We start from the raw sequence: 54,940 nt of genomic DNA on the forward strand, positions 1-54,940 counted from the left end.
CCTCACGGGCGATGACCTCGAACCGAAGGCGGCCGGCCGCCGGACCGCGTTCCGGCGATTGGAGCGGCGCTCCGGCGGGGACCACTGGATCGAAGCGGATGCGGCGGTCGGCGAGGTGGTCGAGGATCCGTTTGCTGTGGCCCAGGCCCGCAGTCCTGCCACAGGCGAGCCGGACCAGGACGAACAGTCCGACGACCCGTCCGACGTGACCGTAACCGCAGAGGACAGGGGCGGGACGGGTGTGCACTCGCGGCTGGTGGTGTCGCTGCGCGCCCGCGATCTGACCCTCGGAGTGGTCACCTTCCTGAGGGCCGCCATTCCCGACCCCTTCGATACCGAAGAGGTCGCGCTTGCCCGCGAGCTGGCCGCTCGTGCCGCGCTCGGCTTCGACAACGCCCACCGTTACGCCCGTGAGCATGCCGCCGCGCTGACCCTGCAGCGCAGCCTTTTGCCGAGGCACGTGCCCGAGCAGCTCACCGCCCTTGAGGTTGCCCATCGCTACCTCCCCGCCAGTACCGGCCTTGGCGTGGGCGGCGACTGGTTCGACGTGATCCCGCTGCCCGGGACCCGGGTCGGCCTCGTTGTCGGCGACGTGGTGGGGCACGGCCTGCGCGCCGCCGCCACCATGGGGCGCCTGCGCACGACCGTCCGTGCTCTCGCCCAGCTGGACCAGGCGCCCGACGAGCTGCTCACGCAGCTCGACGCCCTGATAGGAGATCCCTCCTACGACGAGGAACCCACTGGGGAAGCGAGTGTGGAAGAAGCCGTTGGGGCGACGTGCCTGTACGTCGTCTACGACCCTGTCACCCGGCGCTGCGCCATGGCCAGCGCAGGCCACCTGCCGCCCACGATCGTCCGAGCCGACAGCAGCGTCACCTTCCCGGATCTGGCCCCCGGACCGCCTCTGGGGCTGGGGGGCCTGCCGTTCGCCACCGTGGAGTTCGAACTGCCCGAGGGCAGCCTGATCGCACTCTTCACCGACGGTCTGGTCGAGTCCCGGAACCGCGACGTCGACATCGGACTCGAACAGCTGGCCACGGTCCTCGCCGAACCCCGGCGCCCCCTGGAAGATCTCTGCGAGCGGGCGGTCGCCACCCTCCTGCCCGAGCCGATCAGTGACGACGCGGCATTGCTCCTGGTCCGCACCAGGGCCCTCGACGAGCAGCAAGTAGCCACTTGGGAGTTCGATGCCGACCCTGCCCTCGTCGCTGACGCCCGCACCCGTGTGACGGACCAGCTCACGGCTTGGCGGCTCGAAGACCTGACCTTCACCTCCGAGCTCGTCGTCAGCGAACTCGTCACGAACGTGATCCGCTACGCCGCCGGCCCCGTCAGTGTTCGCCTCATCCGCGACCGCAATCTCATCTGCGAGGTCTCCGACACGGGGCACACCTCACCCCATCTGCGCCGCGCCGCCCACGATGACGAAGGCGGCCGTGGCCTGTTCCTCATCGCCCAACTCACCCTGCGCTGGGGCACGCGCTACACCCCGACGGGAAAGACGATCTGGACCGAACAGTTGCTGCATCCAGCGCTCCAGTAAGCTTACTCTGATGTCCAAACTTCGCCATTGATGACGAAGTTTTGCCGTGGCAACTGGTCAGATCTGGCTACTATCGCCTTCATGACGAAGAGCGCGCGAAGGACCGCAGGCAGCTCAGCGCCTGCCCACAGAACGAAGGGGAGTTCGTCCGGTCGGTTTTCGACGCGGCGCACGCTCGTCGAGAACGAGATCTTCGAGCAGGCGTCCCGCCTGTTCGCCGAGCGCGGCTTCTCCGGCACCAATCTGGGGGACATCGCCGAGGCGATGGGCATCACCCGCCCCGCGCTCTACTACTACGTCAAGAGCAAGGACGAACTGCTCGCCAGGCTCGTCGAGCAGATCACGGAAGGGTCGGCGGCCGAGATCGAAGCCCTCGCCGCGGACTCCGGCACCGACCCCGCAACCCGTCTGCGCCGGATCGCACGCCTGATCTCCCTTCAACGGGCCGAGCAGCCGAGCCGGTTCCAGCTGTTGCTGCGTTCAGAGGCTGATCTCCCTCCGACCGTCGCCGAGGCTCACCGGGCCGCCCAGCGAGCGACCTTGCGCCACCTCATCGAGGTGATCGACGAAGGCGTACTCAAAGGACAGTTCCGCCCGGTCGAAACGCGAACGGCCGCACTCGCGGTGGCCGGAATGTGCAACTGGGTCGCCTGGTGGTACCACCCGGGCGGCGAGCGCGGCTTCGCCGAGAAGGATGCCGCCGCGGACCAGATCGCGGAGCTGGCCGTGGCCATGGTGCAGCAGGCGAGCCCGCGGGCTTCCGGAACACCTGGACCGGGGGCCGCCCTCGCACTGCTGCGCCAGGACCTCCAGCACCTGGAGCGAACGCTCGGCGACCAGGCCCGCGACGGCTCGTAGACTCCCGGCCCCGCAGAGCACGGCGGACGATCCGTCAACCCTTCGGCGCCACTCGGTTGCGCGTCGCGCCGCTCCTCGATCACTACCTCAACGAGGCTTCGCCTTTCAGGTACGAGCTGTCGACGCCGTGCTCCCTCGCGATGCCGCCCAGACCTTAGACACTTGACGTTCCTCAACAGCGACGTAAGATAATTGACTACCGCGACTATGCGGTGATTCTCCCTTTCCCGCCGAGCCGCCACTCCCGCCGAACGGTCACCGTCCACGACCGCGCCGGAGGCGTTCGGCACATGGAATTCGACCGCGGCGCTGTTCACCTCACTCGCCGGGGAGTTAGAGAGGCAAGTCATGGCCATTGATGTCGCTTCGGCCGATCCGGGGATACAGGACGACTCCCGGCGCGAGCTGCTACGGGTTCTCGGCGGTGTCGAGCGGCGTGTGCTGTGGCTCTCGACCGCGATCGTCGATCACGCGAACCGGGTGCGGCCCAATCCCTCGGGGCTGAAGGTGGGCGGTCACCAGGCGTCGAGTGCCTCGATGACCTCCATCATGACCGCCCTGTGGTTCCACGAACTCACCCGCCACGACCGGGTGTCGGTCAAGCCGCACGCCTCCCCCGTGCTGCACGCCATCAACTACCTGCTCGGCGAGCTCGACCCCGCCTACCTCACCCAGCTGCGCTCCTTCGGCGGCCTGCAGAGCTACCCCAGCCGCTCCAAGGACCCCGACCCCGTCGACTACTCGACCGGGTCGGTGGGCATCGGGGCCACCGCACCCCTGTGGGGAGCCGTCGCCCGGCGCTACGTCGACGGGCGGTTCGGCGCCGCGGGCACCGGCCGGCAGTACTCCCTGCTGGGCGACGCGGAACTGGACGAGGGCGCGATCTGGGAGGCCGTACAGGATCCCACCGTGGCCGGCCTGGGCGAGATCGTCTGGGTCGTCGACCTCAACCGGCAGTCCCTGGACCGCGTGGTGCCCGGGACTGCGGCGGAGCGGCTGCACGGCATGTTCACCGCGGCCGGCTGGCAGGTGCTGACCCTCAAGTACGGGCAGCTCCTGGAGGAACTCTTCGCCCGGCCCGGCGGCGACGAGCTGCGCCTGCGCCTGGACACCATGGAAAACCCGGAATACCAGCGGCTGCTGCGCTGCACCCCGCAGCAGCTGCGCGACCGGCTGCCCGGCACCGGCTCGGGGGCCGAACCCATCACCCGCCTCCTCGCGGACGTCGACGACGACACCCTGCACCGCGCGGTCCGCAACCTCGGCGGCCACGACCTCGGCGCCCTGCTGGACGCCTACGACACCATCGACGACACCCGCCCCACCGTGATCTTCGCCTACACCGTCAAGGGCCACGGCCTGCCCACCGAGGGCCATCCCCAGAACCACTCCACCCTCCTGACCGGCGAGCAGATGACGGAACTCGCCGACCGGCTCGGCGAGGATCTCGACACCCCCTGGCGCGACTTCCCCGACGGCTCCGCGGAAGCGGCGCTGTGCACGGCGGCAGCGGAACGGCTGCGCCGGCCACACCAGGAGACGCTGCGACCGCCCGCGATCCCCACCGACCTCGGCCGCCCCGCCCCCGGCGGCACCGGCAACACCCAACAGGCCCTGGGGCGCGCGCTGTTGGACCTGACCCGCAAGGCACCGGACGCGGCGGGCCGGATCGTGACCGTCAGCCCCGACGTCAGCTCCTCCACCAACCTCGGCGGCTGGCTCAACAAGGTCGGGGTCTGGTCGTCCGCCGAGCGCACCGACTGGTTCGCCGACGACGCCGAGACCATCCTGCACTGGCGGGAGAAGCCGACCGGCCAGCACGTCGAACTCGGCATCGCCGAGACCAACCTGGTCGGCCTGCTCGGCGAGCTGGGCGCGACCTGGAGCCGCTGGGGACAGCCCCTGTTGCCCATCGGCGTGGTCTACGACCCGTTCGTCAACCGGGCCCTGGAGCCCTGGTCGTACGGCATCTACGCCGGCGGCCAGTCCATCCTGGTCGGCACCCCCTCCGGCGTCACCCTCGCCTCGGAGGGCGGCGCCCACCAGTCGATCACCACACCGTCGCTGGGCATCGAGCAACCGGGATGCGTGTCGTACGAGCCCGCGTTCGGCATCGACACGGAGTGGTGCCTGCTGGCGTCACTGGCCAACCTCGGCAAGCCCGACGGCAGTTCGGCGTATCTGCGACTGTCCACCCGACCGGTCGACCAGAGCCTGGCCGCCGTGCCCGCCGACCCGGCAGCGCGCGAGCGACGCCGCCGCCAGACGGTGGCGGGTGCCTACCCGCTACGTCGGGCGACCGGCACGCCCTCCGTCACGATCGCCGTGATGGGCGCCTTGGTCCCCGAGGGTCTGGCCGCCGCCGACCGCCTCGCCGCCCTCGGCCACGCCGCCGACGTGGTCTGTGTGACCAGCCCCGACCTCCTCTTCCGCGCCCAGCGCGCCCGCCGCGGCCAGGAGGACGCGCCCAGCTGGATCCTGGACCAGGTCTTCCCGGCAGACCGCGCCGCACCCCTGCTCACGCTGGTCGACGGCCACCCGCACACGCTCGCCTTCCTCGCCACGGTGAACAACGTGCCGGTGACGACGCTCGGCGTGAGCCGCTTCGGCCAGTCGGGCGCGCTGGACGACGTGTACCGCTACCACGGCATCGACACCGACAGCGCGGTCCAAGCCGCCCTCGACCTCATCGACTGAGGCCTTTGAGGGTTCCGAGGCACCACCGCACCAGCGCCTCGCCCTGAGCCCACCGGGTCAACCGCCGGCCGAGCCCTGTCCTGCCCGACAGTCGGCCGGCGGTTCCATGCCCGGAGGTTTGACGTTAATGAAAAATTCTTGACGTTAATGAAGAACTACGGTATCCATGAAGCATGACAGTTCGACGCGTTCATGTAGTTGGCGGCGGACCCGCAGGTCTGTTCGCGGCCCGGCTGCTGGCCCTTCGACACCCCGATTGGCGCGTACACCTGCACGAGAGGAACCCTCCCGAGGAGACGTTCGGCTTCGCGGTCGGCCTCACCGGTGGTCTCCTCAAGGCGCTGCAGCACGCCGACCCGGATCTGCACCAGGAGATCGTCGACACGGCGCACACGTTCTCGTCGAGCGGTTTCCGGCTTCCACAGGGCGATGCGAGCCTCGGCCGGTTCCACAACGGCGCCATCAGTCGCGCGCAGCTGCTGCGGCTCCTGCTGAAGGCAGCGGTCGGCGCGGGCGTGCGGGTGGAGAGCCACTCGTGCGACGTCGGCGACGTACTTGACGACGCCGACCTGGTGATCGCCGCCGACGGGGCCGCCAGCGCCACCCGGAACCGCTTCCAGGAGGAGTTCGGAGCCGAAGTCACCCCGGGCCGGGGCCGGTTCATCTGGTGCGGAGCCGAAGCACCGCTCGACGGCGGCGTGTTCATCCCCGTGAAGACCACGGCCGGGCTGTTCGTCGCCCACGCCTACCCGTACGGCGAGGCACGCTCCACGTTCGTGATCGAGGCGTCCGCCGAGACCGTGAGCCGGGCCGGGTTCGGCGACCGGCAGTGGTCCGACGAGGGCGAGTCGGACGACGCGGCACTGCGGTACCTGTCCGAGGCGTTCTCCGCGCAGCTGGGCGGTGGATCCTTCCTGGGCAACCGGTCGCGATGGGGTTGGTTCAACACCGTGCGGTGCGCCCGCTGGCACCACGGCAAGGTCGTACTGCTCGGAGATGCCGTGGCGACCGCGCACCCTTCGCTGGGTTCCGGCACGAAGATCGCAATGGAGAGCGCGATAGCGCTGGCCGACGCACTGGACTCCCCGCAGGACGAGCCGGTGGAAGCCGCCCTGGATCGTTTCGAGGAGTCCCGGCGCCCCGAGGTCGAACGACTGCAGGAGCGCGCTCGGCGCAGTCAGCTGTGGTGGGAGTCGTTCGAGGTGCGGCAGCACCTCAGCCCGGCCCGGATGGCCGTGGCCTACCTCAGTCGGGCGGGCGCCGTGTCGCTGGACGACCTGCTGGTCTCGGACCCCGAGATCGCGACTCGGGCCCTGGCGGAGTTCGCCGGCGTCAAGCCCGGCGAGGTGCCCGGCTCGGGGCTCACGGACTGGGTACTGAGCCGGCCCCTTCAGACGCCGGATCACCGGTACCCCCGCCGGCTCCACACCCCCGGGCGAACCACCGCGACCGTCGAGGTGGACTGCGGCGACGCCTGGGGGCCGGCGGGCGCCAAGCTTGTCGAGCACGCACAGGAGTTCCTGCACCGGGGCGCCGAGGTCATCCGCCTGACCGGCGAGGATTCCCGTAGCGCCGTGCTCGACCGCCTGGCCGTGGGAGAACGGATCAGAACCGAGCTCCCCGTCCTCGTGGATGTCGCCGCCGGCTCACCGCATCTGCATCACGCCGTCGACGGAGTGGTCGCCGGGCGCACGGACCTCGTCCACGTGACGGACGAATCATGACCACGGATCCACGGACGACGGATCCACGGAAGAACGGCTCCGCACCGCTCCTGCGCCGACGGTTCCGGGTGGCGGTGGGCGATACGGACGCGGCCCAGGTGATCTACTTCGCCGCACCCACCCGCTGGGCCGAGCGCCTGTCGAGCGAGTGGCTGGCGGAGGTGGGTTTCCCCACGTCGAAGATGCTCGCCGCCGGCTTCGGCCTTCCGGCCGTGCACTGCGAACTCACCTACCACAGCCCCCTCCGGCTGGACGACGAGCTGGACGCCACCCTGTGGCTGGACAGGCTCTCGACGCGCTCGCTCACGTTCCGCAGCGACTTCGCACTGGTCGGCGCCCCGGAGCCGGCGGTGCGGATGCGTCTCACCCAGGTGTACGTACGGATGTCGGGGGCGGCACCGGAGAGCCTCCCCCTGCCCGACGGGCTGGTCGCGCGCCTGCAAGGGGCAAGCACCGGATCACCGTCCACCCCGGACATTGACACACTCGTCGAAAATTCATCATGATAGATAATCTGAACCCGAAGGGAGATGCCATGCTTCTCCAGAAGGCCGCCACCGGCAAAGGTGAGGCCAACGTGGTCGGGACCCTGGGGGCGAACCACACCGCCTTCGCGTGCTGGGACCCGGTAGAAACGGTGCGGTTCTACGGGGAGCTCCTCGGATTCCCCCTCGTCCAAGCCGTTCCGGCCCTCGGCTGGGGCAAGGACGACAACCCCGACATGGTCCACTTCTTCTTCGACATCGGTAACGGGGACACCCTCGCCTTCTTCTACTACTTCGGCTGGCCGCGCCCGGAGCCGGTCCACCAGGTGCTGCGGCAGGCCAACCACATCGCCGTCGAAGTGCCCGACGAGGCAAGCCTGTTGGCCTACCGCGACAAGCTCACGGCCGCCGGGTACAAGGTCATGACGGTGGAACACGAGACCATCGAGTCGATCTACGTGGACGACCCGAACGGGATCTTCTTCGAATTCACCCGTCCGCTGCGGGAGTTGACCCGGCTCGACGCCGACGACGCGCAGCGGACCCTCGCCGGGCTGGCCACGGCGCTGGAGGCGGGCGGCACCTCCATCCAGGACGTCTGGCGGGCGAAGGCCCAGGCCAACTCCCCGATCGGCGGTCCCGCGATCCACGTGGTCGACCAGCCCGAGTGGAGCGGCGCGGTGGACTTCGCCCGCCGGTCCGGCCTCCTGGTCGAACAGCGCGACGGCTACGTCGTCATCCACAGCGCCGGCCCGTTCGAGATCGACCGCAAGGCGTCCGGTCTGCACCTGGCCGTGTGGTTCACCCTGCCCGCCGGCGGGCTGGAGGGCAGGATCACGCGGTTCGACCGCGAGGCACTGAGGGTCGAGGCATGACCGAGCACACGACGACCGGCACGGCGGTCACCCGGGTCCCCTCGGGCCGCGGCAAGGCGACACTGGCCTCGGACTGGCATCCGGCGCCCCTGCCGGACAAGACCACCATCAGCCTGCACACCCTGATCTCGTACGACGGTGAGGTGTCCCGGGGCACCCTCTACGAGCCCGGCACGGCGAGCCGCACGGTGTTCTGTCTCATGCACCCGCGCCAGGATCTGCAGCGTCACCCACTGATTCCCGGGCTACTCGGCGCGGGACACTCGGTCTGGGCACAGGCCGGCCGTGAGGTGGGCAACGACCTGCGGCTGATCCATGAGAACGCGCTGCTGGACGTCGCCGCCGGAATGGAGTTCCTGCGCGGCCGCGGCTTCGAGCACATCGTGCTGATCGGCCATTCCGGAGGCGCCGGCCTCTACTCGTTCTACGCCGAGCAGGCGCTGACGGCGCCCTCGGACCGCATCACCAGGACGCCGGGCGGGGCGCCGGTCAAGCTCGGTGAAGCACCGATGCCGGCGCCGGACGGGCTCGTGCTCGTCGCGCCGCACCCCGGCCAGGGCCGGCTGCTCCTGTCCATGATCGACGCCTCGGTCACACACGAGGAGGACCCCTTCTCCGTCGACGCCGACCTCGACCCGTACAACCCGGCGAACGGTTTCGGCGAGGCTCCCGAGGGCTCGCACTTCCCGGCCGAGTTCCTCGACCGCTACCGCGCGGCCCAGCGGGCCCGTGTCGCGCGGATCGACGAGCGGGCACGCGAACTCATCGCGGACCAACTCGCGGCCCGCAAGCGGTTCAAGAGCGGTTCGGGCGACGTCTCAGACCGGCGGCGCAGTGTCCTGACACCGGTCATCACCACGTACCGGTCGGACGCCGATCCCCGGTGCACCGACCTCGGCCTTGACCCCTCCGACCGTCCCTACGGTTCGGTGATCAGCGCCCGGCCGTCGGTGTCCAACTACGGCGTCACCGGCTTCGGACGCCTCACCACCCCGGAGGCGTGGCTGTCGACCTGGTCCGGCATCTCGTCGAACGCGTCACTGGCCCGCTCCCTGAGCGGGGTGACGATCCCCACCCTGATCATCGAGTACACGGGCGACTGCTCGGTGTTCCCCGGCGACGTCCAGGACGCCCTGGCGGCGCTGAAGGCGGACGACGCGACACATCTGCGTATCCGGGCCGATCACTTCGGCAGGCCACTCGCCGAAGGCGACGAGTCCGGGGTCGCGGCGACCGTACGCGAGCTGGTTCCCTGGACAGAGGAGCGCACAAGCCGATGAAGACCACATCCGAGTCAGCGTCGACTTCGGAACCCGGTACCCCCGACGTTCCCGACATCGTCGCCTACCCCGAAGAGGCGGTACGCCGCTACCGTGCCGCCGGCTTCTGGTCCGACCGCACGGTGGCGCAGGAGTTCCGTGCAGTGGCGGACAAGTATCCCGACCACGCCGCGCTGCTCACCCCCGACGCCCGTCTCACCTACGCCGAACTGGACCGGCGCACCGACCGGATCGCCGTCGGGCTGCGTGACCTCGGGCTGCGGCCCGGCGACCGGGTGCTGCTGCAGGTAACCAACAACCTCTGGACCGTGCTGGCCTGGTACGGACTGCTCAAGGCCGGGCTGGTCCCCGTGGCCACCCTGGCCCAGCACCGCCGGCACGAGATCCTCGAGATCGCCCGCCAGTCCGAACCGGCGGCGCACCTCATCGAGCCCGGCTTCCGCAGCCACGACCTGGTCGCCCTCGCCGCGGAGGTGGCCCGGGAACAGCCGTCGCTGCGGCGGCTGCTCACCATCGGAACGGCATCCCCGCCCCCGGGTGCCGTCGCCCTGGAGACGCTGGAGGCGGCGGGCCGCCCGGATGATCCAGCGATCGCCCGCGCCGTCGTGGAGGAGATCCAGAAGGCCATCCCCGCCGATTCCCTGGCCGTACTCCAGCTCTCCGGTGGAACCACGAGCATTCCCAAGCTGATCCCCCGGCTGCACACCGAGTACTGGTACAACTCGCGGGCCTACGCCGAGGCGATCGACATGGACTCCACCGGCTGCTTCGCCCATCTCCTGCCGCTGGTGCACAACGCCGGCATCGTCTGCGGGCTGCACTCCGCGCACTCCGTGGGCGGCTGCTTCGCACTGGCCTCGCCGGAGCCGGACGAGCTGAAGTCGATCGCCGGTCACATCACGCACACGATGATGTCGCCGCCGCTGACCAGCATGGTGACGAAGGAGCCCGGGCTGCTGGAGTCGCTCGACGCGCTGCGCGTGTTCATCTGGGTGCTCGGCCCACTGCCGGCCGACATCGTGGCGGCCTTCGAGACCCCCTCGCGCCGGATCATCCAGATGTTCGGGATGACCGAGGGAATGTGCCTGGTCACGCCCATCGCGTCGCCTCCCGAGATCAGACACCACACCGTGGGGACGCCGATAGGCCCACTCGACGAGGTCCGCGTGTACGCACCCGGCACCGAGGATCCCGTACCACCGGGCACGCAGGGCGAGTTGTGCGCCCGTGGCCCGTACACCATCCGGGGCTATTTCCGGGCACCGGAGCGCAACGCCGAGGCCTTCACCTCCGACGGCTTCTACCGCAGCGGGGACATCGTCGTCGAAGTCCCGGAGAACGGGCGGAGCTTCTACCGGTTCGAAGACCGCATCAAGGACCTGATCAACAGAGGCGGCGAGAAGGTCAACGCCGCGGAGCTCGAGAACCTGCTCGTCCGTCATCCGGCGGTGGAACGTGTGGCCGTGGTGGCGATGCCGGACGAACGTCTCGGGGAACGCTGTTGTGCCTTCATCATCCCCAAGCCCGGAGCGCAGGCCCCCCAACTCGGCGAGGTCCAGCGGTTCCTGGACGAGATCGGCGTCGCCAAGTTCAAGTGGCCCGAGCGGATCGAGGCATGCGAGGAACTCCCCTTGACCAATGTCTCCAAGATCGACAAGCGCGCTCTCAGAGTCAGGATCACGGACATTCTCGCCGCCGAACGCCCGCAGTAGTCCGGGTGCCGCAATCTCCCGCAGGGCAGCGGCCCTGGCGACTCCTCAGCTGCCCTGCGGGTCCATCCCCTCCGCCTCCCGTTCCGGTGCGGAGCACGATCGAAGGAGTGTCATGCCGGTCCATGCGGAGGCCGAAGATGCCACCGAGGCTTCACGGAGCGGGGTGGGCGACGGTGCGTTGACGGGTGTACGCGTGCTGGAGATCGGCTCCATCGTCGCGGGTCCCTTCGCCGGCAGGCTGCTGGCGGACCACGGCGCCGACGTCATCAAGATCGAGGCACCCGGCCGCCCGGATCCCCTGCGGGACTGGGGCCAGCACGCCTACCGCGGGCACCGGTTGTGGTGGACCGTGCACGCACGCAACAAGAGGTGCGTCACCCTCGACCTGCGCTCGGAACGCGGACAGACCCTGTTCCTGGACCTCGTACGCGAGGCCGACGTCGTGATCGAGAACTTCCGTCCGGGCACGCTGGAGAAGTGGAACCTCGGCTACGACCGCCTGAGCGCGGCCAACCGCGGCCTCGTCCTGGCCCGGGTGTCGGGGTTCGGACAGACGGGCCCCTACCGCCACCGTCCCGGATACGCCTCGGTGGCCGAGGCCATGGGCGGGCTACGGGCGATCAACGGGTTCCCCGGCCAGGCTCCGCCCCGGATGGCGGTGTCCCTCGGGGACTCGCTCGCCGGGATGTTCGCCGTGCAGGGCGTGCTCGCCGCCCTGCTCCACCGACAGCGCACGGGGCACGGGCAGGTGGTCGACGTGGCCCTGACCGAGTCGTCGCTGGCGCTGCTGGAGTCGGTGATCCCGGAGTACGACCGCCTCGGCAAGGTCCGGCAGCCCTCGGGAACCCGGCTGGACGGCATCGCCCCCTCGAACCTCTTCCGCACCAAGGACGAGAAGTGGTTGATCGTGGCGGCCAACCAGGACACGGTCTTCGGGCGGCTGTGCACGGTGATGGAACGCCCCGAGCTCGCCACCGACCCGCGCTTCGCCACCCATGTGGCCCGCGGGGAGCACCAGGAACTGATCGAGTCCATCGTCGCGGACTGGGTGTCCGAGCGGACGGCCGACGAGGTGTTCTCCCGGCTGGAGGAGGCGGACGTCGTCGCCGGCCCGGTGTACACGGCCGCGGACATCGTCGCCGACCCCCAGTTCCAGGCCCGCGACATGCTGGTCCCCCACCACGACGAACGCCTCGGCGAGGACGTCCTCGGCCCCGGCGTCGTACCACTGCTGTCCGAGACACCCGGCACGGTGCGCTGGGCGGGCCCACCGGAACCGGGCTGGCACAACGAAGAGGTCTACGGGGAGCTCCTCTCCCTGGGACCGGACGAGATCGCCGAGCTGCGCCACGAGGGGATCGTGTGACACACCGCGGCGCCATATGGACACGAGTGCACGAGTGAAGGAACCGAACTCCATGAGGACGACACTGCCTCTGCCGCCCCGTATCAACCTGCGGGAGGTCGGCCCTCGCGACGGTCTGCAGATCGAGCGCCCGATCCCCACCGCCAGGAAGCTGGAGCTACTGGAACTGCTGGTACGCAGCGGGCTCAAGCGCATCGAGGCCACCGCCTTCGTCTCCCCCCGCGCCGTACCCGCGATGGCCGACGCCCGCGAGGTCGCCGCCGCTCTGCACCAGTGGCCGGACGTCCAGTGGTCCGCGCTGGTGGCGAGTGAAGGGGGAGCCCAACGCGCCCTGGAAGCAGGCATCCGCAACCTCGAGTACGTCGTGTCCGCCGCGGACGGCCACAGCCTCGCCAACGTCAAGCGCACAACCGCCGAGGCACTCGCCGGGGTCGGCACGATCGCCGATCTGGTGCACGAGGCGGGCGGCACCTGCGAAGTCATCGTCGCCACCGCCTGGGACTGCCCCTTCGACGGCCCGACACCGGCCGACCGCGTCCTGCACATAGCGCGGGAAGCGGTGTTCCAGGGCGCCGACGCCCTGTGCCTGGGCGACACCATCGGGACCGCCACACCGCTCCGGGTGGTCCAACTGCTCGGCGCCGTACGGGACAACGCCCTTCATCTCCCCGTCGGCCTGCACATGCACAACACCCGCGGCGCCGGACTCGCGGGCATCCTGGCGGCGATGCAGATCGGCGTGGTCGACATCGACGCGTCCGTCGGCGGCCTGGGCGGCTGCCCGTTCGCCCCCGGGGCCAGTGGCAACGTGCCCACCGAGGAACTCGTCTATCTCTGCGAGGACATGGGCGTGGCCACCGGGTGCGACCTGAACGCCCTTGTCGAGGCCGCGGCTCTTGCCCAGGAGGCTGTCGGCCGGGCCCTGCCCAGCGGCGTACTCAAGGCGGGCGGAAGGCCGGGAAGCCCGGCGGCGAGTCCCTCCGTCATGCCCTGACGTGGCAAGGAACAGCGAACAGGGCCACGCCGGACAGCGGACGCGGCCACCAACCGGTGCCGACAGGAGCGCGGAAGGCGGAGGGGAAGGGGAAGGGCAGCGTGGGTGTGCGAGCTGCCGACTCGGTCAGGGGTCCCTCATGAATACACGGCCAACCGGAAAGCAACTTCTGGTCACCTCGTACGATGGCTGACTTCGGGAGCACATGAGTCCGTCCACACCCTCTGACGAGCGTCCGCTGCGCGCCGACGCCCGCCAGAACGTCGAGCAGATCCTCCAGGTCGCCCAGGACGTCTTCGCCGACCTCGGCTACCAGGCATCGATCTCCGAGGTCGCCCGGCGCTCCGGCCTGGGCATGGGCACCATCTACCGGCACTTCCCCAACAAGACCGCCCTGGTGGAACACATCGCGATCAAGGTGATGCAGGAGAGCCTGGACGAGGTACGCCACGCCCTGGCCGAGGAACCGGCCACATGGACCGCCTTCACGCGAGTAGTGCGCCACATGGTGCGCCTGCGCAGCAGCCAGCTCTTCCCCGTCTCCCGCGGCCGCGCCAAGGAACCGGGCCCCGAACTGGCCGGCATCCGCACCCAACTCCTGACCGCCCTGGAGGACTTGGTGGCCCGGACCCAGCACGCAGGAGCCCTGCGCGACGACGTGAACGCCTACGACGTCGTCATGATGCTCAACTCGATTCCACCACGCCATGCCGATGCGGAGAACGACGGCCCCACGGTGGACCTGGCCGACCGCCATGTCGGCGTACTCCTCGACGGGCTACGCGCCCCCGGCACCGAGACCCTGTCCCAACCGGCCCCAGGACGTCGGGAGATCGACCAGTTCTTCCGGACCATGCACGGCCCATGCCAAGGATCCTGAACCGGTGAAGGCACACGGGCCCGAGCCCCTGCACCACATCTACATGATCACAGGCAAGCTCCGCGTCGGCCCTCTCGACGAGCCCGTGAACGGACCATGCCGCGTCAGTGCGCCACGGCCGCCGGCTCCAGGACGAAGACCGGGATCTCACGGTCCACCTTCTTCTGGAGCTCGTCATAGGTGGGAAACGCCTCGACGGCTCGCGCCCACCACACGGCCTTCTCGTCCCCGGTCACCTCGCGAGCCAGCATGTCCCGGCGCACCGGGCCGTCCTGAAGCTCCACGCGAGGGTCGGCCACCAGGTTGTGGTACCAGACCGGGTGCTTGGGGGCCCCTCCCGCGGAGGCGACCACGGCGTAGGAGCCGTCGTGCTCCACCCGCATGAGCGGGGACTTGCGGATCTTTCCGCTCTTCGCTCCCAAGGTGGTCAGGATGACGACCGGCAGGTCCCGCCTTGTCGCGTCGTCCCAGCCGATCAGGCTGCCCAGCGTCGTTCCTTCGGAACCAGCGGAGCTTTCGTACAACTCCACCTGGTCGCGTACCACCTTCGTCGTGCTCGGCTCGTACTCGCCTTTGAGAGGCATGCTGCTCAGTCCCGTGCTGTCGTATCGGATCAGAACACGGTGGCGGCGGGCGACGCCGCCTCGCCGGCCCTACGTGGTCAGCAGGGACGACGAGACGGCGTCCGCCGTCACTGGGGGCGGCCGGAATGAGGCCGCAAGGACACGCGGACGACGTTTCAGAGCGTGGCCTGGCCGTCGTCATATGTGCCGTTGGTGTACGCGCAAAGGAGTCAAGGCTCGGATCGGGGCCGCAGCAGACGACCCCGATGGTCACTTGCCCTGTATGACCCGCTTGGAAATCCGCCAGCCGTCCGCGGTACGCCGCAGGTCGTCGGCGTAGACGACACTCACGACGGTGCCGCCGTCGACGACGCCCAACGCCTTGGACCGGACCCGAGCCTCGTCGCCCGGCCCCTCCGACACGACGATGTTCGTCGTGTGATGAGCGCTCGCGTGCCCGTCGGCACTCAGGACGGAAGTGATCGCCTCCAGCCCGACGACCGGGGCGAAGCCGAAGAGGCTTCCGTCCCATTCCGCATCTTCGGTGAGGACCTCGCCGAGGCGGCCCAGCTCACGGTCGTCCATGATGTGACCCCACAGGGCCAGCACCCGTGCTATTTCGACAGTGTCTTCATTCGTGGGTTTCATCGCGGTTCTTCCTGTCTCCCTTGTGCAGGGAGGAAACGAGCGGCTGGGGAGCGGCGTCGCTCAGGCGCCGCTGAGCATGGCGAGGACGTTGTCGTAGGAGCCGTTGGCCTCCGCGTCGCGCACGAACCTGGCGCGCTCCACGACAAGCTCCTTCGCGTCGGGCTTCTCGCGCAGGATGTCGAGGGTCTCAGTGAGGAATTCGTCCAGCGGCATCGAGTTCTCGTTGTCCGTCTGGTCCAGCAGGGTCGTGCGCACGCCCGGCGGAGCCACCTCGATCACCTGCACACCGGCGCCGGCGCCCGCGAGCTGGACGCGCAGGCTCTCGGAGAAGGAGTGCAGCGCGGCCTTGGTCGCGTTGTAGGTCGGTGTGATCGGCAGCGGCACGAACGCCAGCGCGGAGGTGACGTTCATGACGACCGCATCGGGCTTGCCCATCAGCAGCGACAGGAAGGCGTACGTCATCCGGATCGTGCCGAGCAGGTTGACCGTGACGTGGTCCTCGGCGATCGGGAGTTCGGCCGGGTCGAGGAGGTTCTCCCGCAGCATGATGCCGGCGTTGTTGACCAGAATGTTCAGCTCCGGGTAGCTCGCCGCCACGGTCTCACGGACCCGGGCGATCGAGTCGGGGTCCGTGACGTCGAGGACGAGCGCGTCGATACCCGGGTGCTCGGCCGCGATCTCGTCGAGCAGCTCCTTGCGTCGGCCGGCGACGATCACCTTGTTGCCGGCCTCGTGCAGGCGCAGGGCCAGGCCGAGCCCGATGCCCGAGGTGCCGCCGGTGATCAGGATCGTGTTGCCGGTCATCTTCATGGGGGTCTCTCTCCTTCGCAGACTGCGGGCCGGTGAATGCCCACAGCCTCGACCGTAGGAGCGGCCGCGCAGCGGCGGGAGAGGAAGGTTTATCCATGGATCGGCGGTCCCTGCCTGGTAGAACGCGGGTTACCGGCCGTCGCAGCGCAGGCGGCTCCGAAGCGATCCGTTTGGTCGTCGGCGGGTCGGCGGCTGGGTGGAGATCGACGCACCGGGGCGCCGCAGGTTGGCCGTCCGACCGGCCTCTCCCGAACGGCTTCCGGCCCGAGGGAATCGCCATCGGCACACAGCCGTACTCCTCCATGGATGCCGACGTTGTCGACCGGGATGTTCGGCTCCGGCACCCGGAGCCGAACATCCCGGCGGCGAACAACAAGCTCAGAACATGGTGTTGTCGTTCGCCGACGTCTCCGGGATGTCCTGGATGACGTCCCAGTGTTCGACGATCTTGCCCTTCTCGAACCGGAAGATGTCCATCACCGCGGCACCCCGGTCGGTCGAGTCGTAGGTCCTCTTGTAGTGCACCGCCACCAGGTCGTTCTCGCCGAACACCCGCTTGAAGTCGAACTTCAGGTCCGGGGACAGGGTGGTCCGCCACTTCACGTACTGGATGAACGGCCCCGTGCCGTCGGCGGACAGCGGGTTGTGCTGGATGAACTCGTCGCCCACGTACCGCTTGGCAGCCTCCTCGGGCTGCTTCTTGTTGAAGGCCAGATCCAGGAAGGCGACCGCGACGCGCTTGTTGTGCTGCACCTGGCTCTCCCCCCGGTGCTCGCCGCGACCGGACTGCGAATCGGCGGAGGCGGCGGTACCCGCCACGGTGAGAGTGGCCGCGGTAAGCGCGCCCACAACCGCCGTGACGGCGGAACGGCGAGAAATTCGAGAAACAGGATTCTTCATGGTCATCTGTACTCCTCTTTCGCTGCGGGCTGGTGAGCGCCCGCAGCCTCGACCGTAGGAGCGCCTGCGCCGAGGCGGGAGAGGAAGGTTTACCCGTGGATGGGCGATCCCTGCCTGGTGCAGCGCGGGTTACCGGCCGTCGCGCAGGACGTCCTTGGGGTGATCGGCACGGAGCGTGGTGTGTCTCCCGGCCGCCGGCCCGAGTCGGACGTGCGTGTTGGCCATCTGTGGCATCAGTTGGCCGCCACCGGCACCGAGTTGCTGTGACGTGTCCCCGGCATCTGGAAACGCCCGGTGGATGACGCGCTTCCGGACGGCTCGAAGATCTCCGCGGTCCACGCCGAGCGGGGCCGAAGCATCCGCGCGCCGCACGACAGCGATGCGACGCCGGCCCTGATCGCACGAGCCGCCGACGATCAGGACGTGCCGACGGTGGCCCGATTCGCCTCGGAGACCGGTGATCCGCCGGCTGTTGGCGCCGGGGGTACGGTGCCGACCGATCGGCCATGCCGGACGGTGCACTCGTACTCGACCTCACCGTGCTGAAAACCATCGACGCGTCCGAGCACGCACCTCCGAGTCCGCCGCCGAGGCGCCCCCGCCCAGCCTTCACACAGGGGATCAGCTGTCGGTCTTGTGCAGCTTGAGGATGCGGCCGGTGATGGGATTCGAGATGGCGCGCAGGTAGGCGAGGGCGATCTCGTCGGCCGGTACGGGGGTGAAACCGGGGAAGTACGGGTGGTAGGCCACGGACTCCGTCAGAACCGTGGGGCTGACGCAGTTGATACGCACACCGCGCGGCAGTTCCGTCGCGGACGCTTTCACGAAGCCCTCCACCATGTGATTCACCGTCGCGCCGATCGTGGCGGCCTGCGTGAACTCGTCCGTCAGCACGCCGGAGACCAGCGTGAACGAGCCCCGGTCGGCGATGTGCGGCAGAGCGGCCCGTACGACGTTGATCTGTCCCATTCCCTTGGCCGCGACGGAGTCGGCCCACTGCTGGTCCGTGGCCTGCTCCAGCGGGGCCGGGAACACGTCACCGGCCGCGTTGGCCACGGCGTCGAAGCCCCCGGCCGCGGCGGCCCCGGCGAAGAGAGCCCGCAGACTCGCCATGTCCGCGATGTCCGCCTGAAGGTCGCCGGAGGTGCGGCCCACCGACAGGACCTCGTGTCCATGCGCGACAAGCGTGCCCCGCACGGCCGCGCCGATCGTCCCGGTTCCGACAAGTATCACCTTCATGACAGACCCCTCAAGATCATCCATCGCTTCACACTCGGGCTTGGTCGGCGCCGACACATACGTCAACCATAGACGAACCTGTCACTGACTGACAGACAAGGCGGCGACAGCTATTCTGGGCACATGGTCAACACAGCGGGGGCGAAGTCAGGGCTGCGGGAGATGACCCGGCGCGCCGTGCGGGCGCAGATCGCCGAGACCGCGATGACGCTGTTCGTGGCGAACGGTTTCGAGCAGACTACGGTCGATCAGATCGCCGCCGCGGTCGGCATGTCGGGACGCAGCGTGTTCCGCTACTTCCCGACCAAGGAGGACATGGTCGTCGGCCACATGGACGAGATCGGCGACAGACTCGCCGAGGCCCTGGCGGCACGTCCCCTCGACGAAGACTCCTGGACCGCGCTGCGCCACGCCATGCAACCCCACATCGACGAGCTCACCGCCCATGCCGACACCAACGTCGCGGTGGCGAGGATGCTCGACGCGACTCCCGCACTGCGGCCGTCGTTGCTGAACAAGCGAGCGCGCTGGGCAGAGGCCCTGCTCCCGAACATCACCCGCCGGCTCCGGGGGCCGACCCGCACCCGGGAACTGCGGGCCCGCGCGATCGTCTCCTCCGCCCTGGCCTGTCTGAACGTCGCCGTCGACGAGTGGGCGCGAACCGGCGGCACCAAGCCGATCGGTGAACTGCTCGACACCGCACTGACCGCCGTCCGGGGCTGACAACGGGCTGTGCCGACGCTGCGAGGCACCGGCCCGACCGACGTCTCCGTGTCCGCGCCGGTAACGTCTGGTGACGTGGACCGACTCGAAACCCGGGAGATCATCTACTTCGTCGCTGTGGCGGAGAACCTGCACTTCGGACGTGCCGCCGAACAGTTGGGCATCGCACAGCCGGGGCTGTCCCGCGCCATCGGCAGGCTGGAACGCCGTTTGAGGGTCCGGTTGTTCGAGCGCACCAGTCGGCAGGTTCGGCTGACGCGCGCCGGTGAGGTGTTCCTCCGCGAGAGCCGCACCGTCCTCGCCACGGTGGACGGCGCGGTACGTCGGACGCAGCAGGCGGCGCGGCCGGACCGACTGGTCGTCGCCGCTCCGGCCGGTACCGGGACCGGGTTGCTGTCCCATGTGCTGGAGACTTACCGGCGGGGTCCCGATCCGGTGCCGGTGGAGGTGCGGTTCACGCCCGACCTGGCCGCGGCCCTGCGCGACGGCACAGCGGACCTGGCGCTCATGTGCGCCGGCGACGATCTCGACGGGTTGGACACGGTGGATCTGCTCGACGAGACTCCGGTCGCCCTCCTGCCGGCGGGACACCGGCTCGCCGACCGCGGGAGCCTGACCGCCCGCGAGGTGCGGGACGAGCCCCTCTTCCGTGAACACGCCCCAGCGGTCGGCCTGGACGAGCTCATCGACCGGGTCGCGCTGAGTGAGCTGGTGGTCGTGCTCGGGGAGAGCGCGATTCCTCGGCTGGGACCGTCCGTCGTCGCGCTCCCGGTGCTCGACGCGCCGAACAGTCGACTCGTCCTGGCCTGGCCACGCGCCACTGCGTCGGCGGCGCGCGAGGGGCTCGTCCGCGCCGGGCTCGCGGCGGCGAAGTGATCCGGCTCGCGGCCGCCAACCTTCGCGCGCCGACCGTCAGATCTGGTTGATTCCGCCGTCCACGTGAAGCTCGATACCGGTGATGTAGCTGCTCTGGTCGGAGGCGAGGAACAGGGCCGCGGCGGCCTGCTCCTCCGGTTCGGCGGTGCGCCCGAGAGGAACGGGAGCGGCCACCATCGCGCGGAACTCGTCCGGCGTCGCACCGTCCGGGGTCGCCGCCGCGAGAGCCGGTGTCCGCGTCGCACCCGGTGCGAGGGCGTTGACCCGGATGCCACGGTGCTTCAGTTCGTTGGCCCAGGTGCGGGCCAACGACCGGACCCCGGCCTTGGCCGCGGCGTACAGCCCGACGCCGGCCGACCCCCGCGCACCCGTGGTGGACGTGGCGAGAATGACGGACGCGTTGTCGTTGAGCAGAGGCAGTGCCTTCTGCACGGTGAACAGGGAGCTGCGCAGGTTGAGCCCGGTCCCGTACTCGTAGTCCTCCTCGGTCACGTCCGCCAGTGGCGCGAACGTCGTACCCCCCGCGTTGGCGAACAGGACGTCGATACGGCGCCCGTCGGCTCCAATGGCCGCGAACAGTCGGTCGAGGTCGGCGAGATTCGTCACGTCACCCTGAATGCCGATGGCGCGCGCACCGATCCGTGCCACTGCCTCGTCCAGCTCCTCCTTACCCCGGCCGGTGATGTAGACATGGGCGCCTTCCTCGGCGAAACGCAGGGCGGAGGAGTATCCGATGCCCTTGCTGCCACCCGTCACGACCGCGACCCTGCCTTCGAGCTGACCCACTGCAGTCTCCGTTGTTCGCATCGTCGACGTGCGGTCGGGCGACCGCCGTCTCCTTCAGCTCACCCCATGTGACATGGGCGAACAATGATCGATTCGGTATGGTCCGATGCCTGACGGTCATCGATCCGGGCCGCGGCGGCCGAAGGGACCACGACGCGTATCGGCGTACTGCGAGGGCGTCCGCCCGTACCGCTCCCAGCAGCCACACATGAACTGGCCGGTGACGGCGACACTGAGTCGAGCCCGGCTCCGTGAGGTCCTGCAGGGCCCGCTCGATGCGCCGCCGACGTACGTACGTCACCCCCGCGAACTGCGGTTCACCACCACCGACTTCACTGTCGAGGACGCCTTCGAGCAACTCGACCAGGGCGTTCCGTGCGGCCTGCCCGCCGACAGTCAAGAGATCGTCCGCCACGCGGTCGTTGGACGCCCTCGACGCCCTTCCCGTCAGGGTCCTGGGCCCGGCCTGACGGGCGGGCCAGGGACGTCTCGACGCCTCACACCTCGATGACGAGGCGTTCGACGAGGTCGTCGCGGAGGGTGAACCTGTAGTGCAGATCGACGACTCCGCCGGGGAAGTCGCCTTCGAGGCGCTGCGTGGCGATGCAATGGGTCGCATCGGACCACCAGGCGTCGGTGAGCCGGGTGGTGTAGGTGAATTCCGTGGCGGAACGGTCCAGCCAGTCCGCGATCGCCGCGGTGCCCTCATACGTGTTGCCGTCGTCGATCACCATGGCGTCGCCGGTGAACACCGAGACCGCGGTGGCGGTGTCGCGGGCGTTGTGCGCCGTCAAGTAGCGGATGACCACCTCGGGCAGGGTGTCCGGAGTACTGGTCCGGGACTTGTCGTCGTGCATGACGCTCCTCGTATGGATGGCAATTGATGGCCGGTCAGGCCGGTTTGACGGTGCTTCAGATGGTCGGGACAGTGCCGCCGTCGATGACATGCTCGGCCCCGATGATGGCCGAGGCCCGGTCGGAGACGAGGAAGGCGACCAACTCGGCGACTTCTTCGGGCCGGTTGGGGCGGCCGAGGGGGATGCCGCCCAGGGAGTCCATGAGGCGGCCGAGAGCCGCTTCCGTCGTGATACCCCCTCCTCGGAGATCCGGGCGACGAGGTGGTCGGCCGCGGACGTCTGGACGAAGCCGGGCGAGACCGTGTTGACGCGGACGCCGCGCGGGGCCACCTCGTTGGCCAGGCCCTTGCTGTAGGTCGTCAGGGCGGCCTTGGCGGCGGCGTAGGCCAACGTTCCGTTCCACAGCGGCATGCGGCGCTGGATCGAGGTGACATGCACGATCGCACCCTTGCCCATGGCGATCATGTGCGGGAGCAGGACGCGGTCCAGGCGGACGGCGGCCAGCAGGTTCACGTTCAGCTCTCTTGCCCAGTCGTCGTCGCCGAGCGCCGCAAATCCGCCGGCCGGTGCCGCGGATCCGCCGAGGTTGTTGACCAGGACGTCGACACCTCCTGTACGGGCGTCCACCTCGGCGGCGACGTGGGCGGCGCCCTCGGCGGTGGACAGGTCGGCGGCGATGAACGTCTTCTCGTCGACCTCGTCGGGTCGACTGCGCGCGGTGACGAGTACGGTCGCACCGGCCTGCGCGAGGCGACGGGCGACGGCGGCTCCGGTGCCCCTGGTGCCGCCGGTGACGAGCGCGCGCCGGCCTTCGAGGGATTCGCTGATGAACGGGGTCATGATGTATTCCGTCTCCGGGTGCGGGCATGCGAGACACCACCCCCGAGCTGACTGCTAAAATAGAAGTAACTAACTTCGACTTTAGCAGTAACCGAGGGGATGATCGCCGTGGCAAGCCGGATCAGGCTGGAGGACCGGGAGTGCCCGCTGTCCACGACTGTGCAGCACGTGGGCGAGTGGTGGACGCTGCTGATCCTCCATGACGCCTTCGACGGCTACACCCGCTTCGACCAGTTCCAGGAGAGCCTCGACATCTCCTCCAGCATGCTCACCACCCGGCTGAAGACCCTCGTCGCGGACGGCCTCCTGGAGCGCCGGCCGTACCAGACCAACCCCGTCCGCCACGAGTACGTCCTGACCGAACTCGGCCACTCCCTCCGGCCGGTGATAGTCGCCCTGGCCGCATGGGGCAACTCCCGCCTCGCACCGGCGGAACGCAGCATGATCCTCGTCGACGCACACACCGGCGATGAGGTCGAGCCCGTCGTCGTCGACGCCGGAACCGGCCAGCGGCTCGACGACAGCAACGCGTATGTCTTCGCTGCGGGCCCCGCCGCGAGCGACGCGATGCGCAACCGCTACGCGAGGCCGCGAGTGTGACGCCGAGGTCGGCTGCGTACAGGCAGTTGAGGGGCAGTTCGGCGAGCAGGGCCGCCATGCCGCAGGTGCCTGTGAGCGCGCGGCAGACATCTCAGCAGGTCAGCGCACCCTCCCCCGCGGCTTCAACGCCACGGGAGGCAGCTCGGGAGCCGGCAGCGGAGCCCCGTCGTACCCCTTCACCTCGCCGAATCGCGACCCTGTCATCCAGTCCTCACGCGCCTGCACGATCTCTTCCTGGGTCCGCCCGATCCAGTTCCAGAACATGATGAGCTCCTCCTCGAAGGGCTCACCGCCCAGGAGCATCAGGCCGGCGTCCGACTCGGCGCGCAGCGGGAGTTCGGTGCGGCCGCAGCCGAGGTAGAGCATCGAGCCCGGCAGCAGCGGCACTCCGTCGACATGGGCCTCGCCGGACATGGACAGCACCGCGTACTCGAAGTCCGGCTCGAGCGGCAGGCGTACGTCCGCGCCGCGGGCGAGGGCCAGGTCGGCGCCGACGATCGGGGTGTACGTCGTTCCGGGCGACGTCGCGCCGTCGAGGTCGCCGAGGATCAGCGTGCCCTTGAGGCCGGGTGCCGTGACGACCGGCAGTTCGGCGTGGTGCTCGAAGCGGGGGTCGGTGTGGCGGTGGCCGTCGGGGAGCGCCACCCAGAGCTGTGCGCCGTGCAGGAGGCGCGCGTGCGGCCTGGGGCTTTCCTCGGAATGGCTGATCGCCCGGCCGGAGGTCATCAGCCCAAGTTCGCGGGGGTGGATGGTCTGCAGGCTGCCGGTCGAGTCGCGGTGCAGGACCTCGCCCTCGTGCAGCCAGCTCACCGTCTGCAGGCCCATGTGCGGGTGCGGCGGCACCTGCATGCCGGGCTCGTCGGCGATGTCGTCGGGGCCGTAGTGATCGACGAAGCACCAGGCGCCGACCATGCGGCGGCCCAGGTTGGGCAGCAGACGGCGGACTTCGGTCGACTCACCGAGCTTGACGCGGCGCGGGCTGAGGAGTTCGCGCACCGGCTCCGCCACCACGAAGCCGCGGCCGCCGCACAGGGCGGGAACCGCCTGGCGATCAAGATTGCTCATGGCGCCAACCTAGTCCTGCCGAGGGCGTCCCGTCAGTCCGTCACTCGGGCGGTATCGCCGCCTCTCGATGAAATAGTAGCCATGGACATAGTAGCCATGTACGGTATCTGGCATGAGCAAGGGTTCCGAGAAGGCGACGCCCGGTTTCCTGGTGTGGCGTCTGTCGATGAAGTGGCGGGTGGCCGTGGACCGGGCGGTGGCTCCGCTCGGACTCACCCATGCGCAGTACTCACTGGTGGCCTCGCTGTACGGCATGCAGCGCAGCGGGGAGCGTCCCAGCCAGCGCCGTCTGGCCGACCACACCGGGCTCGAACCGCTCTACGTGTCCAAACTGGCCCGCACCCTGGAAGCGGCCGGCCTTCTCGAGCGCACCCGGGACCCCCGGGACCCGCGCGCCGTACAGCTGGCCCTCACCGAGCAGGGCCGCGAGGTCACCGGGCGCGCCATCAAGGTCGTACAGGGACTGCTGCGGCAGCTGCTGGAACCGCTCGGCGGCCTCGACAGCCCGCGCGCGCGGGAGTTCACGCGCGACCTGGCGACCCTGCTCGACGCACCTCTTGATCCCTTCCGCGAGAACGAGACGGAGCAGTCATGACCACCACCGCACCCACCGTCGACGGCCGTGCGATCGGCCTGGCTCACTACGCCGGCCGCGCCGTCCTGGAGCACGTCCTGACCCGCCACGGCGCCACCTTCCAGCAGCAGATCACCCTCCGGCCCCTCGCCGCCGCCGAGGGGCCGCTCGGGCGCGAGAGCCTCGTCGGACAAGTCGCCGGCGCACTCAAGGTCGACGCGACCGACGTACAGGGCGTCGTCGAGGAGCTGATCGCCAAGGGGCTGGTCGCCGCCGACGGGTCCCGGCTTCGGGTCACGGACGCCGGGCGGGAGTTCTACACCGAGGTCAGCGCCGAGACCGGGGAGATCTCCGCCCGGATCTACGCCGGAATCCCGGCACAGGATCTGGCGGCGGCCGGTCGCGTGCTGGCCCTGGTGACCGAGCGTGCCGACGCCGAGCTGACCGCCCTGCAGGCCTGAGCGCCACATAGTGGAATGTTCAACCATCTTTGGTGGTTGCAGTACGCCGAAGGAGGTCAAGAGTGGACACGACGTACTACGACCACGGAACACCGGCGGAGCGCTGGGAGCGCGCGCAGATGTTCTTCGACGCCAAGGACTTCGCCGCCGCGGCGCGTGTGCTGGGTGGGCTGGTCGAGGAGGTGCCGGAGCAGACCGGACCGCGGCTGCTGCTGGCGCGGTCCTACTACCACTCGGCCCAACTGCGGCGTGCGGAGACCGAGTTGCGTGTGATCGTCGAGCGCGACCCGGTGGACCACTACGCCCGGCTGATGCTCGGCCGCACGCTGGAGCGGCAGGGGCGCGGCGAGGAGGCCGAGTCGCACCTGCGTATCGCCTCGGCGCTGGCGGGCGAGTTCGAACAGGTGTGAGCGAGGCCGTACGGCACTACGGCCGGGGCCCGGTTCCGCTGCGGAACCGGGCCCCGGCCATGTCACCGTCCCTGGCGCCTACTTCAGGGCCGGGTCGGCTCCCGCCGTCCGCCGTCCCTTCCGGTGGGCGATCTCTCCGAGGATCACGTCGGCGACGACGAAGCCGGCCAGCGGAATGCCGAGCAGCGGTACGAAGTAGCCGAGGACCGCGATGACGGCGACCAGCGGGACGAGGATCTGGGGCGGCACCTGCTGCCAGGCGCCGCGCGGGATCGGCCGGCCGAAGGCGGAGCCGCGGCCTCGCTGCCACCACATGCGGTAGCCCCAGACGATCAGCAGGACCAGGGAGAGCGCGAGCAGCATCAGGGCGATCTGGTTGACCAGGCCGAAGAGGACGCCGGTGTGCAGGTCGATGCCCCAGCGGGTCAGCTTGGCGAGCAACGGGTAGTCGGCGAAGCGCAGTTCGTCGGTGACCTCGCCGGTGCCCGGGTCGACCGCGACCGAGTCCTGCTTCTCGGGCCAGCTGCGCTGCACCTGCCTGACGACGTACGCGGAGTTCGCGTCGGCGGGCGGCACGATCTCCACGGGATCGGTCAGGCCCTTGGCCCGGGCCGCCGCCAGCACCTTGTCGAGGCCGACGCCGTGCTCGGCATCTCCCGTGGAGGCGGAGGCGCCATGGCCCGCGTGATCGCCGCCGGACGTCGCCGAGACCGACGGGGTGGCCTGGCCGAGCGAGGTGCGCAGCGTGTCGATGTTCGCGCCGGCATACGTCGACCAGGTCAGACCGGTCGCCGACAGGAAGATGAACCCGGCGGCGGCCCAGACCCCGACGGTGCCGTGCAGGCCGAGCGTGCGGCGCCGTCCGCCGGTGCCGCGCACCTTGCGCAGGACCCGTCGGCGGGAGAACCACAGCACCAGACCGCCGCCCGCGATCACCCACAGCCAGCTCGCGGCGAACTCGCTGTAGAGGCGGCCGGTGTCGCCGAGGCGGAGATCGCGGTGGAACTCGTCGATCCAGGTGCGCAGCGGCAACGCGCCCGTGGATCCGTACTGTTCGAGGGCACCGCGCACCTTGCCGGTGTACGGGTCGACGAAAACGGCGAAGGAATGGTCCGGGTTGACGCCCTTGACGCCGGACAGCAGCACGCGCGTGGTGGCATCGGCCCCCGGAGAGGGCCGTACGGCCGAGACGGTGCCCTCCGGGTAGGCCTTGCGGGCGGCGGCCACCTGCTCGGAGATCGGCAGCTCGGTGTCGCCCACCTTCGCGACGGTCATCTCGTGCGCGTACACGAGCCGCTCGGCCTGGATCGCGCCTGCGTACAGGAAGCCGGTGACCGCGGCGATGAGCAGGAACGGTGCGACGAGCACTCCGGCGTAGAAGTGCAGACGCAGCACCAGCGGGCGGAGCGGCGCCCATCGGCTGGGGGACGGCGCCGGGGCGGCGGCCGGTTGCGGGGCCTCGTCCGTGGTGGTCGAGGGAGGAGCTGTGGACATCGGCGGGCTTCTCCGGGGGACGGGGACGTGGGTGGCGTAGCGGTCCAGTAGTCGGGGGCGGAGGGCGCCGAGTTCCCGGAGATACAAGTGGCGTGCGTCACACGTGAAGACGTCTGTCGCTCGACGCCATGGCATCCTGGCCGGATGGCAACTCCCCGTAACCACGTGCCCCTTGCCGAACAGGTCGAGGAACTCCTCGCCGTCGGTGGCCCGTTGCCCATCGTGGCGGCCGGCGACCCGGTGCTGAGGCGCGTCACCGAGCGCTTCGACGGCCAACTCGATCCCGCCCTGCTGGCCCGCTTCGTCGAGGCCCTGCGCGTCACCATGCACGAGGCGCCGGGCGTGGGCGTCGCCGCCCCGCAGGTCGGTGTGCCGCTGCGGATCGCGGTGATCGAGGACCCGGCGCCGGTGCCGGACGAGGTACGGGTGGCCCGCGGCCGGGTACCGCAGCCGTTCCGGGTACTGGTCAACCCCTCGTACGAGCCCGTCGGTTCGGATCGGGTCGCCTTCTTCGAGGGCTGCCTGAGCGTGCCCGGCTGGCAGGCGGTGGTGGCGCGGCCCGCCGAAGTGCGGCTGACGGGTGAGGACGAGCACGGGCACCCGGTGGACGAGGTGTTCACCGGCTGGCCCGCCCGGATCGTGCAGCACGAGACGGACCACCTGGACGGGATGCTGTATCTCGACCGCGCGGAGCTGCGTTCGCTGTCCTCGAACCAGACGATGGCCGAGCGGTGGACGCAGCCGACCCCGGAGGAGGCGGCGCAGGCGCTCGGCTTCGAGCTGCCGTAAGTCGGAGCTGTCGTAAGTCGGAACTTCCGTAGGTCGGAGTTGCTGTAAACCGGAGTTGCCGCAGGTCAAAAAGCAGAGGCGCTCACCGCAGCGCCCTCGCTACCGTGGCTGCATGTCTACGCCCCGAATTTCCTAGCTGAGAACCCGCACTCACGTCACCCGTGTGCCCTCTTGCTGATCTTCGGAGCGTTTCTCATGATCACCGTTGGTGGTGTCGACGTGCGCGTCGGCGCTCGTCTGCTGCTGTCCGGCCTTTCCTTCCACATCTCCCCCGGCGACCGCATCGGCCTGGTGGGCCGCAACGGCGCCGGCAAGACCACGCTGCTCAACACCCTTGCGGGCACGCTGCGTCCGGCCGCCGGGACCGTCAGCCGTACCGGTGACGTCGGCCATCTGCCGCAGGACTCGCGCGCGGCCGACCCTGCGGTCACGGTCACCGACCGCATCCTGTCCGCGCGCGGTCTCGACGTGGCCGTGCGTGCTCTGCACCGTGCCGAGGCGGCGATGGCCGACGGGTCGGAGCCGGCGATGAACGCCTATGTGCGTGCGGAGGCCGAGTTCCAGGCCCGCGGCGGTTATGCGGCCCAGGCCGAGGCCGCTCGGATCGCTGCCGGGCTGGGGCTGCCGAACCGCCTGGTCGAGCAGCCGCTCGGCGCGCTCTCGGGCGGGCAGCGGCGCCGCGTGGAGCTGGCCCGCATCCTGTTCGCGGAGCACGGCACACTGCTGCTGGACGAGCCGACGAACCATCTGGACGCGAGCTCGATCGCCTGGCTGCGTGCCTTCCTGACGGACTGTCAGTCAGGACTGGTGCTCATCAGCCATGACACGTCCCTGCTCTCCGACACCGTCAACCGGGTCTTCCACCTGGACCCGCAACGCAGGACGATCGACGTCCACAACACGGGCTGGGACGCCTATCTCGCCCAGCGCGATGCCGACGAGCGGCGGCGTACTCGGGAGCGGGCGCACGCCGAGCGGAAGGCGGCGTCGCTGCACGCCCAGGCCAACCGGATGAGGGCCCGGGTGTCCACGGCGGTGGCCGCGAAGAACATGGCCCGCCGTGCCGACCGCCTGCTCACCGACCTCGAACCGGCACGGCGCGCCGACAAGGTGGCGCGGATCCGGCTGCCCGAGCCCGCGCCTTGTGGCCGCATCCCCCTGGGGGCGGTCGGCCTGACGAAGGTGTACGGCGATCATCGCGTCCTCGACGGGGTGGACCTGGCCGTCGAGCGGGGCAGCCGTCTGGTCGTCCTCGGTCCCAACGGGGCGGGAAAGACGACCCTGTTGAGGATCCTGGCTGGTCGTGTCGCGCCCGACAGCGGCAGGGTGGCGCCCGGGCACGGGCTGCGGATCGGTTACTTCGCGCAGGAACACGACACGCTGGAGCCGGAGTTGACGGTCGCGGAGCATCTCGCGTCCGCCGCGCCCCATCTCACCGATGGTGAAGTGCGGCGTGTGCTGGGCTTGTTCCTGTTCTCGGGGGGCGACGCCCACAAGCGCGTGGCCGTGCTGTCCGGCGGGGAGAAGACCCGCCTCGCCCTGGCGGGTCTCGTCCACTCCGGTGCCAACGTGCTCCTCCTGGACGAGCCCACCAACAACCTGGACCCGGCGTCCCGCGCCGAGGTCCTGGCAGCGGTGGGCACGTATCCGGGCGCGATCGTCATGGTCACCCACGACGTGGCCGCCATCGAGGCGCTGCGCCCGGACCGGGCGCTGTTGCTGCCGGAGTCGGAGCAGGACGTGTGGAGCGAGGACTACCTGGAGCTGGTGGTGCCCGCGTGAAGTCCCTTGCGGCGGACGTCAGTTGTCCCGGTACGCCTCCAGCAGTCGCAGCCAGACCTCACTGATGGTCGGGAAGGACGGCACCGCGTGCCACAGCCGGCTGATCGGGACCTGGCCGGCGACCGCGACGGTCGCCGAGTGGATGAGTTCGCCGACGCCCGGACCGACGAAGGTGACGCCGCGCAGGATCTCCTCGTTCAGGTCCACGACCATGCGGGCGCGACCGCGGTAGCCGTCGGCGTACAGGCCGGCGCCGGACGCGGAGGTCATGTCGACGTCCACGGCCCGTACCCGGTACCCGGCCTGTTCCGCCTCCGCGAGGGAGAGACCCACGGCGGCCGCCTCCGGGTCGGTGAAGACGACCTGGGGGACGGCGTGGTGGTCGGCCGTCGCGGCGTGGGCGCCCCAGGGGTCCGACTCCAGGATCGGTACGCCGGAGGCGCGGGCGGCGATGGCGGCGCCCGCGATGCGGGCCTGGTACTTGCCCTGGTGGGTCAGGAGCGCGCGGTGGTTGATGTCGCCGACGGCGTAGAGCCAGTCGCTGCCGGACACCAGCATGCTGTCGTCCACCGGCAGCCAACTGCCCGGCTCCAGGCCGACCGTGTCCAGGCCGATGTCGCCGGTCTTCGGCGCGCGGCCCGTGGCGAAGAGGATCTCGTCGGCCTCGATACGGTCGCCGGTGTCGGTCACCACCACGACCGTGCCGTTCTCGCGGGTGACCGACTCGACCGACGTGCCGGTACGGATGTCCGCGCCGGCCTCCGTGAGGGCTTCGGCGATGAACTCGCCGGCGAACGGCTCCATGCGGTTGAGCAGGCCCTTGCCACGGACGAGGACGGTGACCTGTGAGCCGAGGGCCTGCCAGGCGGTGGCCATCTCGGTGGCGACCACTCCCCCGCCGACCACCACGAGACGGCCGGGCACGGCCTGCGCACTCGTCGCGTTCCTGCTGGTCCACGGCTTGACCTCGGCGAGGCCCGGCAGGTCGGGCAGCACGGCGTCGGTGCCGGTGCACACGGCGACGGCGTGCCGGGCGGTGAGGATCTTCCGCTCGCCGTCCGAGCCGGTGACGGTCACCGTGCGCGGACCGGTCAGGCGGCCGTGGCCGCGGTGGAGGTCGGCGCCGATGCCCTCCAGCCACTGGGCCGCGCCGTCGTCGTGCCAGTCGGAGGTGTAGTAGTTGCGGTGCGCCAGGACCGCGGCCGCGTCGAGGGGGCCCTGCACCGACTGACGCAGGCCGGGCACGCGGCGGGCCTCCGCACGGGCGATGGCCGGGCGCAACAGGGCCTTGCTGGGAACGCAGGCCCAGTACGAGCACTCGCCGCCGACCAGCTCGCTCTCCACGACCGCGGTGGACAGGCCGGCCGCGCGCGTACGGTCGGCCACGTTCTCCCCCACGGGCCCGGCTCCGAGCACGACGACGTCGTAAGCGATGGTTTCCGTTTCCGTCATGGAGTCAGTCTGGAGGGTGGTGTGCGCTCAGGCCACACGGGTAGGGGCGCGGAATATGTGCCCGGTCGGCCGTGTTGTGCCGACGGCTTGGCCCCGACAGCAGGAAGAGGGATTCGCGTCATGAGCAGCACCGTGGAGCTCACCAAGGAGAACTTCGACCAGACGGTCACGGACAACGAGTTCGTCCTGATCGACTTCTGGGCGTCCTGGTGCGGGCCGTGCCGTCAGTTCGCCCCCGTCTACGAGAAGGCGGCCGAGGAGAACCCGGACCTGGTGTTCGGCAAGATCGACACCGAGGCGCAGCCGGAGCTGGCCGCGGCCTTCGGTATCCAGTCGATCCCGACGCTGATGATCGTCCGCGACCAGGTCGCCGTGTTCGCGCAGCCGGGCGCCCTGCCCGAGACCGCCTTGACCGATGTCATCGGCCAGGCCCGCAAGCTGGACATGGACGAGGTCCGCAAGGCGGTCGCGGAGCAGCAGGCCCAGGCCGAGCAGAACGGCCAGTAAGCCCCTGCGCGCCGAGCGCTAGAAGGGATACGACGCCACGTCTCCGCGCACCGTCGTCCAGCGCACGTCGGTGAAGGCCTCCAGGTTGGCCTCGCCGCCGAAGCGGGCGCCGGTGCCGGACGCGGCGATGCCGCCGAAGGGCGCCACGGCCTCGTCGTTCACCGTCTGGTCGTTGATGTGGACGATGCCGGTCGGGATGCGCTCGGCGAGGTCGAGACCGCGGGCCGTGTCACGGGTGACGATGCCCAGCGAGAGGCCGTACTCCCCGTTCCCCGCCAGGGCCGCCGCCTCGTCGGCGGTGGTGAAGGACCGTACGGGCGCCACCGGGCCGAAGACCTCCTCGGCGTATGCGGGGGTGTGGTCGTCGACGCCCGCGAGCACCGTCGGCCGGTAGAAGAGCCGGTCGTGGGTGCCGCCCGCGGCCAGCTTGGCGCCGCGGGACGTGCTGGCCTCCACGAGACCGTGCACCTTGGCGAGCTGGGCGTCGTCGATGATGGGGCCGAGGTGGACCTGCTCCCGGTGCGGGTCGCCGACGGCGAGCGCGTCGGCCTTGGCGGCGAGACGCTCGACGTAGTCCTCGTAGAGGGACTGGTGGACGAGGTGCCGGCCGGTCGTCATGCAGATCTGGCCCTGGTGGAAGAACGAACCCCAGGCGGCCGTGGAGATCACCGCGTCGATGTCGGCGTCCTCGAGGACGACCAGGGCGGAGTTGCCGCCGAGTTCCAGGTGTACGCGCTTGAGGTGGCGGCCGCCCGCCTCGCCGACCGCACGGCCCGCCGCCGTGGAGCCGGTGAAGGAGATGACGGGGACCCTCGGGTCCGCGACCAGGGCCTGGCCGACGTCGGGGCCGCCCGGCAGCACGTGCAGCAGGTTCTCCGGCAGGCCCGCCTCCGCGAAGACCGCGGCGAGGGAGAGTCCGCCGCAGACCGCCGTGCGCGGGTCCGGCTTGAGGACGACTGCGTTGCCGAGCGCGAGCGCCGGGGCGACCGAGCGGATCGAGAGGATCAGCGGCGCGTTGAACGGCGAGATCACGCCGACCACGCCGACCGGGACACGTCGCGTGTACGACAGCCGGGGCGCCTCGCTGGGCAGGATCTGTCCGGCCGGGCGGGAGGCGAGCGCGGCGGCCTCGTAGCACTCCTGGGCGGCGACGTGCAGCTCGAAGTCGGCCTTGCCGGGAATGGACCCGGACTCACGGACGATCCAGTCGCGCAGCTCGTCGGCGTGCGCGGCGAACAGGTCGCCGGCCTTGCGCAGAACACCGGCGCGGACGAAGTGCGGGACGCGGGCCCACTCGGCCTGAGCGGCGCGGGCGGCCTCGGCGGCCGTGCCGACCTCCTCGGCCGAGGCGAGGGTGACGGTGGCGAGGGTGTCCCCGGTGGCGGGCTCTGTCACGGCGTACTCCGGGCCCGACAAGGGCCGGGACTGCCAGGTCTTGGGATCGAGCAACGGCATGACGGCTCTCCGTTTCGTCACCGGCGGGACTCAGGTCATGAGCGGAAGTCCCGTGTAGTTCGCGGCCAGTTCGGCGGCGGCGTGGCGGGACGCGGCGATCCGGCGCAGACGTGACAGCTGCAGCCGGTTCTCGAACGCATCCCCATCTGGTTGAGCATGCAACATCCTAGTCATGTCGTACGAGAAGCGCGTGGCCTGCCACACGCGCGCGAGGCACATGTCCGAATAGGCGTCGAGGAGTTGCTCGGATCCGGTGCGGTGCAGCTCGGCGAAGGCGCGGCCGAGGACGCGGACGTCGGAGACGGCGAGGTTGAGGCCCTTGGCGCCGGTCGGCGGCACGATGTGGGCGGCGTCGCCGGCCAGCAGCAGCCGTCCGTGGCGCATCGGTTCGTGGACGTAACTGCGCATCGGTGTCACGGACTTGGCGGTGATCGGGCCGCGGTGCAGCGTCCAGTCGGCGTCGATGGCGAAACGGGCGGCGAGTTCGTCCCAGATGCGGTCCTCGGGCCAGTCCTCGGGATCGGTGCCGTTCGGGACCTGCAGGTAGAGGCGGGAGACGTGCGGGGAGCGCATGCTGTGCAGGGCGAAGCCGTCCTCCCCGCGCGCGTAGATCAGTTCGTCGCAGGACGGTGCCACGTCGGCGAGGATCCCGAGCCAGGAGTACGGGTAGTCGTGCGCGTACGAGCGGCTGCTCGCGGCCGGGAAGGTGTCGCGGGCGATGCCGTGGAAGCCGTCGCAGCCGATCACCCAGTCGCAGCTCAGCGTCTGCTCGCGGCCCTCGTGCAGGAAGCGCACGACGGGCGAGGCGCTCTCCGGCTTCTCGATGGCAAGCGCCTCCGCCTCGAACAACAGGGGTGGCCCCTCGGCCAGTTGGAGGGCGACGAGGTCCTTCACGATCTCGGTCTGGGCGTAGATGGTGACCGTGCGGCCGCCGGTGAGGGTCGGGAAGTCGATGTGGTGGCGTTCGCGGTCGAAGCGCAGCTCGATGCCCTGGTGCACCAGGCCCTCGGCGCCCAGGCGCTCCGCGGCGTCGGCCTCCCGCAGGGCGTCGACCGTGCCCTGCTCCAGCATTCCGGCGCGCTGGCGCTGCTCGACGTACTCCCGGGTCCTGGCCTCCAGGACGACGCAGTCGATGCCGGTGCGGTGCAGCAGCCGGGCGAGGAGCAGCCCGGCGGGGCCGCCGCCGATGATGCCGACCGTCGTGCGCATGCGCGCCTCCCGTGGTTCAGCTGGACTCGCGGTGGACGACCGTGGCTCCCAGCACCTTGTGCGTCTCGGGCGCGGAGCCGGGGGTGCGGACCGCGCGGTCGACCAGTTCGGCGAGGTCGCGGCCGGATGGCAGCTCGATGTGGACCGTGCTCAGTCGCGGCCGCAGCAGCCGCCCGAGCATGAGGTCGTCGGCGCCGATGACGGCCGCGTCCTCCGGGATGCGCAGGCCCTGGTCCTGCAGGGCGCGCATCAGGACCATCGCATATTCGTCGTTGTACGCGAACACGCCGTCGAGGTCGAGCTCGTGCCAGCGGGCGGCGAGGCGCGCGGCAGCCTCCTCCTCGTAAGCGAGGGGCAGTTCGGTGACCGTGGCGTCGGTGCCGTGCAGGGCGCGGCGCACTCCCTCGAGGCGGGGCAGGGAGAAGGACTCCAGGCCGCCCTCCTCGGGCACGACGACGCCGATGCGGCGCCGGCCGCGGTCGAAGAGGTGGCTGCCGGCGCAGTGGCCGACGGCCTCGTGGTCCATGAGCAGGGCGTGGGCGCCCTCGACGGACTCGGGGCCGAGGGTGACGACGGCGCGGGCGCCGGAGCGCTTGAGCAGCGTCACGCCCTGCGGGCCGAGTCCCGCGCCGGGCACCAGGACGGCGACCGGGCGCAGTTCGGCCCAGGCTCGGGCAGCCTCGTCGCCGTGCAGCCCCACGGTGCCGTACTGCACGACCGTGTAGTCGAGGCGGCTCAGCGCCCACTGGAGCTCGTTGATGAACTGACCGTAGAGCGGGCCGACCGGGATGCTCGGGGCGGGCATCAGGACCAGGCGGCTGTGTCCGGCGCGCAGGCTGCGGGCGGCCGCGTGCGGCACGTACCCGAGTTCCTTCGCGGCCTCGTGGACCCGGCGGCGCGTGGGGTCGCTGATCCGTACGGCACTGGTGTTGTTGAGGACGTAGGAGACGGTCGCGCGCGAGACGCCGGCCAGGCGGGCCACATCGGCGCTCGTGGGCACGGAGCGCTGCGCGGATGACGAGGGCGCGGGCGTTTTCGGTATCTGCACCATGACGTACGGCATCTTTGCAGAACCTGTGGGCCAGGCCACAGCTGGGTCACGACGAACATGTTCGTCACGTACTTGTTCGCAACGAACATGTTCGTTACCTTGAGGGCATGACAGAACGCCCCGACACCCCCCGCAGCCGCCGCGAACGCCCGGCCAAACCCGCCCTGACCAGGGAGGGCATCGTTGCCGCCGCTGTCGCGGTGCTGCGGGCCGAGGGCCTGCGGAAGGTGACCATGCGGCGCCTGGCGCAGGAGCTCGACACCGGTCCGGCCTCGCTGTACGTCTACGTCCGCAACACCGCGGAACTGCACGCGGCCGTCCTGGACGAGCTGCTCGGGACCGTGGAGCCGGCCCCCGCCGAGGGCTCGTGGCGGGAGCGGTTGGAGCAGGTGCTGAACTCGTACATCGGGGTGCTCTTCGCGCACCCCAGCCTGGCCCGCTCCGCGCTGACCTCCTGGCCGAGCGGCCCGCACTACCTGAACCTGATCGAGACGCTGCTGGCCCTCCTGGACGAGGGCGGTGTCCCGCCCGCGCAGGCCGCGTGGGGCGTGGACCTGTTGCTGCAGCAGGCCACCGCGTCGGCCGCCGAGCACTCCGAGGAGGCGGCCGAGGAGGACTGGGACGCCCTGCGCCGCGCCCTGCACGACGTCTCGGACCGCACCCATCCGCGCATCGCCGCACTCGGCGGCGAGCTGATGTCGGGGGCGCCCGAGGACCGCCGGTCGTGGGCGTTCCGGGCGTTGCTCGCCGGCATCGAGCGGACCGCCGTACCCGACTGACCCGAAGGAGAACGCCATGACCACCCACCACCCCATAACGATCGTCGGCGCCGGACTCGGCGGCCTCACCCTCGCGCGCGTGCTGCACGTGCGCGGCATCGAGGCGGCCGTCTACGACCTGGACACCTCCCCCGCCGCCCGCACCCAGGGCGGGATGCTCGACATCCACGACGACTCCGGCCAGGCGGCACTGCGCGCCGCGCGGCTGCACGAGGAGTTCCGGGCGCTCGTCCACCAGGGCGGGCAGGCCACACGTGTGCTCGACAAGGACGCGGTAGTACACCTGGAGCAGGCCGACGACGGCGACGGCGGACGGCCCGAGATCGACCGCGGCGATCTGCGCGGCCTGCTGCTCGGCTCGCTGCCCGAGGGCACCGTCCGCTGGGGCGCGAAGGTCGACGGCGCGCGCCCGCTCGGCGGCGGCCGGCACGAGGTGACCCTCGCGGACGGCAGCGTCTTCACCACGGACCTGCTGGTGGGTGCCGACGGCGCCTGGTCGAAGGTGCGCCCCCTCGTGTCCGACGCCGAGCCGGCCTACACAGGCGTCTCGTTCGTCGAGGCGGACCTGCGGGGCGCGGACCTGCGTCATCCCGTGAGCGCCGAGGTCGTCGGCGGCGGCATGCTGTTCGCGCTCGGGGCGGGCCGGGGTTTCCTCGCGCACCGCGAGACCGACGGCAGCCTGCACGTCTACGTGGCACTGGAGGCCGCCGAGGAGTGGCTCGACGGCATCGACTTCACCGACACCGAGGCCGCCAAGGCGCAGGTCCTGGAACACTTCGCCGACTGGGACAAGAGCCTGCGGGCACTGGTCGGGGACGCCGACGGCCCACTGGTGCCGCGGCGCATCCACGCCCTGCCGGCGGGCCACGGCTGGGATCGGGTCCCGGGCGTCACGCTGCTCGGCGACGCCGCGCATCTGATGTCCCCGTTCGCCGGGGAGGGCGCCAACCTCGCCCTGTTCGACGGCTCCGAGCTGGGCCTCGCCCTGGCCGCACACCCGGGCGACACCGAGGCCGCACTGGCCGCCTACGAGGAGAAGCTGTTCCCCCGCAGCGAGGCCTCCGCGGCCGACTCGGCGCGTGGTGGCGAGCTGCTGTTCCGCGCCGACGCCCCGCAGGGCCTGCTCGACATGTTCGCGGCCCACGCCTGAGCGGGGTTCAGCGGGGCGGCTCGGTGCCCGTCACCCGGGCGACCAGGTCGATCCAGCCGGCCTCCAGCCGCTCCATGGGCATCCCGCACTGCCTGGTCAGGTGATGGATCAGGGCGGGGTCGAGATACGCCATCAGCGTCTGGGCGAGGAGCTCGCAGTCGGCGCGCGGCACGATCTGCCGCAGCAGGACCAGGGTGTGCGTGTGCAGCGCCCGGATCGACGGGTGGGAGAACCGGCGGGTCGGCTCCGGCTGGGCGGCCAGTTGCAGGTCGAGCTGTTCGACCGCGCGGTAGAGCACCGCCACACCGAAGGCCCGCAGTCGCTCGACGGCCGGCGCTCCGGGCCCCAGCGGCGGCGGCCCGCCGAGGAAGTCGGCCTGCAGCTTCTTCGCCGAATGGTCGAGCAGTGCCGTCAGCAGCCCGGTGCGGTCTCCGAACCGCCGGAAGACGGTCCCCTTGCCCACCTCGGCGGCGGCCGCCACCGCCTCCATCGTGACCCCGGCCACCCCGTGCTCCGCGATCAGCCGGGCGGCGGCCTCCAGCAGCCGGGCCCGGTTGCGCGCGGCGTCGGCACGCAGGCACGGATGCTCCTCGGCGGACCCGAGCTGCAGCAACTCGGCCTCGCCGACGGGCTCTTGAGGCGTCGGGAAGGGCGGCAGGGCGGCGGACATGAAGTCAGCGTAAAGCATCGGGAACAAAACTGGACCGCAGTCCGGTTAGGCTGCTAGAACATAAACGGACCTCGGTCCGGATCGTTACGGCAATGTTTCAGCTACTTGGAGTTCGCATGTCTGTTCGCATCCTCGCGCTCGTCGGCAGCCTTCGCGCCGGTTCGACCAACCGCCAGCTCGCCGAGGCGGCCGTCAAGTTCGCTCCCGAGGGTGCGGACGTCGAGATCTTCGAGGGCCTCGCGGAGATCCCGTTCTACAACGAGGACATCGACGTCGAGGGCAACGTCCCGGCCGCCGCCGCCAAGCTGCGTGCTGCCGCGCAGGCCTCGGACGCGTTCCTGCTCTTCTCCCCCGAGTACAACGGCACCATCCCGGCCGTCCTCAAGAACGCCATCGACTGGCTGTCCCGCCCCTACGGCGCCGGCGCCTTCGGCGGCAAGCCGGTCGCCGTGGCCGGCACCGCCTTCGGCCAGTTCGGCGGCGTGTGGGCGCAGGACGAGACCCGCAAGGCCGTGGGCATCGCCGGCGGCAAGGTGCTGGAGGACGTCAAGCTCTCCATCCCCGGTTCGCTGACCCGCTTCGCCGAGACCCACCCGGCCGACGACGCCGAGGTCGCCGCGCAGCTGACCGAGGTGGTCTCCCGCCTGCACGGCCACGCGGACGAGGCCGCCGCCGCCTGACCGGTGCGGACATGCCAAAGGGCCGGAGCCGACGGGCTCCGGCCCTTTGGCATGTCAGGCCACCGCCGTCGGCGCCAGCTCGCGCAGTTCCTGCAGCGCGGCCGCGACCGCGGGCCGTTCCCGGCCGCCCCGGCGGGTGCAGGTGAGCAGCTTGCGGTGCGGGTTGCCCGTGCAGCGCACCCGGGTGATCGGCAGGTGCGGGGTCAGCTGGGCCAGCCGCGGGATCAGTGCGACGCCGAGCCGGTTGGCGACCAGGTGGGCCGTGACGTTCCAGTCCAGCGCGTGATGCACGACGTTCGGGCTGAACCCTGCCTCCCCGCACGCGGCCATCACGTGCGGGCGGCAGGGACTGTCCGCCACCGGCGCGATCCAGTCCTCGTGCGCCGCGTCGGAGAGGTCGACCCGCTCGCGCCCCGCCAACGAGTGGTCTTCGGGGACGACGAGGTCGAACGGGTCGTCCAGGAGCGGCTGTTGGTCGAAGCGGGCGTCGCTCAGGGGCGGGTTGTGCGGGGTGGCCTCGACGACGGCCAGGTCGGTCTCGCCCTCGAAGAGCAGGTCGAAGCTGTCGAGCACGGCCGCCTCCTGGATGCGGACGGAGAGCCGCGGATGACGCTCCTGCAGTCGCACCGCCATCGGGGCGAGCAGCACGGAGACGGCCACCGGGAACCCGCTCACGCGCAGCGGCCCGGCGGGGGCGTGTTCGCCGCGCAGGTCGAGTTCGGCCTGTTCCCAGCGGGCCTGGATCGCATCCGCGTGCGCGAGCAGGCTCTCTGCGGCCGGGGTCAGCCGTACCCCGCGGCCCTGCGGTTCGAGGAGGTCGACGCCGAGGTCGCGGGCGAGCTGGCGGATCTGCTGCGAGGCCGCGGACGTGGTGAAGTGCAGGGCGCGGGCAGCCGCGGTGACCGTGCCGTAGTGGGCCACCGCCCGCAGGACGTGCAGTCGGCGCAGGTCAATCATGAAGCCCACGCTTCAAGGTGAGGTCCACAAAGTCAACCTGGACGTGTACGAATCCTCGGCTGCACCCTGGCTGTGTCGCGACGGTCGACCCAGCAGTCAGGACGTACGAGGAGTTGCCATGATCAGCACGACCGGCGCCGTCTGCCCGCACTGCGGCTGGCCCGACGATGCCGAGCCCTTCCAGGTGGTGTCGAGGCACAGCACCGGGGCGGGCCACACGGTGTGGACCCGTTGCGGCTGCGGCTCGTTGCAGGTCCGCGTGATCGACGGCTGCGGGATGCGCGTCGTCTCCCGCAGCCGGCCCGCTCAGGCTCAGTCCAGTTCGGCCAGCCGCTGAACTACCGGGGCCGCGAAGCTCTCGATCCACGCGGCGGGCTCTCCGAGGCGCGGCGCCAGGATCACGGTGTCGAGGCCGAGCCCGGTGTAGTCGGCGATGTCCCGCAGGAAGGCGTCGAGGTCTCCCTCGGTGGCCGGCTCTCCGGTGTAGGCGATCGTCTTGCGGATCCGGTCGTAGTCCCGCCCCACGGTGTCGCAGTGCCCGCGCAGCACATTCAGCTTGTGCCTGATCTCCTCGGCGGACGAGGCGATCAGGTTGCAGGCGTCCGCGTACTGGGCGACCAGACGGAGTGTCTTCTTCTCGCCTCCCCCGCCGATCATGATCTCGGGGTGGGGGCTGCTGACCGGCGCCGGTACGCACAGAGTCTCGGCAAGCTGGTAGTGCTTGCCCTCGAACGGGCCGTTCGCCGCCGGGTCCCACATCTGCAGACAGATCCGCAGCGTCTCCTCCAGCCGCTCGAAGCGCTCCGCGAGCGGCGGGTACGGCACGCCGAGCCCCTCGTGCTCGCGGTCGTACCAGGCCGCGCCGATGCCGAGGGTGGCGCGCCCGCCGGACAGGACGTCGAGCGAGGTGGCGATCTTGGCGAGCAGTCCGGGGTGCCGGTAGGTCACGCCGGTCACCAGCGCGCCCAGCCGCACCGTGGAGGTGTGGCCCGCGAGATAGCCGAGGGTCGTGTAGGCCTCCAGCATCGGCGCCTCGGCGCCGCCGTTGAACTCCATCTGGAAGTAGTGGTCCATGACGGAGAGCCAGCTGATCCCCGCTGCCTCGGCCGCCGCGCCCGTCGCGGCGAGTTCGGCGCCGAGTGCGGGTCCTCCCCCGCTGTGGTCGAACCGGTTGATGTGTACGCCCACTCGCATGCCCGTCTCCGTCCGCCCGATCTCCACCGTCCTCGGCGACGCTAGGTCTTCGAGCGCTCTCGAAGTCAAGCACCGGCGGCCAGTCGGCCGCCGAGGGCGCTCGGCGCCGACGTCCGCGGCAACCGGCGTTCACAGGCAGGACCAAGTTCGTTCAAAGCAGCGACCACTTCAGGTCACGTCTGGAAGGGTGACCGGATGCAGACCCTTTACCGACAGATGCTCAAGCTGATGCCCCGACTGGGCGTGCGGGTGACCGACCTCGGACCGGGTACCGCGGTGGTCTCACGCCGCGGCGGACGCGTCCGGACGCCGCTCGGGCCCGGTGCGGACCTGCTGACCCAGGACCACGGCCGATACTCGGTGACCGGCGCCGGCAAGGACACCTGGGTGGTGGCGAAGACCAAGGCACTCGGCAAGTGGAAGAGCGTCCGGCTCGGCGACAGCGGTGCCCGGCTGCTCCTCGACGAGCAGGCCGGAGGGGACGAACGTCGGCTGCAACTGGCGGCCGCCGAGTACCTGTGCCCCCAGCACGTCGCCGCGATGCTCGACTTCTACGGCGTGAACTGCGTCTTCGACGTCGGGGCCAACGCCGGGCAGTACGCCAAGAGGCTGCGCCGGTTCGGCTACACCGGCCGGATCGTGTCCTTCGAGCCCACCGCGGACGCCTTCGAGCGGCTGTGCAAGGCCGCCGCGGACGACCCCGAGTGGCAGGTGCACCACCTCGGCCTCGGCCGCGAGGACACGGTCAGCTCCATCCACACGGGCTGGAACACCATGAACTCCCTGCTGCCGCCCAGCGATTACGGCCGCGGCCGCTACCAGCGCTTCACCAAGACCCGTACCGAGGAGATCCGGATCCGCCGCCTCGACGGCGTGATGGAGGAGGCGCTCGACGGCATCGACGAGCCGCGCCCGTTCCTGAAAATGGACACACAGGGCTACGACCTGGAGGTGTTCGCCGGTGCCGGGGAACGGATCGGGGACTTCGTGGGCCTGCAGTCCGAGGTCGCCGTGCTGCGGCTGTACGAGGGCAGCCCGAAGATGAGCGAGGCCATGGCCACGTACGAGGACAGTGGCTTCGAGATCACGGGCATGTACCCGGTGACGCGCGAGGCGGCCACGGGGCGGGTGGTCGAGTTCGACTGTGTGATGGTGCGCGCGAAGGCCGCTCCCGAGACGGACTGAGCGCCGCTAGGGCCTGTCTGACAATTCCCGTCGTCCGGCCGAAGGCCGGGCCGCGCGGCGTCAGGTGCGTGCTCTCGGCGTGCCGGGCGTGGACCCGCGTACTGGACGTACTCGGGTCTGCGCCCGGTGCGGCGAGTGGGGGCACCTCCCACGCCCTTAAGGCAGTGGGGGAGCGTGCATGGCGTCGCGCGGCAGACGGGAATTGTCAGACAGGCCCTAGGCCGGGCGTCCCGCCTCGGTCCCCTCTTCCTGCTCCTGCTCGGCTTGCCGCTCCTGTTCCGCCTGCTCCTCCTGCTTCTTCGCGGCCCACAGGCTGGTGGCCGTCGTGATCGCGAGGACGAGCACGATGAAGCCGAGCGAGAACGGGATGGAGATCTCCGGGACGTGGACCCCGGACTCGTGCAGGGCGTGCAGCACCAGCTTGACGCCGATGAAGCCCAGGATGATCGACAGGCCGTAGCTGAGGTGGACCAGCTTCTTGAGCAGTCCGCCGATGAGGAAGTACAGCTGCCTGAGACCCATCAGGGCGAAGGCGTTGGCCGTGAACACGATGTACGGGTCCTGGGTCAGCCCGTAGATCGCCGGGATGGAGTCCAGGGCGAACAGGACGTCGGTGGAGCCGATCGCCAGCATCACGACCAGCATCGGCGTCATGACCCGCTTGCCGTTCTGCTCGATCCACAGCTTGGTGCCGTGGTAGCGGTCGGCCACGCCGAAACGCTTCTCCACCACCTTGAGCAGCTTGTTCTCCTGGTACTCCTCTTCGTGCTCGTCCTTGCGGGCGTCCTGGATCAGCTTCCAGGCGGTCCAGATCAGGAAGGCGCCGAAGATGTAGAACACCCAGGAGAAGGCGGAGATGATGGCCGCGCCCGCCGCGATGAATCCCGCGCGCAGCACCAGGGCCACCAGGACTCCGACCATCAGCACCCGCTGCTGGTACTGCGAGGGCACCGCGAACTTCCCCATGATCAGGACGAAGACGAAGAGGTTGTCGACACTCAGCGACTTCTCGGTGATGTACCCGGCGAAGAACTCGCCGGTGGGCCCGCCGCCGCCGTAGAAGTACACTCCGAGCCCGAAGAGGCAGGCCAGGACGACCCAGACGACCGTCCAGGCACCCGCCTCCCTGATCGACACATCGTGCGGTTTGCGGCCGATGAAGAAGTCGACAGCCACGAGGGCGCACAGAGCGGCGACGGTCAACAGCCAGACTGTGAGGGAAACGTTCACGGGTGGTGCTCCTGGTGCAAGTGGGGGTTTCGCCAGCGTTGTCGGCGAAAATGATCCCTTCCACCCCGCACAGATGAACAAAAGGTAATGAGCCGGTGGCGAGCGGCCACCCGCCGTTCGGCGGGCAGGTTCCGCCGGACGGCGGCAGTCGGGACGGTGGGCGATGCGTGAATCATGACGGTCCAGAGCCGCCGCGCCGTGCGTGAGGAGAACGTCATGACCCTGGTCCCACCCCCGTTCGACCCCGAACTTGCCGCAGCCCTGGAGCTGATCAAGGACGTGGTGCACCCCGGCCTCACGCTCGACGAGATCGACGCGGTGCGCCAGGGCCCCGGCATCCAGATGCTGGCCGACCTCGACCTGACCGTCGGCGGGTTCTTCGAGGTCGAGGACCGCACGGTGCCCGGCCCCGAGAACGCGCCCGACATCTCGCTGCTGATCTGCCGCCCCGCCACTCCGGCGACCGCGGGTCCGCGGCCCGTCGTCTATCACGTCCACGGCGGCGGCATGATCATCGGCAACAACCGGGTCGGTGTGGACGTTCCGCTGGCGTGGGCGCAGGAGCTGGACGCGGTCGTGGTGTCCGTGGAGTACCGGCTGGCGCCGGAGCATCCGTATCCGGCCCAGATCGAGGACGCGTACGCCGGTCTGCTGTGGACGGTGGAGCACGCCGAGGAACTCGGGGCGGACCCGGAACGGATCGTGATGGCGGGCGCCAGCGCGGGCGGCGGGCTCAGCGCGTCACTGGCCCTGCTCACCCGGGACCGCAAGGGCCCGCGGCCGATCGGCCAGGTGCTGATGTGCCCGATGCTGGACGACCGCAACGACACCCCGTCCACGCACCAGATGGCGGGCCTCGGCGTCTGGGACCGCACGGCCAACGAGACCGGCTGGACAGCGCTCCTCGGCACCGCGCGAGGCGGCCCGGACGTGTCCCCGTACGCCGCGCCCGCACGCGCCGAGGACCTGACCGGTCTGCCCCCGGCCTTCCTGGACGTCGGTTCCGCGGAGACCTTCCGGGACGAGGTCGTCGCCTTCGCCTCCCGCATCTGGCAGGCCGGCGGGGTGGCCGAGCTGCACGTGTGGCCCGGCGGCTTCCACGGCTTCGACGGTTTCGCCCCGCAGGCTCCCTTGTCGAAGGCGGCTCGGGCGGCACATCTGGTCTGGCTGCGCAGGCTCCTGGAACGGTGAAGGACGCCCGTCGGGCGGGTGCGCGGGGCGGTGGTCAGGAGTGTTCCTCGGCTGCCGCTCCGGCGCGGGTGCCGGCTTTCCGCAGCAAGGCAGTGAAGAACTGCTGACGCGGGCCGCCCGCTGACGGCACCGGAGTCCGGCCGCACCGACCGCATATCGCGGCCGGACTTCCTCGCCACTCCTCACGGAGTGCGCCATGGCGCATGATGACCGTATGAAAGAGCTGGCCGGGCGCCTGACCGCGCTGGATCCCGACGCCGGTGCCGCCGTCCGGGTCATCGCCTACTTCGACCGGCTGGCCGAGTCACGAGCCGGTCTGGAGACGCTGGTGCGGGGCGCCGCCGTGCTGGCCGGGGTGCCCGCCCGCCTCGTCGACGCCGAGCGGCACGTGGCCGTACGCGTGGAGCCCGACGGCGCGCGAAGGGACTCGGATCTCCCGCCGGATCCCGCCTGGCCGTCCGCGGCGCTGACGCCGGACGGCGTTCCGGCGCTGTGGCTGGAGCGCTCTCGAGCAGCACCCAGCGTGGTCGACGCGGTCATCCTGGAGCGGGCCGCGGGCGCCGTACGAGTGGTCCTCGACCGCACGCGGGGCCGGGCGCCCGTCGACGACCCCGCGCTGGTCGAGACGGTGCTCGACGCCACGGCCCCGGAACCGGCCCGGCTGCACGCCGCTCGTCGGCTGGGCCTGGACCCGACCGCCCCGGCACGCGTCCTGGCGCCGCTCGCCGGACGGCCGCGAATCCTGCCTGCCCAGACGGACGCCGGGCTGCCGACCGGCCGCGTCGGTGTGGGCCCGGCCGTTCCCGTACTGGACCTGCCTCACTCCTGGGCGGCCGCCCGGACCGCGCTGCGGTTCACGGCGGAGGGCGGTCCGCAGGACCCGGGCGAGCGCGTCGTCCACGCTGACGAACTCGGCGGTGTCGCGCTCCTCGCCGACCTCGTCGTACCGGGTGCCGATCCCCCGCCCGACGTCCTCGCGCTGGAGTCGGCCGCCGCGGCCGCCCCCTGGCTGCTCGCCACCCTGCACGCCGTCGCCTCGACAGTGAGCCTGCGCGCGGCCGCCGCCGAAATCACCGTCCACCACTCCACGCTCCAGGACCGGCTGACCCAGGCCGAGCATCTGCTCGGGTGGCGGCTGCGCACTCCGCAGGGGCGGCTCAGGCTTCAACTGGTGCTGACGATGCGGCGCTTGGCGCGCCAGTGACCGTCACCGGAACTCGTGGACGACCTGGATCTCACCGACGATGTGGGTGTTGAACTCGTCGAGCTCCTCGGCCGGAACCCACAGCTCGAGGATGGTCCTGCCACCGGCCTGCTGCACGGGGTACCTGCTCACGAACTCCGAGTCGACCTCGAAGCGGGTGACGAAGCCCGCGCCATCGTGCTTGACGTTCCAGTCCCTGGCGATCTTGACGGCGTAGTCCTCGTTGAGCACCGGGTAGAAGATCGGCTGCTCGGGGAGCCGGGGCGGCCAGGCACGCCAGCCCGACTCCCGGACCAGGTCCAGCTCCTTGGGGCCCGTGGGGCGCCACAGGGTCGTCGTCGGTCGCGGGCTGGTCATGGCGTTCGCTCTCCGCAGAGACCGGCCGCCGGTGCGGCTGATCGGGAGGCCGGACGATACCGGCGCGACGAGTGCGCAGGCCAGGGAGTTTCGGGGTGCCGAAAGGTCTCCGGTCGGCTACCGGAGGGAGAAGGACGCCCGGTGCTGCCAGTCGGTACCGCTGTAGACCACGAGGTCGACCGTCGGCACGCGTGCCGCGAAGGGGAGGCCGGGGCGAAGGCCGGTCTCGATCTCGTCCAGCACGGTGTCGTCCTGCCCCTGGGCGACCGTCAGATGCGGGTGGGGTTCGTACTTCCCGCCGTACGGCGGGGCTTCCGGATATCGGTCGACGACCGCCTCGGTGAGCCGGCGGAACGGAGCGTCCGGGGTGGGCGCGAGGTACAGCACCCCGGGAAACCGTCCGCACTCCTCGAACCGCACGTCGAAGGACCGGTGACGCCCGAACATGTCGTCCAGGACCGCGCAGGTCCCGGCATCGACGCGGGAGGCGGGCAGGAACGGGAAGACCACGGTGACGTGTGCGGGGACACCGGCTCGGGCCACCGGGTCGAAGCGGTTCCGCCAGACCCGGACCGCGGACTCCGCCTCCGGTACGGGTACGACCAGCGCCGTCTGTCCCACTACAAAAGGCTCGGGATCGTCGTCTGCCATGCCATGGGTGTACCAGTCGTACGCCCGTGACCGCGACCCGACGTAACTTGCGGGCGCGCCATATCTGCTCTCGCCGATAATTTCACGGATGACCTATCCTGGACGACACCCACTTCGGAGCAGAGGATTCAGGCCCCATGACCGCGACGGACCCGGCGCTCACCGCCCTCGCCCAGGGCTGGTGCGCCCTCTCACTGCTGCACGGCAGGATCGAGGCCCACATCGAGCGCGCCCTGCAGTCCGAGCACGACCTCAGCGTGCGGGAGTACTCCCTGCTGGACGTGCTGAGCCGGCAGCACGAGGGGAAGGGCGGCCATCTGCAGATGAAGCAGGTCGCCGACGCCGTAGTCCTGAGTCAGAGCGCCACGACCCGGCTGGTCACCCGCCTGGAGGACCGTGGCCTGCTGACCCGCTACCTGTGCCCCACCGACCGGCGCGGCATCTACACCAACGTCACCGAGGCCGGCCTCGAGCTGCTGACTCAGGCCCGCCCGACCAACGAGGCCGCCCTGCGCGAAGCCCTGGACGAGGCCGCCCGGAACCCGGAGCTCGCCCCGCTGGTCAAGGCGGTCGAGACACTCGGCGTGCCCGCCTGACACCTGAAGCCCCCGCGAGCGTCACCGTCCCGGTGGCCGGCCGCAGGGGCTTTCCCATGCGCACATAGTTGCAGGCGCACGCTACCCGCACCAGACACTCACTGCGCTTGCAATTATCCCGCGTCTGCAACTATTGTCGACGCTCGTAAGCGCTACACGCAATCGCCTGGAAGGTTCTTCCCATGCCACTCGCCCTCCTGGCCCTGGCCATCGGGGCCTTCGGGATCGGCACCACCGAGTTCGTGATCATGGGCGTGCTGCCCGAGGTCGCGGGTGACTTCGGCGTCTCCATCCCCACCGCGGGCCGGCTGGTCTCCGGCTACGCCCTCGGTGTCGTCCTCGGCGCACCGGTGCTGACCGTCCTGGGCACCAAGGTCTCCCGCAAGAAGATGCTCATGTTCCTCATGGGCCTGTTCGTGGTGGGCAACGCCCTGTCCGCGTTCGCCCCCACCTTCGGCGTCATGCTCGTCGGCCGGGTGATCGCCTCCCTCGCGCACGGCGCGTTCTTCGGCATCGGCTCCGTGGTCGCGGCCGGACTGGTCGCGCCGCAGAAGAAGGCGGCGGCGATCTCCCTGATGTTCACGGGTCTGACCGTCGCCAACATCGTGGGCGTCCCGCTCGGCACCTACGTCGGCCAAGCCGCCGGGTGGCGGGTCACCTTCATCGGTGTGGCCGCGCTCGGCATCGTCGGACTGCTCGGGGTGGCCAAACTCGTGCCCGAGACGGGCCGGGCCGAGACCGACGGCATCCGTACCGAGTTGGCCGCCTTCCGCAACGTCCAGGTGTGGATCGCGATGGCGATGACGATCCTCGGCTTCGGCGGTGTCTTCGCCGCGATCACCTACATCACGCCGATGATGACCGAGGTCGCGGGCTACTCGGCCGGTGCGGTCACCTGGCTGCTGGTGCTGTTCGGGGTGGGCATGTTCCTCGGCAACCTGGTGGGCGGCCGGTTCGCCGACCGGGCCTTGATGCCGATGCTGTTCACCGCTCTCGGCTCGCTGTCCCTCATGCTGCTGCTCTTCACGGCCACCGCCCACAACAAGGTCCTGGCGGCGATCACCCTGACGTTGATCGGCGCCCTGGGTTTCGCCACCGTGCCCCCGCTGCAGAAGTGGGTGCTGGACCAGGCCTCGGCCGCCCCGACGCTGGCCTCCGCCGCCAACATCGGCGCCTTCAACCTCGGCAACGCACTGGCCGCCTGGCTGGGCGGCGTCGCCATCGCGGCCGGACTCGGCTACACCTCCCCGAGCTGGATCGGCGCCCTCCTCGCCGGCGCCGCACTGCTGCTCTCCTTCCTGGCCGCCTTCCTCGACCGCCGCCGCCCCCTGTCCGCCGGCCGCGTCGTGACCGCCTCCAAACCGGCCGAGAGCTCGCCGGTCGCCGCCCGGCACTGACCCAACCCCCACCTCGCGCAAGGAACTTCAGCACATGACCCGCACCGTCCCCACCGTCACGCTCAACAACGGCGTCCGGATCCCCCAGCTCGGCTTCGGCGTCTTCCAGGTCCCCGACGCCGAGACCACCGCCGCGGTCAGCTCCGCGCTGGAGGCCGGCTACCGGAGCATCGACACCGCCGCCGTCTACGGCAACGAGGCGGGCGTCGGCACCGCCCTCGCGTCCTCCGGCATCGCCCGCGAAGAGCTCTTCATCACCACCAAGTTGTGGAACGAGGACCAGGGTTACGACGCCACGCTCCGCGCGTTCGACGCGAGCCTCGCCAAGCTGGGCCTGGAGTACGTCGACCTGTACCTGATCCACTGGCCCACCCCGGCCCGCGACCTGTACCGGGAGTCCTGGCAGGCCATCGAGAAGCTGGTGGCCGACGGACGGATCCGGGCCGCCGGTGTCTCCAACTTCCAGCCCGCCCACCTGCGGCGGCTGCTGGAGGACGGTGCGCTGGTACCGGCCGTCAACCAGATCGAGCTGCACCCGGGACTTCAGCAGCGCGAACTGCGCGCCCTGCACACCGACTTGGGCATCGTCACCGAGGCATGGAGCCCGCTGGCCCAGGGCGCGGTGCTCGCGGATCCCGCACTGACCACGATCGCCGAAACCCACGGCAGGTCACCCGCCCAGGTGGTGCTGCGCTGGCACCTCCAGCTCGGCAACGTGGTGATCCCGAAGTCCGTCACGCCCGCCCGCATCCGCGAGAACATCGACGTCTTCGACTTCGCCCTCGCCGACGAGGAGATGACCGCGATCGCCGCCCTCGACCGGGGCCTGCGCACCGGCCCGGACCCCGACACCCTCAACTGACCGTCGGCCGTTGCCGGTTCATGCAGGCCGGAGCCCGGCGTGAGCGGTGATCCGGGCGGAAGGCTACTGCGCCCACTTCGGCGTCCACGTGTCGGCGTCGGGCCGTGGAGAGCCGAGGTGGGAGCGGAGCAGGCCGAGCGCCGGGTGCGGGTTGTCGCCCCGCCAGATCAGGGAGTGCGGGTAGACCGGCGTCGGGTCCTGGACGGGAATGCGGCGCAGGTCGTGGTCGGCCGGCCAGAGCATCCGCGTCTGGTCGCCGACGAAGGTCGCGAGCAGCGGGGAGTCGGCGATGGTGTCGAGCAGCGGCTCGGCGCCGAAGTCGGGGCCGGTCACCTCGATGGTGAGCCCGAACGCCGACCCGAGGTCGTCGTAGAAGGCGGCCCACTCGGTGCCGGCGACGTTGCCGGGCATCCAGATCCGGTGCCCGGCCAGCTGGGCGGGGGTGATGGTCCGCGCGGCGGCCAGCGCGTGGCCCGGTCCGGTGAGGAGCTGCACGGGCTCGTCGTGGACGCGGGCGGCCTCGATGCCGTCGGGTAGCCGGCGCGCGGGCAGGGTGAGGGCGCGGAAGGACGCGTCGATCGTGCCGGAGCGCACCGCGGCGATCGCCGCGTCGGCGTCGAAGAGGGTCACGACGTCGAGCGCGACCTCCGGGTGGGCGCGGTGGAAGTCCCGTACCAGGTCAACCGGTGCGAGCCGCCGGCCGATCACGTCGACGCGCAGCGCGCGGCGGCCGGGGCGTACCGAGGCGGCGGCCCGTTCCTCGGCCCGCAGGAGGTCGCGGGCGTGGGGCAGGAGGACCTGCCCGTCGACGGCGAGCCGGGCTCCGCGCGCCGTGCGGGTGAACAGCCGCACCCCGAGGTCCTTCTCCAGGGCGGCGACGCGCTTGGAGACGGCCTGCTGGGTGACGGACAGGGCGAGGGCGGCTTCCCGGAACTGTCCGGCGTCCGCGACGGCCACGAAGGTGCGCACTGCGTCGAGATCCACGACCACAGTTGTACAACGTCTGGTTGTGCTGTGCCGGGTGGGTCGGTTGTTTGCTCCGCCGCCTCGCTACCCGCTTTGATGGCGCCGGTCGACATCGGGGCGGGACGGGGAGGCGGGCATGAGGGCCAGACAGTCGCTGGGGCGGCGGTTCGGGTGGCTGTGGGCGGCGTACGCGGTGAGCGCGCTCGGCACGTGGCTCGCGTTCGACGCGTTTCCCTTGATCGCGGTACTCGTCCTGCACGCCGGGTCGGCCCAGGTGTCGGGCCTGGCGGCCGCCGGGCTGGCGGTCGGGGCGGTGGTGGCGGTGCCGCTCGGGCCGTGGGTGGAGTTCCGCCGCAAGCGGCCGGTGATGATCGGGATGGACATGGTCCGGTGCGCGGCGCTGCTGACGGTCCCGGCCGCTTTCGCGCTGGGCGCGCTCACCTTCGTACAACTTCTGGTTGTGTCGGTCGTCGTCTTGGCGGCCGACATCGGTTTCACCGCGGCGAGCGGGGCCTTCCTCAAATCGCTCGTGCCGCGGGACGACCTGCTCGTGGCCAACGCGCGGTTCGAGGCGACGGCCTGGACGACCACCATCCTCGGGCCGCCCCTCGGCGGGGTCGCGATCGGGGTGTTCGGCCCGGTGATGACCGTGATGGCGAACGCGGTCAGTTTCCTGCTGTCGGCCGTCGGGATCCGCGCGATCGGCGGCAAGGAGGCGCATCCCGCACGCACAGGACCGGCACCGGCCGGAAGCCTGCTGGAAGGCTGGCGGTACATCCTGGCCCACCACCGTCCCACGACCGGAGCAAAGGCCTCGATCGGTGACTGCCGGACGGTCAGGTGGTCGCGGCTGGAGCCGCGAGCACCTGGCCCGGTTCAGGGTTCCGCGAACCGTCGCGTTCCGACAGGAATTGGCGCTCGACGCCACGGGCAAGGTGAGGGAGGACCAACTGCGATGAGGACGGACGGGGGCGGCCACCAGCCCCCGCAGGCGAACGGAGATCCCTCGTGATGACGAACCACGCCGCCGGTCTGACGGCGGACCTGTCACTCGCCCAGATCCAGCACCTCGACGACGAGATCATCGCGCTGCTGGCACGCCGCCGCGCGATGGCCCAGGAACTCCCGCCCCCGGCCCGCGCCCGCGCCGACGACCCGGCCTTCGCCGAGACGCTACGAGGGATAACGGGCCGCTACCGCCAGGAGCTCGGCGGCGCCGGCGAACTCGTCGCCCGCGCGGTCATGGTGCTGTGCGATCCCAGCCGCGATTCCTGAAGGAACCTTCCGTCAGCCGAAGCCCACGTCCGCCCCGGCGTGGGCTTCGGCACGGTGGCTCGCAATGCGCAGCCGGGCCGACGACCCGTCGCCCTCCGGGCCACCGCAGGCCAGGAACTGCTCGCCGCAGAAAATGGGCTTGAGCAGCCGGTACGAGAGGGTCAGCACGGGCCGCTCCGGCTGCTGCCTGCGAACAAGTTCGAGCAGGGCGAGGACCAGCAACGGGCCGTGCACCACCAACCCCGGGTAGCCCTCGACGCCGGTCGTGTACGGGCTGTCGTAGTGGATGCGGTGGGCGTTCGCGGTCAGGGCGCTGAAGCGGAACAGCAGGGTCGGGTCGGTGTGCCAGGGCTGCTGCCAGGGGGATGCGTCGTCGTGCGGTCGGGCCTGGGTGTCCAGGGCCAGTGCGGTCGGCACAGGTGCGTCGCCGCCACTTCGGTAGACCAGATCCTGTTCCTCGGTCAGGCACAACCGCCCGTCCTGCCGGAACTCGCTGCGTACGGTGACGAAGAGCAGGTCGCCGCTGCGGCCGCGTTTGGGCCGCACCTGGCTGACCCGGCTGTGCTGCTCCGCCGGTCGGCCCAGCGTCAGCGGCGCGGAGACCTCCAGCCGCCCGCCCGCGAACATCCGCCGCCGTTGCGGCAAGGGCGGCAGGAAAAGGCCGTCCCGGGGGTGCCCGTCGGGCCCGAGCTCCTTGTGCCTGGGCCAGTTCAGGAAGTGCAGCCAGTGCCACAGCGGCGGGAGCGGATCACCGTCGCCCGCGGCCGGGGCGGGCAGGTCCAGTACGGCGGAGAGGGCGGCCGCTGGGGCCGGGTCGAGCGGGTCGGTCGTACGGACGTCGTCGGGGCGCCACGTGCGGGCGGTGTCTTCGAGGACGCCGAAGGCGGCTGCGGACGCGGAGTCGGAGTGGGGCAACGGAACTCCCGAGGGGGTGCCTGACCAGGTGCCGCATTGTTGCGTACAAAGCCTCGGCATGGTGTGGATGTCGTCTTCGCCACGTCGATGCAGTGCGGTAAGACACAGGTCACAGCGCCGGGTTCGCCGTTGACAGCGTCGCGGATTTGGCCGTACAAATCTGCGCAGAGGATCTGTCGGCCGTACGACGCCGCACGAGGCCGTACGCGCACAGCAGGCACCGAACCCCTGGGGGACCGTTGTGACCGTCGCCCGAGCCCTCGCGCAGTGGGCCCACGGCCACCGCCCGACGCCGGACGACCTGGCGCTGGCGGAGCGGGCGCTGGCCGACACTGTCGCCGTGGCCTTGGCCGCCCAGAGGCATCCCCTGCGCGCCGTCGCTGCTCCGCTGCCGGACGCGGCCCGCTGGGCGACGATGGCCCATGTGCTCGACTTCGACGACCTGCACACCGACACCACCACGCACATCTCCGTGGTGACCGTCCCGGCCGTGCTCGCCGTGGGCGGGGACGCCCGCGCCTATCTGGCGGGCGCCGGGGTCATGGCCCGGCTCGGCGCGATGCTCGGCTGGGGCCACTACGCCGCCGGATGGCACGCGACGTGCACCGCGGGCGCCCCGGCCGCCGCCGTCGCCGCCGGTCTCGCCCTCGGTCTGGACGTGGAGGGGCTCGCCATCGCGATGGCCCTCGCCGTGCCCGCGGCCGGTGGCGTCCAGGAGGCCTTCGGGACGCACAGCAAGTCGCTGCAGGTCGGCTTCGCCGCCGACGCGGGCGTACGGGCCGCTCGGCTGGCGCGGGCGGGGGCCACCGGGGATCCGCGGGCGCTGGAGGCCTGGCTTGAGCGGGTCGGCGGCACCCCCACGACGGACTTCCCCGCCGCGCCGGCCGTCCCCGGTGGCCTGGCCGTCAAGCTCTTCCCCTGCTGCTACGCGATGCAGCGGCCCATCGCCGCCCTGCGCGAGGTGCGCGACCAGGTCCATGGACAGATCGCCGCGGTCACCGTCACGACACCCGCGGGGACCGTTCAACCGCTCATCCACGACCGCCCGGCGACCGGTCTGGAAAGCAAGTTCTCGCTTCCGTACGCGGTGGCCGCCGCGCTGCTGGACGACTATCCCGGCTTCGACAGCTTCACGGACGCCGCCGTGCAGCGGCCCGAGGCGCAGAAGCTCGTCGACCTGGTCCGTGTCGACCTGCTGCCCGGGGAGACCGCCACTCTGTTGGACGGCCGGGTCGCGTTGCGCGTCGCTCTCGCCGACGGCGGCGAGGTGCGTACCGAGCTGGCGTTTCCGCCCGGCTCGCCCCAACGCCCGGTGTCCGAGGCCGACTTGCGGGCCAAGGCCGCCGCCTGCGGTCCGGACGTACCGGCGCTGCTGGACGGGCTGACGTGGGCCGCTGCGGCCGAGGTGCTGCGAACACGGTTCCCCCACCAGGACCTGGAGGCATGACGTGCGGCAACTCCCCCTGTCCGGCATCACGGTGGTCAGCCTGGAGCAGGCCGTCGCCGCTCCGTACGCCACCCGGCAGCTCGCCGACCTCGGCGCCCGGGTGATCAAGGTGGAGCGGCCGGGCGAGGGCGACTTCGCACGCCGCTACGACACGACCGTGCACGGCCACTCCAGCTATTTCGTCTGGCTCAACCGCTCCAAGGAGTCCCTCACCCTCGATCTCAAGGACCCCCGCGGCAAGGAGATCCTGCACCAACTCCTCGACGGCGCCGACGTGTTCGTCCAGAACCTCGCACCGGGGGCCGCCGACCGCCTGGGCCTCGGCGTGGACGCGCTGGCCGAGCGCTACCCGCGGCTGATCCCGTGCACGATCTCCGGTTACGGCACGACCGGGCCCTGGGCCGACCGCAAGTCGTACGACCTGCTGGTGCAGTGCCAGACCGGCCTGGTCTCGCTGACCGGAACCGCCGAGGAGAGCGCCCGGGTCGGGATCTCCGTCGCCGACATCGCCGCCGGGATGTACGCCTACTCCGGCGTCCTGACCGCGCTGTACACGCGGGCCACGACCGGCCGGACGCATCCGGTGGAGGTGTCGCTGTTCGAGGCGCTGGCGGAATGGGTCAGCCAGCCCGCCTACTACACCCGCTACGGCGGCAGCCAGCCCGCCCGCCTCGGCACCCAGCACGCGACCATCGCCCCGTACGGCGCGTTCACCACCGCCGACGGCAA

54 protein-coding genes and 2 pseudogenes (2 of these 56 only partly in view) are annotated in these 54,940 nt (G+C 70.7%); 34 read left to right on the plus strand and 22 right to left on the minus strand.

What is annotated here, in order from left to right:
• The 11 genes from OG303_RS06655 to OG303_RS06705 form a co-directional block, all read left to right on the plus strand.
• A protein-coding gene (locus OG303_RS06655) for a SpoIIE family protein phosphatase (RefSeq protein WP_405865716.1) crosses the window boundary here: on the plus strand, positions 1-1,543 show its 3' portion. It extends 911 nt beyond the left edge of the window; 1,543 of the gene's 2,454 nt are visible here — the last part of the coding sequence; the start codon falls outside the window, past its left edge; the stop codon is at positions 1,541-1,543.
• Positions 1,544-1,624: 81 nt separating this feature from the next.
• Entirely contained in the window at positions 1,625-2,401 is a 777-nt protein-coding gene (locus tag OG303_RS06660) for a TetR family transcriptional regulator (RefSeq protein WP_405865718.1), read from the plus strand.
• A gap of 348 nt (positions 2,402-2,749) precedes the next feature.
• Positions 2,750-5,098: a transketolase-like TK C-terminal-containing protein gene (locus OG303_RS06665; RefSeq protein WP_405865720.1), complete on the plus strand. Its 2,349-nt coding sequence runs from the start codon at positions 2,750-2,752 to the stop codon at positions 5,096-5,098.
• Between the two features lie 173 nt (positions 5,099-5,271).
• Positions 5,272-6,822: an FAD-dependent monooxygenase gene (locus OG303_RS06670; protein WP_405865722.1), complete on the plus strand. Its 1,551-nt coding sequence runs from the start codon at positions 5,272-5,274 to the stop codon at positions 6,820-6,822.
• Positions 6,819-7,328, plus strand: a complete 510-nt coding sequence (locus tag OG303_RS06675; RefSeq protein ID WP_405865724.1) for an acyl-CoA thioesterase — start codon at positions 6,819-6,821, stop codon at positions 7,326-7,328. Before OG303_RS06670 ends, OG303_RS06675 begins: the two co-directional genes overlap by 4 nt.
• Positions 7,329-7,357: 29 nt before the next feature.
• Complete coding sequence (locus OG303_RS06680; protein WP_405865726.1) at positions 7,358-8,182, plus strand: VOC family protein; 825 nt, start codon at positions 7,358-7,360, stop codon at positions 8,180-8,182.
• Positions 8,179-9,462 carry a hypothetical protein gene (locus OG303_RS06685; RefSeq protein WP_405865728.1) on the plus strand — a complete coding sequence of 428 codons (1,284 nt, stop codon included), beginning with the start codon at positions 8,179-8,181 and terminating at the stop codon, positions 9,460-9,462. The genes OG303_RS06680 and OG303_RS06685 overlap by 4 nt, the downstream gene beginning before the upstream one ends.
• Complete coding sequence (locus tag OG303_RS06690) at positions 9,459-11,174, plus strand: (2,3-dihydroxybenzoyl)adenylate synthase (protein ID WP_405865730.1); 1,716 nt, start codon at positions 9,459-9,461, stop codon at positions 11,172-11,174. The genes OG303_RS06685 and OG303_RS06690 overlap by 4 nt, the downstream gene beginning before the upstream one ends.
• Before the next feature lie 112 nt (positions 11,175-11,286).
• The gene (locus OG303_RS06695; RefSeq protein WP_405865732.1) at positions 11,287-12,540 is read left to right on the plus strand and encodes a CaiB/BaiF CoA transferase family protein; all 1,254 of its coding nucleotides are present in this window, start codon (positions 11,287-11,289) and stop codon (positions 12,538-12,540) included.
• Positions 12,541-12,592: 52 nt separating this feature from the next.
• Positions 12,593-13,534 (plus strand): hydroxymethylglutaryl-CoA lyase, encoded by a 942-nt coding sequence (locus OG303_RS06700; RefSeq protein WP_405865734.1) that lies wholly within the window; start codon positions 12,593-12,595, stop codon positions 13,532-13,534.
• A 205-nt stretch (positions 13,535-13,739) separates the two neighbouring features.
• Positions 13,740-14,414: a TetR/AcrR family transcriptional regulator gene (locus OG303_RS06705; RefSeq protein ID WP_405865736.1), complete on the plus strand. Its 675-nt coding sequence runs from the start codon at positions 13,740-13,742 to the stop codon at positions 14,412-14,414.
• A gap of 104 nt (positions 14,415-14,518) precedes the next feature.
• Here OG303_RS06705 and OG303_RS06710 read toward each other — a convergent pair whose 3' ends face one another.
• The 5 genes from OG303_RS06710 to OG303_RS06730 all read right to left on the minus strand — a co-directional run bounded on the left by OG303_RS06710 (position 14,519) and on the right by OG303_RS06730 (position 18,574).
• Positions 14,519-14,998, minus strand: coding sequence for a nitroreductase family deazaflavin-dependent oxidoreductase (locus OG303_RS06710; protein ID WP_405865738.1), 480 nt, complete (start codon positions 14,996-14,998; stop codon positions 14,519-14,521).
• Between the two features lie 249 nt (positions 14,999-15,247).
• Positions 15,248-15,625 (minus strand): nuclear transport factor 2 family protein, encoded by a 378-nt coding sequence (locus OG303_RS06715; RefSeq protein WP_405865740.1) that lies wholly within the window; start codon positions 15,623-15,625, stop codon positions 15,248-15,250.
• Between the two features lie 60 nt (positions 15,626-15,685).
• Positions 15,686-16,435 (minus strand): SDR family oxidoreductase, encoded by a 750-nt coding sequence (locus OG303_RS06720; RefSeq protein WP_405865742.1) that lies wholly within the window; start codon positions 16,433-16,435, stop codon positions 15,686-15,688.
• Between the two features lie 378 nt (positions 16,436-16,813).
• Positions 16,814-17,188 (minus strand): ester cyclase, encoded by a 375-nt coding sequence (locus OG303_RS06725; RefSeq protein ID WP_405865744.1) that lies wholly within the window; start codon positions 17,186-17,188, stop codon positions 16,814-16,816.
• 768 nt (positions 17,189-17,956) lie between these two features.
• Positions 17,957-18,574, minus strand: a complete 618-nt coding sequence (locus OG303_RS06730; protein WP_405865746.1) for a short chain dehydrogenase — start codon at positions 18,572-18,574, stop codon at positions 17,957-17,959.
• A 123-nt stretch (positions 18,575-18,697) separates the two neighbouring features.
• Between OG303_RS06730 and OG303_RS06735 the strand changes: the two genes are divergently transcribed.
• Positions 18,698-19,297 carry a TetR/AcrR family transcriptional regulator gene (locus OG303_RS06735; RefSeq protein WP_405865748.1) on the plus strand — a complete coding sequence of 200 codons (600 nt, stop codon included), beginning with the start codon at positions 18,698-18,700 and terminating at the stop codon, positions 19,295-19,297.
• A gap of 75 nt (positions 19,298-19,372) precedes the next feature.
• On the plus strand, positions 19,373-20,173 hold the full coding sequence (locus OG303_RS06740; RefSeq protein ID WP_405865750.1) for a LysR family transcriptional regulator: 801 nt from the start codon (positions 19,373-19,375) through the stop codon (positions 20,171-20,173).
• Positions 20,174-20,209: 36 nt separating this feature from the next.
• On the opposite strand, the gene OG303_RS06745 is transcribed toward OG303_RS06740, so the two are convergent.
• From OG303_RS06745 to OG303_RS06755, 3 genes and pseudogenes are all read right to left on the minus strand, one after another.
• Positions 20,210-20,959: an SDR family NAD(P)-dependent oxidoreductase gene (locus OG303_RS06745; RefSeq protein ID WP_405865752.1), complete on the minus strand. Its 750-nt coding sequence runs from the start codon at positions 20,957-20,959 to the stop codon at positions 20,210-20,212.
• A gap of 497 nt (positions 20,960-21,456) precedes the next feature.
• Positions 21,457-21,816, minus strand: coding sequence for a nuclear transport factor 2 family protein (locus tag OG303_RS06750; protein WP_405865754.1), 360 nt, complete (start codon positions 21,814-21,816; stop codon positions 21,457-21,459).
• A gap of 55 nt (positions 21,817-21,871) precedes the next feature.
• Positions 21,872-22,656: pseudogene (locus OG303_RS06755) on the minus strand (SDR family oxidoreductase).
• 99 nt (positions 22,657-22,755) lie between these two features.
• Here OG303_RS06755 and OG303_RS06760 point away from each other — a divergent pair.
• On the plus strand, positions 22,756-23,256 hold the full coding sequence (locus OG303_RS06760) for a winged helix-turn-helix transcriptional regulator (protein ID WP_405865756.1): 501 nt from the start codon (positions 22,756-22,758) through the stop codon (positions 23,254-23,256).
• A gap of 99 nt (positions 23,257-23,355) precedes the next feature.
• On the opposite strand, the gene OG303_RS06765 is transcribed toward OG303_RS06760, so the two are convergent.
• Positions 23,356-24,321 (minus strand): pirin family protein, encoded by a 966-nt coding sequence (locus tag OG303_RS06765; RefSeq protein ID WP_405865758.1) that lies wholly within the window; start codon positions 24,319-24,321, stop codon positions 23,356-23,358.
• Positions 24,322-24,433: 112 nt separating this feature from the next.
• Here OG303_RS06765 and OG303_RS06770 point away from each other — a divergent pair, with 112 nt between their 5' ends.
• The 3 genes from OG303_RS06770 to OG303_RS06780 all read left to right on the plus strand — a co-directional run bounded on the left by OG303_RS06770 (position 24,434) and on the right by OG303_RS06780 (position 25,766).
• Positions 24,434-24,916 (plus strand): MarR family winged helix-turn-helix transcriptional regulator, encoded by a 483-nt coding sequence (locus OG303_RS06770; protein WP_405865760.1) that lies wholly within the window; start codon positions 24,434-24,436, stop codon positions 24,914-24,916.
• A complete protein-coding gene (locus OG303_RS06775) occupies positions 24,913-25,356 on the plus strand; it encodes a MarR family winged helix-turn-helix transcriptional regulator (RefSeq protein ID WP_405865762.1) in 444 nt (147 codons plus the stop codon). Before OG303_RS06770 ends, OG303_RS06775 begins: the two co-directional genes overlap by 4 nt.
• Positions 25,357-25,418: 62 nt before the next feature.
• A complete protein-coding gene (locus OG303_RS06780; protein ID WP_405865764.1) occupies positions 25,419-25,766 on the plus strand; it encodes a tetratricopeptide repeat protein in 348 nt (115 codons plus the stop codon).
• A gap of 78 nt (positions 25,767-25,844) precedes the next feature.
• Here OG303_RS06780 and OG303_RS06785 read toward each other — a convergent pair whose 3' ends face one another.
• A complete protein-coding gene (locus tag OG303_RS06785) occupies positions 25,845-27,260 on the minus strand; it encodes a PepSY-associated TM helix domain-containing protein (protein WP_405865766.1) in 1,416 nt (471 codons plus the stop codon).
• A gap of 144 nt (positions 27,261-27,404) precedes the next feature.
• On the opposite strand from OG303_RS06785, the gene OG303_RS06790 reads away from it, so the two are divergent.
• Together OG303_RS06790 and OG303_RS06795 are read left to right on the plus strand one after the other, a co-directional pair.
• Complete coding sequence (locus tag OG303_RS06790; protein WP_405865768.1) at positions 27,405-28,049, plus strand: peptide deformylase; 645 nt, start codon at positions 27,405-27,407, stop codon at positions 28,047-28,049.
• Positions 28,050-28,244: 195 nt separating this feature from the next.
• On the plus strand, positions 28,245-29,831 hold the full coding sequence (locus tag OG303_RS06795) for an ABC-F family ATP-binding cassette domain-containing protein (RefSeq protein WP_405865770.1): 1,587 nt from the start codon (positions 28,245-28,247) through the stop codon (positions 29,829-29,831).
• Positions 29,832-29,849: 18 nt separating this feature from the next.
• On the opposite strand, the gene OG303_RS06800 is transcribed toward OG303_RS06795, so the two are convergent.
• Positions 29,850-31,283: a dihydrolipoyl dehydrogenase family protein gene (locus OG303_RS06800; RefSeq protein WP_405865772.1), complete on the minus strand. Its 1,434-nt coding sequence runs from the start codon at positions 31,281-31,283 to the stop codon at positions 29,850-29,852.
• A 120-nt stretch (positions 31,284-31,403) separates the two neighbouring features.
• On the opposite strand from OG303_RS06800, the gene trxA reads away from it, so the two are divergent.
• Positions 31,404-31,790 carry a thioredoxin gene (gene trxA, locus OG303_RS06805; protein ID WP_405865774.1) on the plus strand — a complete coding sequence of 129 codons (387 nt, stop codon included), beginning with the start codon at positions 31,404-31,406 and terminating at the stop codon, positions 31,788-31,790.
• Positions 31,791-31,808: 18 nt separating this feature from the next.
• Here the strand turns inward: trxA and OG303_RS06810 are convergent, their stop codons facing one another.
• The 3 genes from OG303_RS06810 to OG303_RS06820 are packed head-to-tail and all read right to left on the minus strand — an operon-like array spanning position 31,809 to position 35,517.
• Positions 31,809-33,245 (minus strand): benzaldehyde dehydrogenase, encoded by a 1,437-nt coding sequence (locus OG303_RS06810; RefSeq protein WP_405865776.1) that lies wholly within the window; start codon positions 33,243-33,245, stop codon positions 31,809-31,811.
• 30 nt (positions 33,246-33,275) lie between these two features.
• Positions 33,276-34,454 carry a 4-hydroxybenzoate 3-monooxygenase gene (locus OG303_RS06815; RefSeq protein WP_405865778.1) on the minus strand — a complete coding sequence of 393 codons (1,179 nt, stop codon included), beginning with the start codon at positions 34,452-34,454 and terminating at the stop codon, positions 33,276-33,278.
• 16 nt (positions 34,455-34,470) lie between these two features.
• Positions 34,471-35,517 carry a LacI family DNA-binding transcriptional regulator gene (locus OG303_RS06820; RefSeq protein WP_405865780.1) on the minus strand — a complete coding sequence of 349 codons (1,047 nt, stop codon included), beginning with the start codon at positions 35,515-35,517 and terminating at the stop codon, positions 34,471-34,473.
• Positions 35,518-35,612: 95 nt separating this feature from the next.
• Here OG303_RS06820 and OG303_RS06825 point away from each other — a divergent pair, with 95 nt between their 5' ends.
• Together OG303_RS06825 and OG303_RS06830 are read left to right on the plus strand one after the other, a co-directional pair.
• Positions 35,613-36,284 carry a TetR/AcrR family transcriptional regulator gene (locus OG303_RS06825; RefSeq protein WP_405865782.1) on the plus strand — a complete coding sequence of 224 codons (672 nt, stop codon included), beginning with the start codon at positions 35,613-35,615 and terminating at the stop codon, positions 36,282-36,284.
• Positions 36,285-36,300: 16 nt separating this feature from the next.
• A complete protein-coding gene (locus tag OG303_RS06830) occupies positions 36,301-37,434 on the plus strand; it encodes an FAD-dependent oxidoreductase (protein ID WP_405865784.1) in 1,134 nt (377 codons plus the stop codon).
• A 7-nt stretch (positions 37,435-37,441) separates the two neighbouring features.
• Here the strand turns inward: OG303_RS06830 and OG303_RS06835 are convergent, their stop codons facing one another.
• Positions 37,442-38,122, minus strand: a complete 681-nt coding sequence (locus OG303_RS06835) for a TetR/AcrR family transcriptional regulator (protein ID WP_405865786.1) — start codon at positions 38,120-38,122, stop codon at positions 37,442-37,444.
• Between the two features lie 98 nt (positions 38,123-38,220).
• On the opposite strand from OG303_RS06835, the gene OG303_RS06840 reads away from it, so the two are divergent.
• Positions 38,221-38,784, plus strand: coding sequence for an NAD(P)H-dependent oxidoreductase (locus OG303_RS06840; RefSeq protein ID WP_405865788.1), 564 nt, complete (start codon positions 38,221-38,223; stop codon positions 38,782-38,784).
• Positions 38,785-38,838: 54 nt separating this feature from the next.
• On the opposite strand, the gene OG303_RS06845 is transcribed toward OG303_RS06840, so the two are convergent.
• The gene (locus tag OG303_RS06845) at positions 38,839-39,741 is read right to left on the minus strand and encodes a LysR family transcriptional regulator (RefSeq protein WP_405865790.1); all 903 of its coding nucleotides are present in this window, start codon (positions 39,739-39,741) and stop codon (positions 38,839-38,841) included.
• A gap of 118 nt (positions 39,742-39,859) precedes the next feature.
• Here OG303_RS06845 and OG303_RS06850 point away from each other — a divergent pair, with 118 nt between their 5' ends.
• Positions 39,860-40,078, plus strand: a complete 219-nt coding sequence (locus tag OG303_RS06850; protein ID WP_405865792.1) for a hypothetical protein — start codon at positions 39,860-39,862, stop codon at positions 40,076-40,078.
• Here OG303_RS06850 and OG303_RS06855 read toward each other — a convergent pair.
• Positions 40,054-40,935 (minus strand): LLM class F420-dependent oxidoreductase, encoded by an 882-nt coding sequence (locus OG303_RS06855; RefSeq protein ID WP_405865794.1) that lies wholly within the window; start codon positions 40,933-40,935, stop codon positions 40,054-40,056. The genes OG303_RS06850 and OG303_RS06855 overlap by 25 nt on opposite strands.
• Positions 40,936-41,130: 195 nt before the next feature.
• On the opposite strand from OG303_RS06855, the gene OG303_RS06860 reads away from it, so the two are divergent.
• Complete coding sequence (locus OG303_RS06860) at positions 41,131-42,120, plus strand: FkbM family methyltransferase (RefSeq protein WP_405865796.1); 990 nt, start codon at positions 41,131-41,133, stop codon at positions 42,118-42,120.
• Positions 42,121-42,336: 216 nt separating this feature from the next.
• Here the strand turns inward: OG303_RS06860 and OG303_RS06865 are convergent, their stop codons facing one another.
• Positions 42,337-43,350, minus strand: coding sequence for a TerC family protein (locus tag OG303_RS06865; protein WP_405865798.1), 1,014 nt, complete (start codon positions 43,348-43,350; stop codon positions 42,337-42,339).
• 216 nt (positions 43,351-43,566) lie between these two features.
• On the opposite strand from OG303_RS06865, the gene OG303_RS06870 reads away from it, so the two are divergent.
• Both OG303_RS06870 and OG303_RS06875 read left to right on the plus strand, forming a co-directional pair.
• Complete coding sequence (locus OG303_RS06870) at positions 43,567-44,541, plus strand: alpha/beta hydrolase (protein ID WP_405877117.1); 975 nt, start codon at positions 43,567-43,569, stop codon at positions 44,539-44,541.
• A 214-nt stretch (positions 44,542-44,755) separates the two neighbouring features.
• Positions 44,756-45,745 carry a helix-turn-helix domain-containing protein gene (locus tag OG303_RS06875; RefSeq protein ID WP_405877119.1) on the plus strand — a complete coding sequence of 330 codons (990 nt, stop codon included), beginning with the start codon at positions 44,756-44,758 and terminating at the stop codon, positions 45,743-45,745.
• Positions 45,746-45,748: 3 nt separating this feature from the next.
• Here the strand turns inward: OG303_RS06875 and OG303_RS06880 are convergent, their stop codons facing one another.
• The gene (locus tag OG303_RS06880; protein ID WP_405865800.1) at positions 45,749-46,102 is read right to left on the minus strand and encodes a hypothetical protein; all 354 of its coding nucleotides are present in this window, start codon (positions 46,100-46,102) and stop codon (positions 45,749-45,751) included.
• A gap of 117 nt (positions 46,103-46,219) precedes the next feature.
• Entirely contained in the window at positions 46,220-46,753 is a 534-nt protein-coding gene (locus OG303_RS06885; protein WP_405865802.1) for a 2'-5' RNA ligase family protein, read from the minus strand.
• A 137-nt stretch (positions 46,754-46,890) separates the two neighbouring features.
• Here OG303_RS06885 and OG303_RS06890 point away from each other — a divergent pair, with 137 nt between their 5' ends.
• From OG303_RS06890 to OG303_RS06900, 3 genes are all read left to right on the plus strand, one after another.
• The gene (locus OG303_RS06890; protein WP_405865804.1) at positions 46,891-47,349 is read left to right on the plus strand and encodes a MarR family winged helix-turn-helix transcriptional regulator; all 459 of its coding nucleotides are present in this window, start codon (positions 46,891-46,893) and stop codon (positions 47,347-47,349) included.
• A 182-nt stretch (positions 47,350-47,531) separates the two neighbouring features.
• Entirely contained in the window at positions 47,532-48,746 is a 1,215-nt protein-coding gene (locus tag OG303_RS06895; RefSeq protein WP_405865806.1) for an MFS transporter, read from the plus strand.
• A gap of 34 nt (positions 48,747-48,780) precedes the next feature.
• Entirely contained in the window at positions 48,781-49,608 is an 828-nt protein-coding gene (locus OG303_RS06900; protein WP_405865808.1) for an aldo/keto reductase, read from the plus strand.
• Positions 49,609-49,671: 63 nt separating this feature from the next.
• Here the strand turns inward: OG303_RS06900 and OG303_RS06905 are convergent, their stop codons facing one another.
• Complete coding sequence (locus OG303_RS06905; RefSeq protein ID WP_405865810.1) at positions 49,672-50,592, minus strand: LysR family transcriptional regulator; 921 nt, start codon at positions 50,590-50,592, stop codon at positions 49,672-49,674.
• Between the two features lie 118 nt (positions 50,593-50,710).
• Here OG303_RS06905 and OG303_RS06910 point away from each other — a divergent pair.
• Both OG303_RS06910 and OG303_RS06915 read left to right on the plus strand, forming a co-directional pair.
• Positions 50,711-51,361: pseudogene (locus OG303_RS06910) on the plus strand (MFS transporter); the annotation flags it as partial.
• Between the two features lie 224 nt (positions 51,362-51,585).
• Positions 51,586-51,849, plus strand: a complete 264-nt coding sequence (locus tag OG303_RS06915; protein WP_405865812.1) for a hypothetical protein — start codon at positions 51,586-51,588, stop codon at positions 51,847-51,849.
• A 12-nt stretch (positions 51,850-51,861) separates the two neighbouring features.
• Here the strand turns inward: OG303_RS06915 and OG303_RS06920 are convergent, their stop codons facing one another.
• Complete coding sequence (locus tag OG303_RS06920) at positions 51,862-52,764, minus strand: hypothetical protein (protein WP_405865814.1); 903 nt, start codon at positions 52,762-52,764, stop codon at positions 51,862-51,864.
• Between the two features lie 241 nt (positions 52,765-53,005).
• On the opposite strand from OG303_RS06920, the gene OG303_RS06925 reads away from it, so the two are divergent.
• A complete protein-coding gene (locus tag OG303_RS06925; protein ID WP_405865816.1) occupies positions 53,006-54,211 on the plus strand; it encodes an MmgE/PrpD family protein in 1,206 nt (401 codons plus the stop codon).
• A gap of 1 nt (position 54,212) precedes the next feature.
• Positions 54,213-54,940 carry the 5' portion of a CaiB/BaiF CoA transferase family protein gene (locus OG303_RS06930; protein ID WP_405865818.1) on the plus strand. Its footprint extends 457 nt past the window's final position, so the window shows 728 of its 1,185 coding nt (coding positions 1-728); its start codon is at positions 54,213-54,215; its stop codon lies off the right edge, out of view.

The sequence above is a fragment of the Streptomyces sp. NBC_00005 genome (genome assembly GCF_045160215.1).
Taxonomy (GTDB): Bacteria; Actinomycetota; Actinomycetes; order Streptomycetales; family Streptomycetaceae; genus Streptomyces.

Excerpts from the sequence above, each read along its gene's own strand:
- OG303_RS06660 (WP_405865718.1), top strand. The coding sequence starts at position 1,625 with ATGACGAAGAGCGCGCGAAGGACCGCAGGCAGCTCAGCGCCTGCCCAC.
- OG303_RS06665 (WP_405865720.1), top strand. The coding sequence starts at position 2,750 with ATGGCCATTGATGTCGCTTCGGCCGATCCGGGGATACAGGACGACTCC.
- OG303_RS06670 (WP_405865722.1), top strand. The coding sequence starts at position 5,272 with ATGACAGTTCGACGCGTTCATGTAGTTGGCGGCGGACCCGCAGGTCTG.
- OG303_RS06675 (WP_405865724.1), top strand. The coding sequence starts at position 6,819 with ATGACCACGGATCCACGGACGACGGATCCACGGAAGAACGGCTCCGCA.
- OG303_RS06680 (WP_405865726.1), top strand. The coding sequence starts at position 7,358 with ATGCTTCTCCAGAAGGCCGCCACCGGCAAAGGTGAGGCCAACGTGGTC.
- OG303_RS06685 (WP_405865728.1), top strand. The coding sequence starts at position 8,179 with ATGACCGAGCACACGACGACCGGCACGGCGGTCACCCGGGTCCCCTCG.
- OG303_RS06690 (WP_405865730.1), top strand. The coding sequence starts at position 9,459 with ATGAAGACCACATCCGAGTCAGCGTCGACTTCGGAACCCGGTACCCCC.
- OG303_RS06695 (WP_405865732.1), top strand. The coding sequence starts at position 11,287 with ATGCCGGTCCATGCGGAGGCCGAAGATGCCACCGAGGCTTCACGGAGC.
- OG303_RS06700 (WP_405865734.1), top strand. The coding sequence starts at position 12,593 with ATGAGGACGACACTGCCTCTGCCGCCCCGTATCAACCTGCGGGAGGTC.
- OG303_RS06705 (WP_405865736.1), top strand. The coding sequence starts at position 13,740 with ATGAGTCCGTCCACACCCTCTGACGAGCGTCCGCTGCGCGCCGACGCC.
- OG303_RS06710 (WP_405865738.1), bottom strand. The coding sequence starts at position 14,998 with ATGCCTCTCAAAGGCGAGTACGAGCCGAGCACGACGAAGGTGGTACGC.
- OG303_RS06715 (WP_405865740.1), bottom strand. The coding sequence starts at position 15,625 with ATGAAACCCACGAATGAAGACACTGTCGAAATAGCACGGGTGCTGGCC.
- OG303_RS06720 (WP_405865742.1), bottom strand. The coding sequence starts at position 16,435 with ATGAAGATGACCGGCAACACGATCCTGATCACCGGCGGCACCTCGGGC.
- OG303_RS06730 (WP_405865746.1), bottom strand. The coding sequence starts at position 18,574 with ATGAAGGTGATACTTGTCGGAACCGGGACGATCGGCGCGGCCGTGCGG.
- OG303_RS06735 (WP_405865748.1), top strand. The coding sequence starts at position 18,698 with ATGGTCAACACAGCGGGGGCGAAGTCAGGGCTGCGGGAGATGACCCGG.
- OG303_RS06750 (WP_405865754.1), bottom strand. The coding sequence starts at position 21,816 with ATGCACGACGACAAGTCCCGGACCAGTACTCCGGACACCCTGCCCGAG.
- OG303_RS06760 (WP_405865756.1), top strand. The coding sequence starts at position 22,756 with ATGATCGCCGTGGCAAGCCGGATCAGGCTGGAGGACCGGGAGTGCCCG.
- OG303_RS06765 (WP_405865758.1), bottom strand. The coding sequence starts at position 24,321 with ATGAGCAATCTTGATCGCCAGGCGGTTCCCGCCCTGTGCGGCGGCCGC.
- OG303_RS06770 (WP_405865760.1), top strand. The coding sequence starts at position 24,434 with ATGAGCAAGGGTTCCGAGAAGGCGACGCCCGGTTTCCTGGTGTGGCGT.
- OG303_RS06775 (WP_405865762.1), top strand. The coding sequence starts at position 24,913 with ATGACCACCACCGCACCCACCGTCGACGGCCGTGCGATCGGCCTGGCT.
- OG303_RS06785 (WP_405865766.1), bottom strand. The coding sequence starts at position 27,260 with ATGTCCACAGCTCCTCCCTCGACCACCACGGACGAGGCCCCGCAACCG.
- OG303_RS06790 (WP_405865768.1), top strand. The coding sequence starts at position 27,405 with ATGGCAACTCCCCGTAACCACGTGCCCCTTGCCGAACAGGTCGAGGAA.
- OG303_RS06795 (WP_405865770.1), top strand. The coding sequence starts at position 28,245 with ATGATCACCGTTGGTGGTGTCGACGTGCGCGTCGGCGCTCGTCTGCTG.
- OG303_RS06800 (WP_405865772.1), bottom strand. The coding sequence starts at position 31,283 with ATGACGGAAACGGAAACCATCGCTTACGACGTCGTCGTGCTCGGAGCC.
- trxA (WP_405865774.1), top strand. The coding sequence starts at position 31,404 with ATGAGCAGCACCGTGGAGCTCACCAAGGAGAACTTCGACCAGACGGTC.
- OG303_RS06810 (WP_405865776.1), bottom strand. The coding sequence starts at position 33,245 with ATGCCGTTGCTCGATCCCAAGACCTGGCAGTCCCGGCCCTTGTCGGGC.
- OG303_RS06815 (WP_405865778.1), bottom strand. The coding sequence starts at position 34,454 with ATGCGCACGACGGTCGGCATCATCGGCGGCGGCCCCGCCGGGCTGCTC.
- OG303_RS06820 (WP_405865780.1), bottom strand. The coding sequence starts at position 35,517 with ATGCCGTACGTCATGGTGCAGATACCGAAAACGCCCGCGCCCTCGTCA.
- OG303_RS06825 (WP_405865782.1), top strand. The coding sequence starts at position 35,613 with ATGACAGAACGCCCCGACACCCCCCGCAGCCGCCGCGAACGCCCGGCC.
- OG303_RS06830 (WP_405865784.1), top strand. The coding sequence starts at position 36,301 with ATGACCACCCACCACCCCATAACGATCGTCGGCGCCGGACTCGGCGGC.
- OG303_RS06835 (WP_405865786.1), bottom strand. The coding sequence starts at position 38,122 with ATGCTTTACGCTGACTTCATGTCCGCCGCCCTGCCGCCCTTCCCGACG.
- OG303_RS06840 (WP_405865788.1), top strand. The coding sequence starts at position 38,221 with ATGTCTGTTCGCATCCTCGCGCTCGTCGGCAGCCTTCGCGCCGGTTCG.
- OG303_RS06845 (WP_405865790.1), bottom strand. The coding sequence starts at position 39,741 with ATGATTGACCTGCGCCGACTGCACGTCCTGCGGGCGGTGGCCCACTAC.
- OG303_RS06850 (WP_405865792.1), top strand. The coding sequence starts at position 39,860 with ATGATCAGCACGACCGGCGCCGTCTGCCCGCACTGCGGCTGGCCCGAC.
- OG303_RS06855 (WP_405865794.1), bottom strand. The coding sequence starts at position 40,935 with ATGCGAGTGGGCGTACACATCAACCGGTTCGACCACAGCGGGGGAGGA.
- OG303_RS06860 (WP_405865796.1), top strand. The coding sequence starts at position 41,131 with ATGCAGACCCTTTACCGACAGATGCTCAAGCTGATGCCCCGACTGGGC.
- OG303_RS06870 (WP_405877117.1), top strand. The coding sequence starts at position 43,567 with ATGACCCTGGTCCCACCCCCGTTCGACCCCGAACTTGCCGCAGCCCTG.
- OG303_RS06875 (WP_405877119.1), top strand. The coding sequence starts at position 44,756 with ATGAAAGAGCTGGCCGGGCGCCTGACCGCGCTGGATCCCGACGCCGGT.
- OG303_RS06880 (WP_405865800.1), bottom strand. The coding sequence starts at position 46,102 with ATGACCAGCCCGCGACCGACGACGACCCTGTGGCGCCCCACGGGCCCC.
- OG303_RS06885 (WP_405865802.1), bottom strand. The coding sequence starts at position 46,753 with ATGGCAGACGACGATCCCGAGCCTTTTGTAGTGGGACAGACGGCGCTG.
- OG303_RS06890 (WP_405865804.1), top strand. The coding sequence starts at position 46,891 with ATGACCGCGACGGACCCGGCGCTCACCGCCCTCGCCCAGGGCTGGTGC.
- OG303_RS06895 (WP_405865806.1), top strand. The coding sequence starts at position 47,532 with ATGCCACTCGCCCTCCTGGCCCTGGCCATCGGGGCCTTCGGGATCGGC.
- OG303_RS06900 (WP_405865808.1), top strand. The coding sequence starts at position 48,781 with ATGACCCGCACCGTCCCCACCGTCACGCTCAACAACGGCGTCCGGATC.
- OG303_RS06915 (WP_405865812.1), top strand. The coding sequence starts at position 51,586 with ATGACGAACCACGCCGCCGGTCTGACGGCGGACCTGTCACTCGCCCAG.